The 57,671-nt window shown below is 36.1% G+C and carries 44 protein-coding genes, 1 tRNA gene and 3 pseudogenes; 8 read left to right on the top strand and 40 right to left on the bottom strand.

Translation table 11 applies throughout. The annotated features are described in order from the left end of the window. Positions 1-402: 402 nt before the first annotated feature. From MCY_RS04210 to MCY_RS04190, 5 genes are all read right to left on the bottom strand, one after another. Positions 403-831, bottom strand: a complete 429-nt coding sequence (locus MCY_RS04210; protein ID WP_007347134.1) for a DUF2155 domain-containing protein — start codon at positions 829-831, stop codon at positions 403-405. Positions 832-916: 85 nt separating this feature from the next. After that, entirely contained in the window at positions 917-1,315 is a 399-nt protein-coding gene (locus tag MCY_RS04205) for an NADH:ubiquinone oxidoreductase subunit NDUFA12 (protein WP_007347133.1), read from the bottom strand. A gap of 181 nt (positions 1,316-1,496) precedes the next feature. Beyond that, positions 1,497-2,996, bottom strand: coding sequence for an Asp-tRNA(Asn)/Glu-tRNA(Gln) amidotransferase subunit GatB (gatB, locus tag MCY_RS04200; RefSeq protein WP_007347132.1), 1,500 nt, complete (start codon positions 2,994-2,996; stop codon positions 1,497-1,499). A 126-nt stretch (positions 2,997-3,122) separates the two neighbouring features. After that, positions 3,123-4,532 (bottom strand): trigger factor, encoded by a 1,410-nt coding sequence (gene tig, locus MCY_RS04195; protein ID WP_007347131.1) that lies wholly within the window; start codon positions 4,530-4,532, stop codon positions 3,123-3,125. Between the two features lie 135 nt (positions 4,533-4,667). Further along, positions 4,668-4,750: transfer RNA gene (locus MCY_RS04190), tRNA-Leu, on the bottom strand. Positions 4,751-4,916: 166 nt separating this feature from the next. Between MCY_RS04190 and trmFO the strand changes: the two genes are divergently transcribed. Beyond that, complete coding sequence (trmFO, locus tag MCY_RS04185; protein ID WP_007347130.1) at positions 4,917-6,329, top strand: methylenetetrahydrofolate--tRNA-(uracil(54)-C(5))-methyltransferase (FADH(2)-oxidizing) TrmFO; 1,413 nt, start codon at positions 4,917-4,919, stop codon at positions 6,327-6,329. Positions 6,330-7,489: 1,160 nt separating this feature from the next. On the opposite strand, the gene MCY_RS04180 is transcribed toward trmFO, so the two are convergent. From MCY_RS04180 to MCY_RS04145, 8 genes are all read right to left on the bottom strand, one after another. Next, positions 7,490-7,768: an HU family DNA-binding protein gene (locus MCY_RS04180; protein WP_007347129.1), complete on the bottom strand. Its 279-nt coding sequence runs from the start codon at positions 7,766-7,768 to the stop codon at positions 7,490-7,492. Positions 7,769-7,998: 230 nt separating this feature from the next. Continuing rightward, positions 7,999-10,425, bottom strand: coding sequence for an endopeptidase La (gene lon, locus MCY_RS04175; protein WP_007347128.1), 2,427 nt, complete (start codon positions 10,423-10,425; stop codon positions 7,999-8,001). Positions 10,426-10,606: 181 nt separating this feature from the next. Further along, positions 10,607-11,881 carry an ATP-dependent Clp protease ATP-binding subunit ClpX gene (gene clpX / locus MCY_RS04170; RefSeq protein ID WP_007347127.1) on the bottom strand — a complete coding sequence of 425 codons (1,275 nt, stop codon included), beginning with the start codon at positions 11,879-11,881 and terminating at the stop codon, positions 10,607-10,609. Positions 11,882-12,063: 182 nt separating this feature from the next. Beyond that, positions 12,064-12,696 (bottom strand): ATP-dependent Clp endopeptidase proteolytic subunit ClpP, encoded by a 633-nt coding sequence (gene clpP / locus MCY_RS04165; RefSeq protein ID WP_019224347.1) that lies wholly within the window; start codon positions 12,694-12,696, stop codon positions 12,064-12,066. Positions 12,697-12,841: 145 nt separating this feature from the next. After that, positions 12,842-13,651 carry a glycosyltransferase family 32 protein gene (locus tag MCY_RS04160; protein WP_007347125.1) on the bottom strand — a complete coding sequence of 270 codons (810 nt, stop codon included), beginning with the start codon at positions 13,649-13,651 and terminating at the stop codon, positions 12,842-12,844. A gap of 10 nt (positions 13,652-13,661) precedes the next feature. Beyond that, the gene (gene trkA, locus MCY_RS04155) at positions 13,662-15,038 is read right to left on the bottom strand and encodes a Trk system potassium transporter TrkA (RefSeq protein ID WP_007347124.1); all 1,377 of its coding nucleotides are present in this window, start codon (positions 15,036-15,038) and stop codon (positions 13,662-13,664) included. Between the two features lie 4 nt (positions 15,039-15,042). Beyond that, complete coding sequence (gene ntrX / locus MCY_RS04150; RefSeq protein ID WP_007347123.1) at positions 15,043-16,401, bottom strand: nitrogen assimilation response regulator NtrX; 1,359 nt, start codon at positions 16,399-16,401, stop codon at positions 15,043-15,045. A 1-nt stretch (position 16,402) separates the two neighbouring features. Then, complete coding sequence (locus tag MCY_RS04145) at positions 16,403-18,667, bottom strand: sensor histidine kinase NtrY-like (protein ID WP_026088005.1); 2,265 nt, start codon at positions 18,665-18,667, stop codon at positions 16,403-16,405. A gap of 177 nt (positions 18,668-18,844) precedes the next feature. Between MCY_RS04145 and rirA the strand changes: the two genes are divergently transcribed. From rirA to MCY_RS04130, 3 genes are read left to right on the top strand one after another with little or no spacing between them, the layout of a single operon-like run. Beyond that, entirely contained in the window at positions 18,845-19,288 is a 444-nt protein-coding gene (rirA, locus tag MCY_RS04140) for an iron-responsive transcriptional regulator RirA (protein WP_007347121.1), read from the top strand. 24 nt (positions 19,289-19,312) lie between these two features. Beyond that, entirely contained in the window at positions 19,313-20,506 is a 1,194-nt protein-coding gene (locus MCY_RS04135) for a bifunctional 2-C-methyl-D-erythritol 4-phosphate cytidylyltransferase/2-C-methyl-D-erythritol 2,4-cyclodiphosphate synthase (protein WP_193352225.1), read from the top strand. Continuing rightward, on the top strand, positions 20,503-20,991 hold the full coding sequence (locus MCY_RS04130) for a CinA family protein (RefSeq protein WP_007347119.1): 489 nt from the start codon (positions 20,503-20,505) through the stop codon (positions 20,989-20,991). Before MCY_RS04135 ends, MCY_RS04130 begins: the two co-directional genes overlap by 4 nt. Before the next feature lie 864 nt (positions 20,992-21,855). Here the strand turns inward: MCY_RS04130 and MCY_RS04125 are convergent. The 13 genes from MCY_RS04125 to tpiA form a co-directional block, all read right to left on the bottom strand. Next, entirely contained in the window at positions 21,856-22,317 is a 462-nt protein-coding gene (locus MCY_RS04125) for a type II toxin-antitoxin system RatA family toxin (RefSeq protein WP_007347118.1), read from the bottom strand. Positions 22,318-22,319: 2 nt separating this feature from the next. After that, entirely contained in the window at positions 22,320-23,282 is a 963-nt protein-coding gene (gene lipA / locus MCY_RS04120; protein ID WP_007347117.1) for a lipoyl synthase, read from the bottom strand. A 67-nt stretch (positions 23,283-23,349) separates the two neighbouring features. Continuing rightward, positions 23,350-24,810, bottom strand: coding sequence for a dihydrolipoyl dehydrogenase (gene lpdA, locus MCY_RS04115; protein WP_007347116.1), 1,461 nt, complete (start codon positions 24,808-24,810; stop codon positions 23,350-23,352). 209 nt (positions 24,811-25,019) lie between these two features. After that, on the bottom strand, positions 25,020-26,363 hold the full coding sequence (locus MCY_RS04110) for a pyruvate dehydrogenase complex dihydrolipoamide acetyltransferase (protein ID WP_007347115.1): 1,344 nt from the start codon (positions 26,361-26,363) through the stop codon (positions 25,020-25,022). A gap of 14 nt (positions 26,364-26,377) precedes the next feature. Further along, entirely contained in the window at positions 26,378-27,742 is a 1,365-nt protein-coding gene (locus MCY_RS04105; protein ID WP_007347114.1) for a pyruvate dehydrogenase complex E1 component subunit beta, read from the bottom strand. 16 nt (positions 27,743-27,758) lie between these two features. Further along, positions 27,759-28,799 carry a pyruvate dehydrogenase (acetyl-transferring) E1 component subunit alpha gene (pdhA, locus tag MCY_RS04100; protein WP_007347113.1) on the bottom strand — a complete coding sequence of 347 codons (1,041 nt, stop codon included), beginning with the start codon at positions 28,797-28,799 and terminating at the stop codon, positions 27,759-27,761. Positions 28,800-28,928: 129 nt separating this feature from the next. Continuing rightward, positions 28,929-29,246, bottom strand: a complete 318-nt coding sequence (locus MCY_RS04095) for an FtsB family cell division protein (RefSeq protein ID WP_007347112.1) — start codon at positions 29,244-29,246, stop codon at positions 28,929-28,931. 971 nt (positions 29,247-30,217) lie between these two features. Beyond that, positions 30,218-30,625, bottom strand: coding sequence for a TM2 domain-containing protein (locus MCY_RS04090; protein ID WP_007347111.1), 408 nt, complete (start codon positions 30,623-30,625; stop codon positions 30,218-30,220). Between the two features lie 114 nt (positions 30,626-30,739). Next, the gene (gene eno, locus MCY_RS04085) at positions 30,740-32,008 is read right to left on the bottom strand and encodes a phosphopyruvate hydratase (RefSeq protein ID WP_007347110.1); all 1,269 of its coding nucleotides are present in this window, start codon (positions 32,006-32,008) and stop codon (positions 30,740-30,742) included. 65 nt (positions 32,009-32,073) lie between these two features. Beyond that, on the bottom strand, positions 32,074-32,910 hold the full coding sequence (gene kdsA / locus MCY_RS04080; protein WP_007347109.1) for a 3-deoxy-8-phosphooctulonate synthase: 837 nt from the start codon (positions 32,908-32,910) through the stop codon (positions 32,074-32,076). 36 nt (positions 32,911-32,946) lie between these two features. Beyond that, positions 32,947-34,575 (bottom strand): CTP synthase, encoded by a 1,629-nt coding sequence (locus MCY_RS04075; protein ID WP_007347108.1) that lies wholly within the window; start codon positions 34,573-34,575, stop codon positions 32,947-32,949. Between the two features lie 125 nt (positions 34,576-34,700). Further along, a complete protein-coding gene (secG, locus tag MCY_RS04070; protein ID WP_007347107.1) occupies positions 34,701-35,153 on the bottom strand; it encodes a preprotein translocase subunit SecG in 453 nt (150 codons plus the stop codon). A gap of 83 nt (positions 35,154-35,236) precedes the next feature. Continuing rightward, entirely contained in the window at positions 35,237-36,001 is a 765-nt protein-coding gene (gene tpiA, locus MCY_RS04065) for a triose-phosphate isomerase (RefSeq protein ID WP_007347106.1), read from the bottom strand. Positions 36,002-36,155: 154 nt separating this feature from the next. Between tpiA and MCY_RS04060 the strand changes: the two genes are divergently transcribed. Beyond that, positions 36,156-38,045, top strand: coding sequence for a peptidyl-prolyl cis-trans isomerase (locus MCY_RS04060; RefSeq protein WP_007347105.1), 1,890 nt, complete (start codon positions 36,156-36,158; stop codon positions 38,043-38,045). A gap of 922 nt (positions 38,046-38,967) precedes the next feature. Here MCY_RS04060 and MCY_RS04055 read toward each other — a convergent pair. From MCY_RS04055 to MCY_RS10305, 3 genes are all read right to left on the bottom strand, one after another. Continuing rightward, positions 38,968-39,828 (bottom strand): phytoene/squalene synthase family protein, encoded by an 861-nt coding sequence (locus MCY_RS04055; RefSeq protein WP_007347103.1) that lies wholly within the window; start codon positions 39,826-39,828, stop codon positions 38,968-38,970. Between the two features lie 1,224 nt (positions 39,829-41,052). Next, positions 41,053-41,304: a hypothetical protein gene (locus MCY_RS04050; protein WP_244427304.1), complete on the bottom strand. Its 252-nt coding sequence runs from the start codon at positions 41,302-41,304 to the stop codon at positions 41,053-41,055. A gap of 89 nt (positions 41,305-41,393) precedes the next feature. After that, a complete protein-coding gene (locus MCY_RS10305; protein WP_425277833.1) occupies positions 41,394-41,477 on the bottom strand; it encodes a hypothetical protein in 84 nt (27 codons plus the stop codon). A 480-nt stretch (positions 41,478-41,957) separates the two neighbouring features. Here MCY_RS10305 and MCY_RS04045 point away from each other — a divergent pair. Beyond that, positions 41,958-42,590, top strand: a pseudogene (locus MCY_RS04045) (integrase arm-type DNA-binding domain-containing protein); the annotation flags it as partial. 681 nt (positions 42,591-43,271) lie between these two features. On the opposite strand, the gene MCY_RS04040 reads toward MCY_RS04045, so the two are convergent. The 8 genes and pseudogenes from MCY_RS04040 to tatA all read right to left on the bottom strand — a co-directional run bounded on the left by MCY_RS04040 (position 43,272) and on the right by tatA (position 50,256). Further along, complete coding sequence (locus MCY_RS04040) at positions 43,272-43,658, bottom strand: Mth938-like domain-containing protein (RefSeq protein ID WP_007347100.1); 387 nt, start codon at positions 43,656-43,658, stop codon at positions 43,272-43,274. Positions 43,659-44,116: 458 nt separating this feature from the next. Continuing rightward, positions 44,117-44,578 carry a preprotein translocase subunit YajC gene (gene yajC / locus MCY_RS04035; protein ID WP_007347099.1) on the bottom strand — a complete coding sequence of 154 codons (462 nt, stop codon included), beginning with the start codon at positions 44,576-44,578 and terminating at the stop codon, positions 44,117-44,119. Positions 44,579-45,279: 701 nt separating this feature from the next. Continuing rightward, positions 45,280-46,452 (bottom strand): M23 family metallopeptidase, encoded by a 1,173-nt coding sequence (locus MCY_RS04030; protein WP_007347098.1) that lies wholly within the window; start codon positions 46,450-46,452, stop codon positions 45,280-45,282. Positions 46,453-46,620: 168 nt separating this feature from the next. Beyond that, entirely contained in the window at positions 46,621-47,280 is a 660-nt protein-coding gene (locus MCY_RS04025; protein WP_007347097.1) for a protein-L-isoaspartate(D-aspartate) O-methyltransferase, read from the bottom strand. Positions 47,281-47,414: 134 nt separating this feature from the next. Next, on the bottom strand, positions 47,415-48,692 hold the full coding sequence (gene serS / locus MCY_RS04020; RefSeq protein ID WP_007347095.1) for a serine--tRNA ligase: 1,278 nt from the start codon (positions 48,690-48,692) through the stop codon (positions 47,415-47,417). A gap of 77 nt (positions 48,693-48,769) precedes the next feature. Beyond that, positions 48,770-49,552, bottom strand: coding sequence for a twin-arginine translocase subunit TatC (gene tatC / locus MCY_RS04015; protein ID WP_007347094.1), 783 nt, complete (start codon positions 49,550-49,552; stop codon positions 48,770-48,772). Between the two features lie 8 nt (positions 49,553-49,560). Continuing rightward, positions 49,561-49,890: pseudogene (gene tatB, locus MCY_RS04010) on the bottom strand (Sec-independent protein translocase protein TatB); the annotation flags it as partial. Positions 49,891-49,944: 54 nt separating this feature from the next. Further along, positions 49,945-50,256 carry a twin-arginine translocase TatA/TatE family subunit gene (tatA, locus tag MCY_RS04005; protein ID WP_007347092.1) on the bottom strand — a complete coding sequence of 104 codons (312 nt, stop codon included), beginning with the start codon at positions 50,254-50,256 and terminating at the stop codon, positions 49,945-49,947. A 1,433-nt stretch (positions 50,257-51,689) separates the two neighbouring features. Here tatA and ndk point away from each other — a divergent pair. Further along, positions 51,690-52,112: a nucleoside-diphosphate kinase gene (gene ndk / locus MCY_RS04000; protein ID WP_007347091.1), complete on the top strand. Its 423-nt coding sequence runs from the start codon at positions 51,690-51,692 to the stop codon at positions 52,110-52,112. Between the two features lie 313 nt (positions 52,113-52,425). Here ndk and pgsA read toward each other — a convergent pair whose 3' ends face one another. Together pgsA and uvrC are read right to left on the bottom strand one after the other, a co-directional pair. Beyond that, complete coding sequence (gene pgsA / locus MCY_RS03995) at positions 52,426-53,007, bottom strand: CDP-diacylglycerol--glycerol-3-phosphate 3-phosphatidyltransferase (protein WP_007347090.1); 582 nt, start codon at positions 53,005-53,007, stop codon at positions 52,426-52,428. Between the two features lie 72 nt (positions 53,008-53,079). Continuing rightward, a complete protein-coding gene (uvrC, locus tag MCY_RS03990) occupies positions 53,080-55,059 on the bottom strand; it encodes an excinuclease ABC subunit UvrC (RefSeq protein ID WP_007347089.1) in 1,980 nt (659 codons plus the stop codon). Positions 55,060-56,052: 993 nt separating this feature from the next. On the opposite strand from uvrC, the gene MCY_RS03985 reads away from it, so the two are divergent. Continuing rightward, positions 56,053-56,916 carry a 23S rRNA (adenine(2030)-N(6))-methyltransferase RlmJ gene (locus MCY_RS03985; protein ID WP_007347088.1) on the top strand — a complete coding sequence of 288 codons (864 nt, stop codon included), beginning with the start codon at positions 56,053-56,055 and terminating at the stop codon, positions 56,914-56,916. Positions 56,917-57,410: 494 nt separating this feature from the next. On the opposite strand, the pseudogene MCY_RS09400 reads toward MCY_RS03985, so the two are convergent. Beyond that, positions 57,411-57,593: pseudogene (locus MCY_RS09400) on the bottom strand (autotransporter outer membrane beta-barrel domain-containing protein); the annotation flags it as partial. Positions 57,594-57,671: the final 78 nt, after the last annotated feature.

The raw sequence follows: 57,671 nt of genomic DNA, 5'->3' as shown, positions 1-57,671 counted from the left end.
ATTAATGTTTCATAATTTATTATTTGATATGTCTATATATTTTTATCCATAAATACAAAAGCGTCGACTCATTCTCTGTAAAAACTAGGAACAAATATCTCATTACACCTCTCATAGATATAGCTCAAGAATCATATCCGATGAAAGACTCGAAAAAGCAATAAATTCATTTCAATGATGCATCCTTCGATTTAAACAGTTCATGAAAGAAACTTGCATTCATTCTTTAAACAGTCATCCGTACACTCTTCACTTGTAAAGTACAAGAAAATTGTTTCAATTAATTCAATGTAAAAAAAATTTGAAATGAAAAAAACACAGAAATTCAAACGCCTCTTTCAAGTTGTAAAATAATAAACTATCATCATAAATCAATGTATTAAATAATATAGAAAATACCAATCATTGAAGAGATGGATCTTGAGAACTCTGCTTGCAATCTTTTAACCACACATCATAAATAGGATGCTCAACAGCGTTCAAACCAGGACTATCTGCAAACATCCATCCTGTAAAAATACGCCGTATTTTTTTATCTAATGCAACTTCATCGACTTCAACAAAACCAGTTGTACGCGTTGGCTCATCTTTAGAGCTCGTATAACAAGCACGGGGTGTTACCTGTAATGCACCGTACTGATAAATTTCACCAAGAGTAACTTCAAAACGCGTGATCCGTCCTGTGATTTTATCAAGACCTGAAAAAACAGCAATCCCATTGCTAATACGTCCAGCTTGCACGCTACCATTTAAGGATAAAGACACTAAACATCCCATTAAAAAAATATAAAAAAAACGCCTCAATCCTAACAATAAAAAAAACCTCACCATATAAAAACCGATAGTACATTAAAAATAACTCTTATTATAACACAGAGTCAAATAAGATAAAAATACACGCACACCTTAAAATACTTTATTTTTTAGGCAACCATGCATCATAATCTTCATGTACACAAGGATGCTGTTCATTATAAGTAATAGCTCCCTTTGGTCGATAGGCCTCACTTGTTCCTGTCATATTCGCAACATGAGGCTTTTCCCACTCATATGGATGATAATCTTCTTGCGTTGGTGGATTATCAAAGCGATGATGAATCCAGCCATGCCAACCTGGTGGAATAGTAGAAGCTTCAGAATAATCTTTATAAATAACCCAACGGTGCGGATAACCATCCTTATGAAGTCCTCCCTCATAATATATATTTCCGAATTGATCTTCCCCTATCCGCTTACCTTTACGCCATGTAAAAAAACGCGTACCAATAGTATTACCATTCCACCAGGTAAAGATTTGTTTAAAAAAACGAACCATTCGCTATTCCATTTCTTTAGTATATCCATGAAATCAATCATTGGAATAAAATTGCTAATACCTGAAATTATCAAAAAAGTTACGGATTAACTCGGTCACAACTCTAATTTATAGGATAACTTGCTCTTCCTTAATTTCAAAAAGATAGAATATTTATGGATCCTTCTCCACCCCATAAAGTTTAATCTATACCAAGTTTCATCTTAACCAATTCATTCACAGTTTGAGGATTTGCCTTACCATCCGTGGCTTTCATCACCTGTCCAACAAACCAACCAGCTAAAGCAGGTTTTTGCTTTGCTTGCGCAACTTTATCAGAGTTATTGGCAACAATCTCATCGACAGCTCTTTCAATAACCTTGGTATCTGTTACCTGCTTCATATTACGATCTTCTACAATTTGGCGCGGCTCTCCCCCCTCATTCCAAATAATCTCAAAAAGATCTTTGGCAATTTTCCCAGAAATAATTTTTTCTTTTATGAGATCAATAATACTTCCTAATTGACTTGGTGATATTGGTGAATCTTTAATTTCAAGATTATTTTTATTTAAAGCCCCTAAAAGATCATTAATCACCCAGTTAGCAACCATTTTTCCATCACGGCCATGAGCAACCTCTTCAAAATAATCAACAATAGCTTTCTCTGTTACAAGAATGGAAGCATCATACACTGTCAGTCCCATTTCCGTGACAAAACGTGCTTTTATAGCGTCGGGAAATTCTGGCAAATCTGCTGCCAATGCATCTACAAATGCTTGATCAAATTCCAATGGCAAAAGATCAGGATCAGGGAAATAGCGATAGTCATGCGCTTCTTCCTTTGAGCGCATAGAACGTGTTTCACTTTTAGCAGCATCAAAAAGCCGAGTTTCTTGATCTATGACACCCCCATTTTCTAAAATTGCGATCTGACGACGCGCTTCATACTCAATCGCTTGACCAATAAAACGAATAGAATTAACATTTTTGATTTCACAACGCGTCCCAAAATCCTCACCAGGGCGACGAACAGAGACATTGACATCCGCACGCATAGAACCTTCATCCATATTGCCATCGCAAGTGCCCAAATAACGAACAATCGTACGCAATTTTGTCATATAAGCTTTGGCTTCATCTGATGAGCGCATATCAGGTTTGGAAACAATTTCCATCAGAGCAACACCAGAACGATTAAGATCCACAAAAGACATCGTTGGATGTTGATCGTGCATCGATTTTCCAGCATCCTGTTCAAGATGCAACCTTTCGATTCCTACTTCAATATCCTCAAATTGACCATTCGAATCTGGTCCCACAGATATGATAACTTTTCCCTCCCCTACAATGGGAAAGCGAAACTGAGAAATCTGATACCCCTGTGGTAAATCAGGATAAAAATAATTCTTACGATCAAAAACAGATCTTAAATTAATACGTGCCTTCAATCCTAATCCTGTTCTAATCGCTTGGCGAACACATTCTTGATTAAGAACAGGCAACATACCTGGCATAGCTGCATCAATAAGTGATACATGATTGTTCGGCTCCGCACCAAATTTGGTTGATGCGCCTGAAAAAAGTTTCGAATTCGATATGATTTGCGCATGAACCTCCATGCCAATGATGACTTCCCAATCACCTGTAACTCCAGAAATAAAACGCTTAGAATCAGGAGTACGCGTATCAATGATACTCATTATCAATCCACTACCAATATTCTAAATATACCTCATGGTTTATCTAAAAACCATTCTCAGTGAAATCCTAGGATAAATCCCAACTAAAAACCCGATTCTATCGGGCTTATTCTGTTTGCGTAAATATTAGGCTTTTTTAGGAGCCTTTTTCTTAGATGATGTTTTTTCTGCAGACTTTTTCTTTGCCAACTTTTCTTCAGTAGCATCTGATTCGTCATATTCTTTCATCAATTCTTCAATCGTCACTTCTTTATCTGTGACTTTTATCTGTGCTAACAAATGATCAATGACCTTCTCTTCAAAAATCGGAGCACGAAGATGTTCAACAGCTTCCGGAGTCTTACGGAAAAAATCCATAATCTCTTTCTCTTTGCCAGGATACTGGCGAACCTGATCAAAAACGGCTGCTTTTAGCTCATCCTCACTGACTTTAACACCAACTTTCATTCCAATTTCAGAAAGCACCAAACCAAGACGAACACGACGTTGTGCAAGAATACGATATTCCTCACGTGCCTCTTCTTCTGTAATACCTTCATCTTCAAAACTGCGCCCCGCCTTTTTCAAATCATCATTAACTTGAGCCCATATATTGTTAAATTCAATTTCTAAAAGTCCTTCAGGAATTTCAAAATTATAATCATCATCTAAAGCATCGAGAATTTGACGCTTAACTTTTTGACGTGTCATTGCACCATATTGGCTTTCAATTTGCCCACGAATCACCTCACGTAAGCGATCAAGGGATTCCAAACCAACTTTCCGCGCTGCTTCATCATCAACCTTTAATTCATCTGGCTTAAAGACAGCTTTGATAGTAATGTCAAACTCTGCTTCCCGTCCTGCCAAATGTGCTGCACTATAATTATCAGGAAATTTAATAGAAATCGTCTTTTTATCACCAGCCTTTACACCAACCAATTGTTCTTCAAAACCAGGAATAAATTGTTTTGACCCAAGAATCAGTTGGGCATCATTATCCGCCCCGCCTTCAAATAAAACGCCTTCAAGCTTACCTTGATAATCTATAGTAATACGATCACCTTCTTCAGAAGCCCCCTCTTTTAGGGAATAATTACGTGTAGAAGAAAGGACGCGATTAACTTGATCATCAACATCCTGTTCAGGAATCGTAGCAACTTCACGGATAACTTCAATATGTTTAAAATCTTTAATTTCAATTTGTGGCAAAACCTCATACTTTAAACTGAAAGCAAAATCAGATTTACCATCTAAAGTTTTTTCATCTTCATCTATATCAATTTTTGGCTGCATCGCTGCACGTTCATTGCGGTCAGCTAAAATAGAACGTGGCGCATCACTGAGTATCTCATTGAGAATCTCCACCATAAAAGATTTACCATACATTTTCCGCAAATGCCTATCAGGCACTTTGCCAGGACGAAAACCATTAAGTTTAATCTTATCCCTGGTATCATCCAACCGTTCATTCAACTTTTCTTCTAAATCTTTCGCTGGAACCACGATCTTAATTTCGCGCTTCAGTCCTTCATTAAGCGTCTCGGTAACCTGCATTAAACACCTTCATTTTTCTAAGGAGAGAGATAAACCCTCTCTAATAATCACTACATTCTAACACTTCTGAGTATTACATCACCATGAAGCGGAATTCCAGACACGTAGAAACCCTTAGCACTTAAGGGATTGCTTTGGTGCGGATGGAGGGATTCGAACCCCCACGGTCTCCCGCCAGAACCTAAATCTGGTGCGTCTACCAATTTCGCCACATCCGCCAAACTTACAAGCTAATAACCTTATACAAGCGGCGTTTCTATACCATTAATTACAGAAAAAAAGCAAACAAATATATTAAAAAAAACAAATACACATCATTCTTACAAATTAATAAAAATAAAATCTATGCTTTTCATAGACAGCTTCTTACGTTAAAAGTCTATTATGTTAAAGACACTTGATACTACAATTCATATCATCGGTGGCGGCCTTGCGGGGTGTGAAGCAAGCTGGCAAATCGCTCAGTCAGGAATTCCTGTTATTTTACATGAGATGCGCCCCCAAAAAAAATCAGCTGCCCATAAAACCGATAAATTGGCAGAACTGGTTTGTTCAAATTCATTTCGTTGTGATGATTCATCAACAAATGCCGTAGGGCTTTTACATGCTGAAATGCGATTAGCGAAATCATTAATTATGAAAGCTGCTGATGCTAACAAAGTCCCTGCAGGTAGTGCTCTTGCTGTTGACCGCGATGGATTTTCAAAAACCATTACGACAGCACTCAGGAATCATCCCCTTATATCAATAAAACATGAAGAAGTTCAAAATATTCCTCAAACTTGGAAACATGTTATCATTGCAACGGGTCCTCTTACCTCACCTGCGCTGGCTCAAGAATTACAAACAATAACCGGCACAAAGTCTCTTTCTTTTTTTGATGCTATCGCACCTATTATACATACCGATAGTATTGACATGAATATTTGTTGGTATCAGTCTCGCTATGATAAAATTGGTCCTGACGGAACAGGAAAAGATTACCTTAACTGTCCTCTAAATAAAGAACAGTATGAAATATTCGTTCAAGCGTTAAAAAATGCAGAAAAAGTAGAGTTTCGTGACTTTGAAAAAGCGCCCTATTTTGATGGATGCCTCCCCATTGAAATTATGGCTGAGCGCGGCTTTGAAACTTTAAGACATGGCCCTATGAAACCTATGGGCTTAACCAATGCCCATAATCCAACCGTTAAACCCTATGCTGTTGTTCAGCTACGCCAAGATAATAAACTTGGAACGCTTTACAACATGGTCGGCTTTCAAACAAAGCTAAAATATGGTGAACAAATCCGCATTTTTAGAATGATTCCAGGTCTTGAAAAAGCAGAGTTTGCACGCCTTGGTGGTCTTCACCGCAATACCTATCTTAACTCTCCAATTATTCTTGATCAAACTCTTCGTTTAAAACAAACAAAACGGCTACGCTTTGCAGGGCAAATTACCGGATGTGAAGGTTATGTAGAATCAGCTGCGATAGGGCTTCTTGCTGGACGTTTTGCCGCTGCAGAATATCATTATAATTATCCTTGCCTACCACCACAAACCACTGCATTCGGGGCCCTTTTGAATCATATTACAGGAGGGCACATTGTAGTAGAAGAAGCAGAAAGACAATCCTTTCAGCCAATGAATATCAATTTTGGCCTCTTTCCTCCTATTACTTCTGTTAAACATTCAGTAAACCGCTTGCCGAGTAAAGAAAAAAAATTAGCAAAAAAGCAAGCTATAACAGCGCGAGCTCTTAATGATTGTATGCAGTGGTTGACGGATAAAGAAGCAAAGAGCTCCTGTTTATAAAAAAAATACACGATTCACCCCCTCATCTACTTAATAAACCTCTATGTCTCTCGTGCAAAATCATTCTAAAGCCTTTTTTACTACTATATCCTCCAACCAATAACCACTACTCTACAGCCCCTTATTTATTCAATAATATAGTTGCTTAAAATAATTTTTGACTATAAAAAAGGCCTTTACAACCATCAATAAATTAATACAATTTAATGAATGGAAATATATAGATAATAATTGAACAATACTGTTCTCTTATTACTATTAATAAATTTATACTAATAATATACATTGCTAACAGTAATTTTTTGTTTTGTAATTTCCTCCCTCAAACTTTATGATATTTTCTCCTTGTAATTCTTGTGTAATGAAGGAAAAATGCCTGCACGCATATTACAAGTTAAAATAAAGATAGGAGAAAAAATATTTTAAAACAGAGTTCAATATATCTCTTCCATCTAAAATTCTAAGAAAAATCACAATATTGAAAGAATAAAAATGATGACACCAGTTTATAAACTTACAATGAATTGATTTATAACGATAATTTATATCTTTCTATATTGAATGAGAAATCTCAATACCGTAAGATTCTTTCATTTCATACTTCTTTATAGTAAATTAATAAAAATCATCCATTTAGTGCATCACAAGAGAGGGTAGCATATAAATAAAGAACTATTAAAGAAAAGAATAAAATAGTTCTCTATGCACCCATTCCAAATGTCGAAAAATAGTCGCAATGTTATAGAAATTTATAAAGACTGAGAAAAAACAGTATGATGGTATCAACTTTCACTTTTATTAAGCGCAAAAACGGTAGAATAGCTTTATACACTTCACAGAATCTTTTGCCCTATACTATTTACGAATACTATCTTTAAAATAAATACTCTAGCATTTTAGCATCATAAAGATTAGCATCATATTTATAAATCATAAAGCCCTCTACTACTACACCTATTTCATGGAGAAAACTAAAAGTAATATATCTCAAACCTACGGCATCTTATACAATGCTTAAAATCATTAAAAAAAACACCAGAAATACATCGAATAAGTAGAATACCGTAAAGTTTAGAAATTCCTATATGAAAAACATATATAATATATATTAAAAAAAAACCCGCTTATAAATAAATCGGGTTTTTTTTATGTTATTTAAATTACTTTTTGTTAACTGCTTCTTTAAGGCTTTTTCCTGCAGAAAATTTAGGTACAGAACGCGCTGGAATTTCGATTTCAGCACCAGTTGAAGGATTACGCCCCTTAGTAGCAGCACGATGAGAAACTTCAAAAGAGCCAAAACCTGGAAGACGAACATCACCCCCTGAAGCTAAAGCTTCTGTTACAGAAGCCATAAAAGCATCAACAACAGCACCAGCTTGCGTTTTAGAAACACCTGCCTTTTCAGCAACGGAGCTAACCAATTCACTTTTATTCATAGAACATTTCCTTTCCCTATATTACCTGACAACATAACTTAGTCATGTCATTGGTTAGTTTATTGAAAAGTACAGCAAACAGAAGTCTTATTTTTACCCAAAACATTGTTTTTTTAGCAATAATCACAGTTATTCACGGATTTTTTCACTTTTTTCAACAAAAAACAGAATAATAACCACAACAACACTTTCTAGCACTAAAAAATATTATCATAAATGAGATGAGTGAATCAGTGCGCAATCTGTATCCCTTCACTATCGCTGTTCTCTGATCTGATAGGTACAGCCACTGTAGAGGGTTCTTTCCATTCGATAGTATCAGGAAAATGAATCAAAGCGTGTTTTAAAACTTCACTTATATGATTTACCGGAATAATTTCCATGTTATTTTTAACATCATCAGGAATATCAACTAAATCCTTGGCGTTTTCTTCAGGAATCAGTACTTTTTTGATCCCTCCTCGAAGAGCTGCTAAGAGTTTTTCTTTTAATCCACCAATTGGCAAAACACGTCCACGTAAAGTAATTTCACCAGTCATTGCAATATCTTTATGCACAGCTATTCCTGTAAGAACCGAAACAATTGCTGTCACCATTGCAATCCCAGCAGATGGCCCATCCTTTGGTGTTGCTCCCTCTGGAACATGAACATGGATATCGCGTTTTTCAAAAAGTGGCGGTTCAATACCAAAATCAATAGCACGAGAACGTACATAAGATGCCGCTGCTGAAATGGACTCTTTCATAATATCACGTAAATTTCCAGTTACAGTCATCTTACCTTTGCCGGGCATCATAACTCCTTCAATGGTCAATAACTCTCCACCGACTTCTGTCCACGCAAGACCTGTTACAACACCAATTTGATTTTCCCTTTCAATCTGATTATAATGATAGCGTTTAACGCCCAAGAAATCACTAATATTACTTTCTGTAACTTTTACAGATTTTTGATGCGTTTTGAGAATTTTTGTAACAGATTTACGGGCAACTTTCATGAGTTCACGCTCAAGATTACGAACTCCTGCTTCACGTGTGTAAAACTGAATAATTGACCTTAGTGCTCCATCAGAAATGCTGAGTTCTTTTTTAGATAAACAGTGATCTTTTAGAGCATTTGGTAAAAGATGCTGCTTAATAATTTCCATTTTCTCACATTCAGTATAACCAGCAATACGAATAATTTCCATTCGATCCATTAACGGACCTGGGATATTAAGCGTATTTGCTGTCGTGATAAACATGACATCAGAAAGATCATATTCAACTTCCAAGTAGTGATCAACGAATGCACCATTTTGTTCAGGATCAAGAACTTCTAATAAAGCGGATGAAGGATCTCCACGAAAATCCTGTCCCATTTTATCAATTTCATCAAGCAAGAAAAGTGGATTAGATTTTTTTGCTTTTTTCATAGACTGGATAATTTTTCCAGGCATCGAACCAATATACGTTCGGCGATGTCCACGAATTTCTGCTTCATCCCGTACACCTCCCAACGAAATACGAACATATTCACGCCCCGTTGCCTTTGCAATAGAGCGAGCTAATGATGTTTTACCCACACCAGGAGGACCTAATAAACAAATAATGGGGCCTTTTATCTTTAACGCGCGACTCTGTACCGCTAAATATTCAATAATTCGCTCCTTAACTTTTTCAAGACCGAAATGTTCATTATTCATGACCTTTTCAGCAAAATCTAAATTATTTTTAATCTTAGATTTTTTACCCCAAGGCATAGCTAATAACCAATCAAGATAGTTACGTACAACTGTTGCTTCTGCTGACATAGGGGACATATTTCGTAATTTTCTCAATTCCGCCTCAGCTTTTTCCTGTGCCTCCTTGGAAAATTTTGTATTCTTGATACGGTCTTCTAGTTCAGAGAGCTCATCTCGGCTATCATCACCTGCTCCTAATTCTTTTTGAATAGCCTTCATCTGCTCATTGAGATAGTATTCCCGTTGGTTCTTCTCCATTTGACGTTTAACGTGCGAACGAATACGTTTTTCAACCTGCAAAACAGAAATTTCCCCTTCCATAAAGGACAAAACACGTTCAAGACGAGCCCGTACAGGTAAGAGCTCTAATATTTCCTGTTTCTCTCCAAGTTTAATCATCAAATGAGAGGTAATCGTATCAGCAAGTTTAGAAGGATTATCAATCTGACCAATCGCATTAACAACTTCAGGAGAGATCTTTTTATTAAGCTTTACATAGTTTTCAAAATAAGCAATCACTGACCTTGAAAGAGCTTCAATCTCAACATTGCTCTCTCTAGGTTCTTCTGTAACAGTTGCAAAAGCTTGATGATAACCTTCATTTAAAGAAAATTGACTAATTTTTGCACGTGCTGTCCCTTCAACCAAAACCTTTACAGTACCATCAGGAAGCTTTAAAAGTTGAAGAATATTAGCAAATGTACCAATGTGATAAATATCCTCTGATTTTGGATCATCATCAGAAGCATTTTTTTGTGTTACCAAGAGTATTTGCTTGTCAACCGCCATCGTTTCTTCAAGAGCACGAATCGATTTTTCGCGACCCACAAAAAGTGGAACAATCATATGGGGGAAAACAACAATATCACGAAGAGGTAAAACAGCATAAACGCCATCTCTTACTTCATCTGTCTTTTCATCAATATATTGCATAACTCTCCTTTCTGGAGTCTATGAGCTATCTGCAACAACAAGCCCATTCTAAGAAAACTCAGCTCTCCATAATATATGAAGTGGTAATTGCTAACACATAAATCAAGCACTATAACGATATTATTAGAAAAGCCCATCAAATACCGTTCATTACCATTTTTATATTGTATATCGCATAATGTCACGCTGATACATTTTCTTTATCTTCTGCACGTTCTGAGTAAATATAAAGAGGACGCGCCTTCCCATCAACGACGTCGCTTGAAATAACCACTTTTTGAACACCTTCAAGAGCTGGTAGCTCAAACATTGTCTCAAGAAGAATCTTTTCCATAATTGAACGTAAACCACGTGCACCAGTTTTACGTTCAATTGCTTTCTTCGCAATAACACGTAATGCATCTTCATGAAATGCTAACTCAACATTTTCCATTTCAAAAAGGCGCTGATATTGCTTTACTAACGCATTTTTAGGTTGTGATAAAATTTGCACAAGGGCATTAACGTCTAAATCCTCTAAGGTAGCAACTATAGGAAGACGCCCAATAAACTCTGGTATTAATCCAAATTTTATAAGATCTTCAGGCTCTAAGTCGCGAAAAATTTCACCTACACAACGCTCATCAGGCGCCTTAACGGTCGCAGAAAAACCAATAGAAGTTTTTTCACCACGCCCTGAAATAATCCGTTCTAAACCTGCAAAAGCTCCACCACAAATAAATAAGATGTTTGTGGTATCAACCTGAAGAAACTCTTGTTGTGGATGTTTACGTCCACCTTGAGGAGGAACAGAAGCAATTGTTCCTTCCATAATTTTTAATAATGCTTGCTGAACTCCTTCCCCCGAAACATCTCTTGTAATAGAAGGATTATCAGCTTTACGAGAAATCTTATCAACCTCATCAATATAGACAATACCACGCTGCGCGCGTTCAACATTATAATCCGCAGCTTGAAGGAGCTTTAAAATAATATTTTCAACATCTTCACCTACATAGCCTGCCTCAGTCAAAGTTGTCGCATCCGCCATTGTAAAAGGTACATCAATAATACGTGCTAATGTTTGCGCGAGATAAGTTTTACCACAGCCCGTTGGACCAACAAGAAGAATGTTTGATTTAGCTAATTCAATATCATTGCTTTTAGACTGATGTGCCAATCGTTTATAATGATTATGAACAGCAACAGAAAGAACACGCTTCGCATGCTGCTGACCAATAACATAATCATCAAGAACCGTTATAATTTCCTGTGGAGTAGGAACACCATCACGCACCTTAACTCCAGAAGATTTATTTTCTTCCCGAATAATATCCATGCAAAGCTCTACACACTCATCACATATAAATACAGTAGGCCCTGCAATGAGCTTACGAACCTCATGCTGACTCTTGCCGCAGAACGAGCAATAGAGAGTATTCTTTGATTCGTTCCCGCTATTGCTAATTTTGCTCATTTTTCTTTCCTTTCACCACGACACATGAATACTCCGCCTTTTCAAGAAAGCTTTTCATCATGAAAACCAAAAGACATATAGAAAACCATGCATGTCTCAATATTTTTAGGTGCTTCTCTTATTTTTGCGATATTTTTATAAAACTCTTTATTTTAAAGTAACTGTTTTTTCTATAAAAATCCTTAATATTTTTCTTCTTTTTCAGTTTCTGCACGATATTGTATAACATCATCAACTAAGCCAAACGCTTTGGCTTCTTCTGCTGTCATAAAATGATCGCGATCGAGAGTTCTCTCAATAACCTCATAATCTTGACCTGTATGTTGAACATAAATTTCATTTAAACGCCGTTTCATCTTTATAATATCTTGCGCGTGTCGCTCAATATCCGAAGCTTGCCCCTGAAAACCACCAGATGGCTGATGCACCATAATACGTGCATTGGGCAATGTAAAACGATGACCTTTTGCTCCAGCAGTTAACAGTAAAGACCCCATAGATGCCGCCTGCCCCATACAAAGCGTAGAAACAGGAGGACGAATAAACTGCATAGTATCATAAATAGCCATACCAGATGTCACAACACCACCTGGAGAATTAATATAAAGACTAATTTCTTTTTTAGGATTTTCCGCTTCCAAGAAAAGCAATTGTGCACAAACAAGCATTGCCATACCGTCTTCAACAGGACCATTAATAAAAATAATCCGTTCTTTTAAAAGACGGGAAAAAATATCATAGGCCCGTTCACCACGATTAGTTTGTTCAATAACCATAGGAACAAGGCTTAATGCTGTTTTCATTGGATCACTCATATTTTTACTTTCTGCTCATATAACAATCGCTCTTTACATATTCAATATTTTATCCATATGCTAACATTACTCTTTTGTGCAAGCTACAATCAAGAGTCGCTTAAGATAGATTAAAATCCCAATGGTTAAAATAGCGATAATAACTCTATCTAAATAAATTATGAACTTCAGGAATGCGAGAAACTGCCCAATGATAAAAACTTCCTTCCTGAGGTCTTTGCGTAGTCTTGACCTTTCTGTGGATATGAAATCCTATCAAGCGTGAATCTGTAAGTGGTTGTATGCCAAAAGTTGGTTCAAAAATATACTCAGTTTTTCGCCCAGTCCAATAATAAAAAGTTTCCTTTTCCTTTGCTTCATGAAAAAAACCATATTGTTTTGCTAATCGTGAAATGCCGTCATTGCCAAATATCGTAATACCAAGATTTCCCGGTAAAATTGGCATTTTTTTTCTCTTTAACCAGAATGGTTTCCAAACACGACGCTTAAATCCAAGCCAATGAGGAATAATTTCCGTGCTTGCCCAATAATCTTCAAACACCTTTATAATAGGATTATCTGGAGGAAAATAAAGAGCAGAAACACCTACTCTTACATTATTTTCTCTTGCCAACCAAACCTTATTCGCATCTGGATGAAATTGTTTAACGAGATAAACATCTGTATCTAACCAAACACCTTGTTGATATTTCATCAGCATAACACGAAAAAAATCCGAAAACTGAACAACTGTACATCCTAATTTATCATCAGAGAAATTAGGATCAAGGCGATAAATTGCTGAACGTGGTAAAATTGATTCGGCTTCATGCAACTCAACACCAGCAGGTAAACTGTCTATTTCTTTATCATAACTAAAAAGCTTAACACGCTGTCCCGTCTTGATCATTGAGGACAAACAAAGCTTATCCACCAATCTTAATTGTCCACTATACCAAAAAGTACAAATATCCATAAATAATATATCAAAAATATTCCAAACTTACACGAAAAAGTTGTTCAACATCACGAACTCTATCAGCAAGAGCAAAAATCACTATTCTATCACCAGACAAAATACGCGTTTCTGCTGAAAGCTGTATTATTGTCTTATTGCGATAAATTGCACCAATTCTCAAACCATCTGATAAATTAAGCTCTGATAATGACTTGCCAACCAATGAAGATGTTTGCATCACTTCAGCTTCAATAATTTCAGCTCGACCATTAAAAACCGAATGAACAGCACGAATACGCCCACGACGCATTTGTTGCAAAATTCTTGATATTGTAACGCTATGGGGATTAAGATATGCATCTACACCAACTGCACGGCTAAATTCTTGGTAGGCAACATTATTAATCAACACCATATTGGCTTTGCAGCCCAATCTTCTAGCAATAATAGCGCTTAAAAGATTAACCTGATCCTGATTGGTCAATGTAATCATTAAATCCGCTTGATCAATTCCCGCATCTTGAAGAATCACTGGATCTAACACGTCACCATATAAAACTGTTGTTTTTTCAAGCTGATCAGCAATTGTAAGAGCTCTTTCTCTATGCGATTCTATAATCTTCAACTTTAATTTATGGAGACGCTTTTCAATAGCCTGAGCAACATAAAGGCCAATGTGCCCCCCTCCTGCAATAATCATGCGGTGGGCATCTTGTTCTTTATGACCAAAAAGCCCAACAGCACGACGCATCTGCTCACGAGCAACAACAAGATAAGTTATATCACCAACGTATAATTGTGTTTCTGAATGTGCAACTAATAATTTCGAGCCACGTTTAATCGCAGTAACCGTTGTGTGAAGATCCGGAAAAAGCTCTGTTAATTGACGCAAAGGTGTATTAATAACTGGACAATCTTCCATGCATTCCAAAGCTAGCGCAACAATATCATCATTACAAAAATAAAGAACGTCTATTGCACCAGGTAAAGCAATACGACGTAAAACCATTTCCCCAACTTCAACTTCTGGAGAAATAACTACATCAATAGGAATATTTTCTCTGGAAAAAAGCGTCTTATAACGTGGCTCTAAATAAGATTGGGAACGAATACGAGCAATTTTTGTTGGAACATTAAATAATGAATGTGCTACCTGGCAAGCCACCATATTCACTTCATCAAACAAAGTGACGGCAATCAACATATCAGCTTTATCTGCATCTGCCGCCAAAAGAACTTCAGGACGTGAACCATGACCAACAAAACCTCTCACATCCAATGTATCGCGAATTTTTTCAATTAATCTCGTTTCAATATCAATAACAGTCACATCGTGATTTTCAGCAGCAAGACGCTCTGCTATCCCATAACCAACCTGTCCCGCCCCACAAATAATAACACGCATAACCTTAAGAAACTCCAAGTGCTTTAAGTTTACGATGCAAAGCTGAACGCTCCATACCTATAAATTCAGCAGTACGCGAGATATTTCCCCCCAAACGCCCAATTTGCGCTACTAAATACCTCTTTTCAAACAACTCTCGTGCTTCACGCAATGGTAAATCCATTATACTCTCATCTGAATCCATTTGAAAACGGGGCAAAGAATCACTCACTTCACTGGGAAGAAATTCCGCTGTTATGGGACCATCACCATCTCGAACAAGAATAAGAAGACGCTCAATATTATTACGTAATTGCCTTACATTGCCCGGCCAAGCGTGGGTTTGCAAAATAGCGATCACATCATCACTGATTTCACGAGGCTTAATCCCAACCTGCTGTGATATCATTCTTACAAAATGATGTACAAGTTCTGGAATATCTTCACGACGTGCTGAAAGAGGCGGAACAGCAATAGGAACAACGGAAAGACGGTGAAAAAGATCTTCTCTAAAGCGCCCGTCAGAAATGAGATTTTCAAGATTTTGCGCTGTCGAAGAAATGATACGAACATCTACCTTAACACGTTTTGTTCCACCAACTCTCTCAAATGTCTGTCCCGTTAACACTCGAAGAATCTTACCTTGAGTTTCACGTGGCATATCAGCAATTTCATCAAGATATAATATTCCACCATGAGCTTCCTCTAAGGCACCGATCTTACGCTCTCTCCCCTCCATTTCGCTACCAAAAAGCTCTATTTCCATTCTTTCCGGAGTAATTGTTGCAGCATTTATTGTGACAAATGGCCCATTCGAACGCGTTGAAAGAGCATGAATAGTTCGGGCAACGGTCTCTTTTCCTGCCCCTGAAGGACCTGTTATCATAATACGACTATTGGTTGGTGCTACTTTTTCTATGGTTTGACGCAAATTCTTTATAACTGTCGATTTTCCAAGCAGTTCCAATGTCTCGTTCGAGCGCTTTCGCAATTCTAAAAGCTCACGTTTTAAATTTGAATTTTCAAGTGTTCGTTCCGCAACTAATACAAGTCTATCAGCCTTAAAAGGCTTTTCAATGAAATCATAAGCTCCTCGTTTTATAGCTGAAACAGCTGTCTCAATATTACCATGACCAGAGATCATAACAATCGGAAGAGCCGGATATTGGGCTTTTATTTCATCAAGCAGCGCTAAACCATCAAGACGACTTCCCTGTAACCAAATATCCAAAAAAATGAGCTTTGGAATACGTTCACTAATTTGAGCCAATGCTTCATCAGAGTTACAAGCAACACGCGTTTCATAACCCTCATCATCTAAAATACCAGCAACAAGTTCACGAATATCTACTTCATCATCAACAATCAAAATATCTGCTACCATATTATTCCCCTATCTTATAACTTATGGCTTGGATAATATCACCCTGCTTACCCCCTTCCGCTGGAAATATCAAACGGATCATCGCACCACGACCTTCATAAAAGCTCTCTGGTGCATCATGAAGCTCCATAGAACCACCGTGATCTTCAATAACTTTGCGCACAATGGCTAACCCGAGTCCCGTTCCTTTTTCCCGCGTTGTTATATAGGGTTCTAATAACTTTTGTCTTTGCTCTTTAGGAAGTCCTTTCCCGTTATCAACAACATCCACAACCACCCATTCTTGTTGACGATAAGAACGAACAAGAATATGACCGTGAATATTTTCCTCTCGCATGACCGAATCTATAGATTCGCTCGCGTTTTTGATAACATTGCAAAAAGCCTGTACAATAAGACGATTATCAAATGCACCCATAAGTGGTAGAATTCCTAAGTCTTGTTCAAAATGAATATCATGTCGTGTCACCTCTATCAAAAAACATGCTTCGCGCAACAATTCGCGTATATCTAAAACATGCATTTGGGGTTTGGGCATACGTGCAAAAGAGGAAAATTCATCAACCATACGCCCAATATCTCCAACCTGTCGAATAATTGTTTCAATACACCGCTCAAAAACCTCTCTATCTTGTGTAATAACTTTATTATAACGTTTACGAATACGCTCAGCAGATAACTGAATAGGTGTGAGAGGATTTTTAATTTCGTGAGCAATACGCCGTGCAATATCCGCCCACGCTGCTGTACGCTGCGCTGCAACAAGGTCTGTAATATCATCGATTGTTAGAACCCACGATTGCTCCTGTCCATCCTTCTCCTCCATCGTAACTTGGACATTACAGACACGCTCTTTTCCTGCAACATTTAAAGTAACCTGCTCACGATGATTTTTACGATCCAACGAACGTGCAAACTGAAAAACCTGCCAAATTTCAGCACTTAAAGATAAAAGACTTTGTCCAACAACATGTTCAGAGCGAATATCAAACATCGATTCAATAGACCGATTGATAATTGTAATATCACCATTATCATCTATACCTGCTACTCCTGCTGTTACTCCCGATAACACAGCTTCAGAAAAACGCCTTCTCTCATCAATTTGATCTCGCACTGCAATCAACTCATTGCGTCGACTTTTCAATTCACTGACCATGTAATTAAAAGTTTTGGATAATTGCCCAATATCTCCATCTTTTGCTCGTACTGGCACAAAAATTTCCATATTTCCAGAAGCAACATCATCAGCAGCACTAATGAGAAGACGAATAGGACGTACTAAACGATCAGCGACAGCAATAGCAGCCCAAATAGCTGATAAAAATAAACTAAAAAAAAGACACAGATAAAGCATACCAAATGCAATTTGTGTCAGCAGACGATTCTCATTTAAATCACGATAACGATCTGTATTAACTTCTGTCAAACGCAAAGCAGATAAAACGCCTTTATCAACGTCACGGACCAAATATAAAAATGTATTTGGAATATTGGTAAATTTTAAAACAATACCAAAATAATCATGAACGCCTGGTTGAAAAGAAAAAGGCCGCGCACTGGTTGCACGTTTAATAAGATTGGAAGGAGGGATTGGCAGTTTATCCTCACCACCAAGAGCGCTCGATACAAAAATAGCTCCGCTAGAACTTAACAAAAATGCACCACGCAAATTGCGCCCTAAAGCATGACGCGTTAATTGCATTCGATATTCAACTGGATTACGTTCTAAAAGCTTTTTGTTATCAAGTGCAAATGCCATAGCGTAGGATAAATTTTTTAAATTTTGAAGCATTTCATCTGCATAAGCATTCGCTAAATCAATAGAAGAACCTACAATTTGTCGCGTTGTTGTATCAAACCACCGATCAAGTCCCAAATTCAGTGTTGGACCCGATACAAGAGCCACAGCAACAGCAGGCATTGTTGCAACAAGTGCAAACAATGAAATAAGGCGCACATGAAGACGCGAGCCTGCACGTCTTGAACGCCAAGCACGAATGATAGGAATCATCTCATAAAAAACGATGACAACAAGCCCTAAAACCCAAAAACTATTAATCCCTATAAGAATAAGGGTTACTGTTCTACTAGGAACAACAGGGGTCAAACCAATAAGAATAATAAACGAAACAGAGGCTGTAAGTAAAGCCAATACAATAATTGCAACCCCTAAAAAGATATATACCCTACTTAAACGATACAACTCATCATTATAAGTATTTTTATCTATGTCTTGAAGATTCGTCACGGATGTTGCATTCATCATAAGCTTATAGATCCTTATCTTATTAGTTCTCATATAACCTTTTGTGACAAAAATTGACAATAATAATACTCCATTTTAAATAGGGTAAATATAGTCAATGAAAAAGAACTTCTTCATTCTACAAAATATCTTGAAAATAAACTGCCTTCGACAATACTTTACAAAGGAAATGAGATGCGATTAACAAAACAAACAAATTATGCTCTTCGAATGCTCATGTATTGTGCAGATAATCAAGGATCACTTAGTCGTGTTCCAGAAATTGCTAAAACATATGCCGTTTCAGAACTTTTCTTATTTAAAATCCTTCAACCACTTGTTCAAGCAGGTTTTATACAAACAGTACGTGGACGCAATGGTGGTGTTAAATTAGCGAAGCCTGCAGCAGAAATTTCAGTCGCTGATGTTGTGAAAGTTACAGAAGATAACTTTTCTCTAGCAGAATGTTTCAATACTACAGAACCAACTTGCCCATTGATAGATTTTTGTGGTTTAAATACCGCACTTCAAAAAGCATTAAATGCTTTTTTTGAGGTGTTGGCAGTGATATCCTTGGCTGATCTACAACGACAACCATTTCAAAATCATTTTAAAATTAATGATAAAAGAGTAAACTAAGATTATAACACAAGGAGATTAAGTATTTCTATTGCAGCAATAATATTAGCCGCTGGACGCGGTAAACGAGCAGGATCTCCCCATAAAACTCCAAAACAATATCGGCTTTTAGGACAAAAGCCGATTATTTATCGCACCGTACATTGTTTTTTGCAGCATCCAGCCATCACAACGATTATCCTTGTTATTCATCCAGAAGATCGTCAAATCTGTGAACAAGCTATTGCCGATTTTAAAAAGCACCTTATTATAATTGAAGGAGGCAATACACGCCAAATCTCTACCTTACATGGACTTCAGGCACTCAAAAAACTTAAGCCCCAATATGTGCATATTCATGATGGTGCGCGACCCTTTATCGAAAACAAGCTCCTTGATAACATTCATAGCACCGTCAATCATCAAGAAGGCGTTCTTCCCGTTCTCGCCATTTCTGATACTCTTAAACGCGTTGATAGCATATACCATGTTTTAGAAACAATCCCACGCACGAATCTTTATAGTGCACAAACTCCACAGTGTTTTCCCTTTGAATGCATCTTAGATGCCCATGAAAAAGCAATGCAAACTTGTAAAAAAGAATTTACTGATGACTCTGCAATCGCCGAATGGTTTGGGATTCCTATGCGAACCATACCAGGAGATCCTCATAATATAAAAATTACATGGCACGAAGATTTTGATATCGCCCATTTATATCTCCAGAAAAAAACGCAAATGTTTCTTGATATACGTACTGGTAATGGTTATGATGTTCACTCTTTCGAAGAGGGAAGTTTTCTTATCTTATGTGGCATAAAAATCCCTTTTCATAAAAAATTAAATGGACACTCCGATGCTGATGTTGCTTTTCATGCATTAACAGATGCCCTTCTCGCTACGCAAGGTGCAGGGGATATTGGCACACATTTTCCCTCCTCTGATCCTCAATGGAAAAATGCACCATCAGAAATTTTTCTACGTCATGCTCTTGGTATTCTAAAAAAAGCAGGTGGTCGTATTGCCAATGTTGATATCACAATTATTGCTGAAAATCCTAAAATTGGTCCTTATCGTCATGCTATGACAGAAAATCTTATGACAATACTTGCAATTACACCTGACCGAATCTCTATCAAAGCAACCACAAATGAAAAGATCGGATTTATTGGTCGTGGTGAAGGAATTGCTGCTCTTGCAACAGTAAGCGTTCTTTATCCAGGAGAAATTCCCCAATGACATATTTTTGTGAAAAACAAGCACGTGAAGTTCTTAATACCTGTCGCAAAAAAGGTTTGATATTAACAACTGTAGAGTCTTGTACAGGCGGTCTCATTGCTGCAAACCTTACAAATATTGCAGGCTCATCAGATATTCTCGATTGTGGATTTGTTGTTTATTCAGATGAATCCAAAACACGCCTTGTTGGCGTATGCGCTGAACTTATAAAAACCCATGGTGCCGTTTCAAAGGAAGTTTCTCTTGCAATGGCTGTGGGCGGATTAAAACATTCACAAGCTGACATTGCAGTTTCTGTAACAGGAATTGCAGGTCCAGGAGGTGCAAGTCTTAATAAACCTGTAGGACTTGTGCATTGCACGGTTGCTTATAAAAACCATGAAACTCTGCACAAAAAAATGCACTTTGGCCATCTTAATCGCAATGCTATCCGCCATGCAACTGTTGAAAATGCTTTTAAAATGATTCTGGAATTGCTTCACTGAATTCTCCACGCCAATTTCAAAACGCTCTATTCCACATAAAATTTATAATTATCAACACCTTGAAAAAATAATTTAGTAGCATAACGTGGAAATGAAAGACCTGAATATTGTAAGATTATTTCATTTCAATTCTGTGTGTGTTGAATTAATAAAATTTAATTATTTGTACATTACAAACAAGAAAAGCTATATGGATAAAAATTATTAAAGAAAGAAAAACCTATGCCCACCTCAAGATCAATGCATTGATTGATCATGATAAATCATCAATTGTTAACTTTAACAAAAGCCCTGAATATTGTAAAATTCTCTCATTGCCCCTCTCTCATATTGAATCCATTAAAATCACTTATTTGTGACATCATAAGTAGCACTGGCATGGAGGTAAAAACTGTACAAAAAGAGAAAAATGCCTCTTATAAATGCTCTCAAATGCAAGAGCTGTAGCAATAAAGAGCTGCTAAAATGTGTGATAGTGCCGACTTGCTTTTTTTATTAAGCGTAAAGATAGGAGTGCTCTATAAATTTTATCTTATTTATGGGAGCTTTATCGTCATATTCTTCATAAGTTCCGTTCTGAAATTGTCTTAGATACTTTAAGACATGTCTCTTAAAAGCACGCAACTGCACAACAAAAATCTCTTCTGTTTAGGGGTGTTCTGTTTTGCGCGAGAGCCTTCCTCCTATTTAAAAACGTCAAAAATAAAAGGGGAAGAAAATACGTAATCTCCATTATCTAAAATGATATTTTTTATATGCTTTTGAAAGCCGAAAAACTGAATTAAAAAACTAGTAAGGATAGAAATCGATTTTTATCTTCACGCTTTTATAAGCAATGTGTATTGTAAAAAATAATAGAACAGATTATGTTTCCTGAAAGCCATAAATCTGATGTGCACGTTTCTCAAAAGCATCGGTAAATTTACGAAATGCAATGTCAAACATTGAGCCCATCACGCGTCCAAGTATTCTATTTTTAAATTCATAATCAATGAAAAACTCTACATTACATGCATTGGTGTTTTCAATATTATAAAATGACCAGCAGTTTTCAAGATATTTAAATGGACCATCAATATATTTAACTTCTATCAAATTTTTCTTTGGTTGAAGAAAAACTTGGGTCGTGAAAGTTTCTCGAATAACCTTATAGCCAACTGTCATATCTGCAACAAGTAATGTCTTTTCTTCACATTCCTTTCGAGAACGTATTATTAAAGCCTCACACATTGGTAAAAACTCAGGATAACGTTCAATATCTGACACAAGATTAAACATCTGACGCGCACTATGGGCAACCTGCCGGTGTGTTGAAAAAGTTGGCATAGCTATCTCTGTAAGGAAAATTTCTCATCGCGTGCTTTTTGCAAAATGGCAAAATCATCCCCCGCATGATGAGACGAACGCGTCAAAGGATTGGAAGCCATATGTAAAAATCCTTTTACTTTACCAATTTTAGCAAAAGACTCAAACTCTTCAGGAGGCACAAAACGAATAACCGGATGATGTTTTCGTGTAGGTTGCAAATATTGTCCAATTGTCATAAAGTCAACATCAGCAGAGCGCAAATCATCCATCAATTGCAAAATTTCATTTCTCTCCTCCCCAAGTCCAACCATAATTCCTGACTTTGTGAAGATTGTCGGGTCAAGCTCTTTAACACGTTGTAAAAGCCGAACCGAATGAAAATAACGTGCTCCTGGACGAACCTTCAAATATTTAGAAGGAACTGTTTCTAAGTTATGATTAAAAACATCAGGCTTAGCAGCAACAACAACTTCTAAAGCACCATCCTTATGACGAAAATCAGGTGTAAGAACTTCAATTGTCGTTTTAGGCGCTTTTTGACGAATCGCATAAATAACTTTTGCAAAATGCTCAGCACCACCATCAGCAAGATCATCACGATCAACAGATGTAATGACAACATGTTTTAATTCCATCCGCGCAACAGCATCGGCTACACGTTTTGGCTCGTTATCATCAACTGCAAGCGGAATACCTGTTGCAACATTACAAAAAGCACAAGCACGCGTACATATTTCACCCAAAATCATAAAGCTAGCGTGACGCTGACTCCAACATTCACCAATATTTGGGCAACCTGCTTCTTCACACACAGTTACTAATTTATGAGTACGGACAATACCATGCGTCTCTTTATAAATCGGTGATGTTGGCGCTTTTACACGAATCCAATCCGGCTTTTTTTGAATGATTGTATCCGGACGATGCGCCTTTTCAGGATGACGCAAACGTCTATTCGTAACTCTATCAACAACCGTAACCATTTAAGCCTTTGCCTTATAAATACGAAGCAGCGATGAAAAATACAGGATTTTTCATATAATCCAGTTATCAAGCATTTAAAACCTGACCATAAGCATCCAAGACACTTTCTTTCATCATTTCTGATAGAGTCGGATGTGGAAAGACAGTATGCATTAATTCTTCCTCTGTTGTTTCAAGATTCATGGCAATGACAAAACCCTGTATCAGTTCTGTTACCTCAGCTCCTACCATATGTGCGCCAAGAAGCTGTCCTGTTTTTTTATCAAAAATCGTTTTTACTAACCCTTGATCTTCACCCAAAGCAATCGCCTTGCCATTTGCTGAAAAAGAATAACGACCAATACGTATATCATAACCCGCTTCTTTGGCTGCAGCTTCTGAAAAGCCTACAGAAGCAACTTGCGGTGTACAATAGGTACATCCTGGAATTTTTTTCTTATCAAGTGGATGAACATTCTTTAAACCAGCAAGATGGTCAATACATATAACGCCTTCTTCTTCTGCTTTATGGGCTAACATAGGAGGACCTGCCACATCACCGATAGCATAAATACCTGCAATCCCTGTCCAGCTCCATTCATCTGTTACAATACACCCACGATCGATTTTTATTCCCAAAGCTTCTAACCCAAGATTCTCAATATTACCCTGTACCCCAACAGCGGAAATTAACCGATCAACAGTTACTTTCTCTATTTTACCTTGAACATCAATATATATAGTTACAGAATCAGAGGATTTTTCAACCTTTGTGACTTTTGCTTGGCAAAGAATGCGTAAACCTTTTTTCTCTAACTGTTTACGAGCAAATGTTGAAATTTCAATATCTTCAGCAGGCATAATGTGGGACATCATTTCAACAACAGTCACCTCAGCCCCCATATCACGATAAAAAGAAGCAAATTCAATGCCAATAGCCCCAGATCCTATGACCAAAAGCGACTTTGGCATTGCTGGAGGTATCATAGCTTCAAAATAAGTCCAAATGAGTTTTCCATCTGGTTCAATACCAGGAAGGATACGAGGACGTGCACCCGTGGCAATAATGATATGCTTTGCTTGATAAGTTCCCTCCCCTAATGTCCCTTTAGGTATGGGATTTTGTGGTTGCATAACTGGTTTGGAGGATGAAGAAACCATAATTTCTGCTGGTTGATTTCCCTTCGCTTCTTTAGTAAGCTTTGCTTCACCCCATATGATATCAATTTTGTTTTTTTTCATTAAAAAACCAACACCGGTATTTAAACGTGCTGAAACACCACGTGAACGTGCTACAATATCTTTGATATTTGCTTCAATTGAACCATTAATTTTTAATCCATAATCTTTTGCATGTTCAGCAAAGTGTTTCATTTCCGCTGAACGTAAAAGGGCCTTTGTTGGAATACAACCCCAATTTAAACAAATCCCTCCTAAATGTTCACGCTCAACAATCGCAGTCTTAAAGCCACATTGCGCTGCACGAATTGCGGTTACATATCCGCCTGGACCTGATCCAATCACAATTACATCATAAAGATTTGCCACAGTAATTCCTCCATGGAGATATATAAAATGGATATGCACTTTTCGAACTTAAGACTGAAAATCAACATGACGAAATTAATGTCTTTTACTCTAAGCTTCACATAAATGCTTTACCCAAACTGAAACAGCAATAACATTGCTCTTTAAATTTTGTTTTCCCTCTCTTAACGCACTCTCTCACAATTTACATGAAGAACTGTTTAAACAATTCAAACCAGCATTGCTAATGGATTTTCAATTATATTCTTAAAAGTCCGGGCAAGCTCTGCTGCTAAAGCACCATCAACAGCACGATGATCAGCAGAAAGTGTAACCGACATAACTGTTGCAACAGCTAATGTACCATTTTTAACAACTGCGCGTTGCTCCCCTGCACCAATCGCAAAAATCGTCGCATGCGGTGGATTAAGGATAGCAGAAAAACTTTTTACACCATACATCCCCATATTTGATACAGCTGTTGTTCCCCCCTGATATTCTTCCATTTTTAATTTACGTTCACGCGCACGCTTTGCAAAATCCTTCATCTCCTTAGAAATAAGCGATAATGATTTTTCTTCTGCATGACGAATAATTGGCGTAATCAACCCATTGGAAATAGAAACAGCAACCCCAACATCACAATGTTTATGATGAAGCATTCCATCTTCAAGCCAAGAGACATTCGCATTAGGAACCGCCTTTAAAGAAAGTGCGACAGCTTTGATCACCATATCATTAACAGAAAGCTTATAAATAGGCTCAGCTTCTTCCTGCATTTTAACCATTGATGCAGCAGCATTCAGTTGTGTACGCAGTGCCAATAATGCATCAAGTTCACAATCTACCGTGACATAAAAATGAGGAATTCTCTGTTTTGATTCTACCAAACGTGTAGCGATCGTGGTACGCATATTATTATGAGGTGTGAAAATATATTCATCCTCTCTGAAGAGTTTTAATATCTGTTTGTCAGAACCACCTGCAGATACTAACTCTCCTATCTGTGACGAGTGAGAAATCTCAGAAATATTACCACTCACAGCTTTTTCTACATCGCGCTTGATAATACGCCCATACGGGCCACTTCCAGAAATAAGAGATAAATCAAGACCTGCTTGAGATGCTAATCGCCGCGCTAAAGGAGATACAAAAAGACGAGTCTTCTTTGTATCTTGCTGTTTTAATGGCTGAGCTAATACTTCATGAGTCATTTTAGCACCTTTTAAGTCCATCTGCTTCAGAGAATCTGCTTGTTTTACGCCCTCTGGTTCTTGTCTTGTAGAAGAAGGCACTTCTTCTACAGCTTTCGCAGCTTCAGCTAAGTTCTCCCCTTCTTCTGCTAAAACAACAATCAAAGCATTCACTTTAACGCCTTGTGTTCCAGCTGGAACGACAATTTTGGCAACCGTACCTTCATCAACGGACTCCACTTCCATCGTCGCTTTATCCGTCTCAATTTCAGCAATAATATCACCAGAGGAAACCTTATCTCCCTCCTTAATATTCCATTTTGTTAAATTTCCCTCTTCCATCGTAGGGGAAAGTGCTGGCATTGTAATTTTAATGGGCATCGTGCTCTTCTCCGTTATGCTCTATACGTCACAGCCTTAACGGCTTCAACAATTTCAGCAGTATTAGGCAATGCCAACTTCTCAAGATTAGCTGCATAAGGCATCGGAACATCTTTACCAGAAATTGTAGCAACTGGCGCATCAAGATAATCAAAAGCCTGCTGCATAACACGTGTTGCTATTTCAGTTCCCACAGATGACTGAGGAAATCCCTCTTCAATTGTTACCAAACGACCTGTTTTTTTTACTGAAGAAAGGATTGTTGGAAGATCCATTGGGCGAATAGTCCGTAAATCAATCAATTCAACATCAATACCAAGTTTTTCAATTTCTGGTAACGCTTGAACAGCATAATGCATTCCAATCCCACATGCAACAATCGTCACATCTTGTCCAGACTTATGAATACGTGCCCGACCAATAGGCACAAGAAAATCATCGAGTTGAGGAACATCAAATTGATGTCCATACAAAATCTCATTTTCAAGAAAAATAACAGGATTATCATCACGAATAGCAGCTTTTAGCAAACCTTTTGCATCTGCTGCACTATAAGGCATAACAACTTTCAAACCTGGTATATGACTATACCATGCAGCATAACATTGAGAATGTTGAGCACCAACACGAGCAGCAGCACCATTGGGACCACGAAAAACTATAGGAACAGTCATTTGCCCACCAGACATATAACGTGTTTTGGCTGCTGAGTTAATAATTTGATCCATCGCCTGCATCGCAAAATTAAATGTCATAAACTCAACAACAGGACGTAATCCCCCAAAAGCTGCCCCAACAGCCAACCCAGCAAAACCATGCTCTGTAATTGGAGTATCAATAACGCGCCGTTCCCCGAATTCCTCTAACAAACCTTGGCTAACTTTATAAGCACCCTGATATTGCGCGACTTCTTCTCCCATAAGAAAAACATTTTGATCACGTCGCATTTCTTCAGCTAAAGCCTGATTAAGCGCTTCACGGACTGTCATTATAACCATTTGTGTTCCAGCTGGAACGTTAAAATCAGGAGATGTATCAAAAATAGGAGACTGCGGAACTGAAGAAGGAGGAGAGAGATGAAACTCCTCAGGTTCTTGTGCTGTATTGGCAGATTGCGAAATATTCTCAGCAAGCTCCCCTTCTTCTAATAAAACCGCAATAACAGTGTTAACCTTGACGCCTTCAGAACCTTCAGGTACAAAAATTTTACCAAGCGTACCTTCATCGATAGCCTCTACTTCCATTGTAGCTTTATCCGTTTCAATTTCCGCAATAACATCGCCAGAGCTAACATTATCACCCTCTTTTTTAAGCCATTTAGACAGCTTACCTTCTTCCATGGTTGGTGAAAGAGCAGGCATCAAAATATCAATAGACATACTTGCTTCCCTCGCATCAAACTAAAATATCAATATAGAGCTCAGAAGCATCTGGCTCTTGATCACGTTGTGCAAAATCTGCTGCATCAGCAACAATCGCACGGACCTCCTTTTCAATAGACTTTAAATCGTCTTCGCTCGCCCAATTTTTTTTAAGAATCCGACTTTTTACTTGATCAATCGGATCGTGTTCCTCTTTTATTTTTTGGACTTCTTCCTTTGAGCGATATTTTGCTGGGTCAGACATGGAATGACCACGATAGCGATAGGTCTGCATATCAAGAATGATTGGCCCTTTACCCGAACGTGCCCAAGAAATTGCTTCATCAGCCGCTCCTTTGACGGAGCGAACATCCATACCATCAACAACAATACCTGGAATTTCAAAAGAAAGACCACGACGAGAGAAATCCGTTTCTGCAGATGCACGTGCAACGGACGTTCCCATGGCATATTGATTATTTTCAATAATATAAACAACGGGAAGCTTCCAAAGTGAAGCCATATTAAAACTTTCGTAAACCTGCCCCTGATTTGCTGCACCATCACCAAAATAAACCAATGTCACATTATCTTTACCAAAATATTGATTCGAAAATGCCAAACCTGAACCAATGGGTACCTGCGCACCAACAATACCATGTCCTCCATAAAAGTTCTTTTCTTTAGAAAACATATGCATCGAGCCACCTTTTCCTTTGGAAAAGCCACCTTGACGTCCTGTTAATTCTGCCATGACACCACGCGGACTCATCCCAACTGCTAACATATGGCCATGATCACGGTAAGATGTAATAACCTGATCACCTTCTTTTGCTGCCTTTAATGTTCCTATAACAACAGCTTCCTGTCCAATATAAAGATGACAAAATCCCCCGATAAGCCCCATACCATAAAGTTGTCCGGCTTTTTCTTCAAAACGGCGAATTAAAAGCATTTCACGATAAACAACAATTTCTTCCTCTTTTGTAAAATCTGCGATTTTTGCTTTCTTTGTAATACTTGATAACGCAGTGTGCGTCATCAATGCAGAATTTTTCTTGAGTCGTTCTGCCATATTAAACTCCCTTTTATGATATTTAGGAATAACCTTTACAAACAAAAGTTACAAGCATTATCAATCGGTTTAAACAATATCATAGGCGATTGTTGTTTTAATTAAGCGATTTCTGATTCACTTTTGGCACTATTTACAAGGCGTTAAGATTGTCAATTCATTTGGCTTAGAAAAGTTTAAATTCTTCCGGACATACTCATCCAACATGTCTTTTTCAATATATCCATTGCGTAAAAGAGAAATACGCTTTTCAATGAATATCCGCTCAGCTTCTATTTTATGAAGCTCCTTTTCCAATTCGCTAATATACTGATTAACTTCACCGCGTGAATATAATCCATACTCACCATGATAAAGATGATAACTGAAATAGCTTAAGACTCCCACTGTCATAAGAGGTAGTACAAAGCGTACTTTAATTGATCTCCGTTTCTGCTTTGTCCACATAAAATAGCACAGTCTTTTAGTCCAAATTTCTTAATAATCAGCCTAACTATACACGATTTTGATTAATACCTCATTACTAAATCTAGACCCGAATAATTTGTTATTATTAATTTATTCCCCCTCAATACAATCCAAAGTAAGCTGAATAATTCACTTTTACTATATCATAATATCGGATATCAACTAACTTATGATTTTACGTCCGACTTTATCTGTAAAGTTTTCTATTACAATAAATATAAAATTAATAACGACCCAAGGTATAGTTATAATCATTCCCACAATTGCTATATTATAAGAGTCATCATAGTATTCTCCCCGTTTTACTAACCATAAAACGATGAATACTCAATCTTTCCAAACAAAACAAATGATTGTCAAGAGTAATTTTGATAATTGCGACTGATAGTCACCCAAGATCAGAAAAAAAATTTAATGATATTTCACATACAAAATCAACTATATCATCAATCTTTGGCAATTTCTCTCCTAACCAATCGCAACTCGAAAATTGATAACTTGATCATCATCCTCAGAAATGAAATCTCCCCTTTGATCCTAACCAATAACCTCACTCTTCATCCTTATCCTTTAATCACCTATAAAGCTATTCCTTAGATGTTATCCATAAAGAGATTCTTTTTCTAATTTGATAGCATGTTAGATAAGCTAACTACCTGAATATAATCTGTATGGAATGCGATAAACGTAATAATTAAAAGAATTTAAAAATCCCCAACTTCCCTTATAAGCTGCAATACAAAAGACATCTATCCGTTTACACTCTGTATTCTACCCGCATAAAATAGCGCTATCTTTTTCAATGATTTTATTCAATTGTGCATAGGTTTTTAATATTTCACACGAAAGAAGTATCTTACAAATAATTCGGAATTATGAACTTAAGAGATTTATAATAATAAAGGCGAATCTAATTATCTTCTTTTGACATTATTATAATTATAAAATTTTCAAAAATTTGTAATCCGATTCCCATCTTTATCCGTAAATTTTCCAGCTACAATAACTATAAAATCAACAATTGCCCAAATACTGCTAATTATCAATCCAAAAAATGATAAAGATAAAATGAGCATTAAAGCACCTGTCCAAACTTTACCAAGCATAAAGCGATGAATACCAAAAATGCCAGTAAAAAAACAAAGAAGTGCAAACATTATCTTTGAGTGCTCTGTACCTAATCTCAACAATGGAAAAACAGAACTGACAACACCCCCTTCACACACAAAATCAACAGTATCACCGATCCTTGGCGGATTCTTTCCCAACCAATCCCAAGTTGCAAACTGATAACGCTTACCATCATCACCTGAAACGAGATACGTTCCTTGATCTTGACTAATAATTACACCTTTCATCTTAATCCCTATAAATTTAAACGTTTAAAAATTATTGCCTATATGCCTTTGATAAAGAAACTCAATTTCATAATCTAAATGATATTATACTCTCATATTTTGTGCACATGACTATCAACGATATAAATTAGCAGCATAACATGCTTGCGCTCCCAGCATTTCTTCAATACGAATAAGTTGATTGTACTTTGCTAATCTATCCGAACGTGCAAGAGAACCTGTCTTAATTTGTCCACAGTTCGTTGCAACCGCGAGATCTGCAATGAAAGAATCCTCCGTTTCTCCTGAACGATGAGATATAATAGCACGATAACCTGCTTTACGGGCGACTTCTACAGCATCAAGTGTCTCGCTCAATGTTCCAATTTGATTAACTTTTATGAGAATAGAATTGCCTACCCCCATTTTAATACCATCACGCAAACGCGCCGAATTTGTTACAAACAAATCATCACCAACAAGCTGACATTTTTTTCCAATTGTATCAGTGAGTAGCTTCCAACCTTCCCAATCATCCTCTGCCATTCCATCTTCAATTGTAATGATAGGGTAACTTTTTACAAGTTGCGCTAAATAATCTACCTGTTCTTGGACATCACGGCACTTCCCCTCACCTTTATAAAAATACGAACCATTTTTATAAAATTCAGTTGAAGCGCAATCTAAACCAATGGCAATGTGCTCACCTGGTTTATAGCCACATGCTATAATAGATTCCATAATAAAATCAATTGCTTGATCGGCACTTTTAAATTGAGGTGCAAAACCACCTTCATCACCAACATTAGTATTATAACCTGCATCTTTTAAACGCTTTTTCAACGCATAGAAAACTTCAGAACCATAACGGATTGCTTCTCTCACGGTAGGTGCCCCTATAGGAATGATCATAAACTCTTGAAAATCAATCAAGTTATCAGCATGAGCACCACCATTAATAATATTCATCATAGGAGTTGGAAGAATATGTGCTTGTATACCACCAATATAACGATACAAAGGTAAGTTTAATGAATCTGCAGCTGCTTTTGCAACAGCTAACGAAACACCAAGAAGTGCATTAGCACCAAGACGAGCTTTATTTGGTGTTCCATCCAAAGCAATCATTGCTTGATCAATAGCAACTTGATTTGTTGCATCTCGCCCACCAAGTTCTTCAAGAATTTCGCCATTGACTGCAGCAACCGCTTTTTCAACACCTTTCCCTTGATAGCGCAAACCACCATCACGAAGTTCTACAGCCTCGTGCGCTCCTGTTGAAGCGCCTGAGGGAACCAGAGCACGACCAAAGGCCCCATTTTCCAAATAAACATCAACTTCCACCGTTGGATTACCACGGCTATCAAGAACTTCACGTCCAACGATATCGACAATTACAGTCATATGCGTTTCCTCATTCAATAAGCGCGATTCACTTCTAATGCCATATTAATGATTTTTTTCTCTTCTCAATTCAACTTCTTCGACAGATAATCAAATTTTATTAACGTCTCAAGCAATCTTTGTAAATCATCAATTTTAATCATATTAGGTCCATCAGAAGGCGCGTTATCTGGATCTTGATGCGTTTCTAAAAAAATACCTGCCACCCCAACTGAAACAGCCGCACGCGCTAAAATTTCAACAAATTGACGCTGTCCACCAGATGAAGAACCATGACCACCTGGCTCTTGAACAGAATGCGTTGCATCAAAAATAACAGGAGCACCAAATGAACGTAAAATAGGTAACGAACGCATATCAGAAATAAGCCGGTTGTAACCAAATGACGTGCCTCGCTCACAAAGCATAACATTTGGATTACCGCTGTAAACAACCTTTTTTAAAACATTCTCCATGTCCCACGGAGCTAAAAACTGACCTTTTTTAATATTAATAACACACCCTGTTTTGGCGGCTGCAACCAAAAGATCTGTTTGACGACATAAAAAAGCAGGTATTTGTAAAATATCAACCGTAGAAGAGACAATTGTACAGTGTTCTTCGGTATGTACATCAGTCAATATGGGACAATTAAACTCTTTTTTTAAATCAGAAAAAATGACCATTGCTTTTTCAAAACCAATGCCACGTGCCGCATTCAAAGAAGTTCGATTGGCTTTATCGTAACTTGATTTATAAACAAACCCAATACCAAGCTGATCGGTAATTGTTTTAATACGACCAGCCATTTCAAAAGCATGATCGCGACTTTCCATCTGACACGGTCCTGCAATTAATGAAAAAGGCAGTCCATTTGAAAAAATAATATTTCCAACTTTTACATGAGAATTTGGTTTCGTCATTTTATCCCTCAAAAGCACAGTAACCAAATTTATGCATTAAACTAATCGACTTTGTGCTAGAGCGGCTTCAATAAAAGAAGAAAAAAGCGGATGTGGATCAAAAGGGCGTGATTTTAGTTCTGGATGATATTGAACACCAATGAACCATGGATGATCTGCATATTCTATGGTTTCTGGCAAAATACCATCAGGAGACATGCCAGAAAAAATCAAACCACACTGTTCTAACTTATCTTTATAATCAATATTGACCTCATAACGATGACGATGTCGTTCAACAATCTTTGTCATCCCATAAATTTGAGCAATATGACTTTCTTCCTTTAATTCAGCAGCAAAAGCACCAAGACGCATAGATCCACCGAGATTACCATTTCTTGCCCGTTTTTCAAGAACATCGCCTTTGAACCATTCTGTCATTAAACCGACAATTGGATTTTCTGTTTCGCAAAACTCACTTGATGAAGCATTTTTAATTTGTGCAATATTGCGCGCAGCTTCTATACAAGCCAATTGCATTCCAAAACAAATCCCTAAAAATGGAATTTTACGCTCTCGTGCAAATTGAATTGCTCGAATTTTTCCTTCTGCACCTCGAGCTCCAAAAGCCCCAGGAACCAAAATTCCATGCGTTTTTTGTAAAACTGAAATGGAATCTTCTTTTTCAAGAAGTTGCGAATCAATCCACTCAATATGAACCTTCACTTTATTCGCTAAACCACCATGCGCAATCGCTTCAATAAGAGATTTATAAGCATCCTTTAAACCCGTATATTTTCCTACAACAGCAATCGTAACTTCTCCTTCAGGATGATGAAGGCGATGCGTAATATCTTCCCAATGATCCATCTGAGGAAGAGGTGCCGTATCGATTCCAAAAGCGCAAAGAACTTCAGAGTCCAACCCCTCTTTATGATATGCCATAGGAACATCATAAATTGTTGGCATATCTAATGCCTGAATCACGGCTTTGGCGCGAACATTGCAAAAAAGTGATAATTTGCACCGCTCTGTTTCTGGAATAGACCGATCTGCACGCACAAGCAAAATATCAGGAGAAATACCAATTGATTGTAATTCTTTGACGGAATGTTGTGTTGGTTTTGTTTTTAATTCACCTGCCGAGGAAATATAAGGCATTAATGTAAGATGGACATAAACAACATTTTGTCGAGAGAGTTCATTACCAAGCTGACGAATCGCTTCTAAAAAAGGCATAGCCTCGATATCACCAACGGTTCCGCCTATTTCACACAAAACAAAATCAAATTTTTCATTGCCCGTCGTAATGAATCGCTTAATTTCATCTGTAACATGAGGAATAACTTGAACTGTTGCCCCCAAATAATCACCCCGCCGTTCTCGTTCAATGATATTGCGATAAATACGCCCTGTTGTAATATTATCTTGGCTATTTGCACAACACCCAGTAAAACGCTCATAATGACCAAGATCAAGATCCGTTTCTGCACCATCATCGGTTACAAATACTTCACCATGTTGATAAGGTGACATCGTCCCTGGATCAACATTTAAATAAGGATCAAGTTTGCGAAGCCGCACGTGATAACCACGAGCCTGTAATAGTGCTGCTAACGCCGCTGCTGCGATGCCTTTTCCAAGAGAAGAAACCACACCACCAGTAATAAAAATATAACGTGCCATGGGCTTATAGTGATAAGCAATTTATAATGATTTTTCTAGCAAAAAATGCAAAAAGAAACAATTTTTCTTCTAAAATAAAAAAGGTGAAAAAATCACCTCTTTACAAGTTTATATTTTTTAAAAAACTATTCTGCACTGTTGTCCGGAACTGGATTTTCAAGAACTGGTGGAACTGGATTTTCTGCTTCAGGCTTTGTGGACTGTTTTCGTTCCTGCGGAGAATCTGAAATTCCTTCTAGCTGTTCAAGAATAGAAGGTTGAGAATCACCATCTGATGATGGAACTGATTCTGATCTCTTATTGGTAGAATTCTGCTCTAAATTAACCGGTATGCGCTTTAAAATATCAGAACCAGAATTTGATATACTTCCCACAACACTAAGTCCAATAGACACAACAAAAAAACAACATGCTAAAATAGCCGTCAAACGGGTTAATGGGTTTCGAATCCCACGGGCTTTCATCACCCCTGAGCTATTACTCACACCGAGCCCACCACCTTCTGAAGGTTGGATTAAGATCACCCCAACCAAAGTAATCACAATCAATAAATGAATAACAATAAGTACTGTTTGCATAAACTCTGCTCTTCAAATAAATCTTTCACGGTTATTTATACATAAATAACACACAATCCAAGGAGAAAACTCAAATTTCTCTACTATAATTTACGACAAACATCGCAAATAGTTAAAAAATCAATCGCTTTTAAACTTGCTCCACCAATCAAAGCACCATTAACATGAAAAATGCTTAAAAGCTCAAAGGCATTGGATGGCTTGACAGAACCACCATAAAGCAAACGCATCTTATTTCCTTCAACGCTAAAACGAGAGCACATCTTATCACGAATAAAATGATGTACCTTTGCAATATCTTCTACAGTCGCTGTCTTACCGGTGCCTATCGCCCAAACAGGTTCATAAGCGATAATGGTATTCTCTGCTGTTGCATCATCTGGTAAAGACCCTTCAAGCTGCTGCGCAAGAACATCCAGAACTTTATTATTGTTGCGCTCCTCTAATGTTTCACCAATACACACAAGAGCCACAAGCCCTGCTCGCCATGCTGCTTGCACTTTGGAACAAACAATTGCATCTGTTTCCTGATACGCTATACGACGTTCTGAATGCCCAATAATAACATGACTGGCTCCCGCCTCTTTAAGCATAAAAGCTGAAATATCTCCAGTATAAGGACCATGATCCTCAAAGTGACAATTTTGTCCTCCTAAAAGAAGACTTTCACCATCCAGCATATCAGAAGCACGCGATAAAAGCGTTGCTGGAATACAAATTAAAGCTTCAAACAAATGACCTAGATCAGAGCTAACGCCTGTAGCAATAGCACGTAACTCCCCAAGCGATTCACTTGTTCCATTCATTTTCCAATTTCCAGCAAGAAAAGGCCGAATATTTGGAGACATACTTTCACCTCAAAATTTATCATAATACATTGTCTATCTGTAGGTATCAAATTATAAAATGAAAGCAAGTCTTTAAAGCTTGCATCTTTCGTGTCTTTATTGCAAATTCTATTACTGCTTTGATAATAACTCATATTAAAAATGGAATTGAACAATGCTTGACATCATAAGAAATGCTACAAATTCTTGGATTGCCAGGATTTTACTTGCTTTTTTACTCTTATGCTTCATTCTTTTATGGGGGATACCACAATTACATACCAAAAGTGAAAGAGATCTTATTACTTCTGGAAAGTCTACCGTGACTGTCGATGATTATCGTCTCGCACTTGCCGATCAAAGCGCACGTTTAGCGTATGCTGCTCATCTTGGACGAATGTTTACGCCAAATGAAATGCAGCAATACCAGATTCCAGCTTTTGTTTTTAATCAATTACAGCAAAATACATTGCTTGATGAACAAGCACGTAAAATGAAAATAAGTCTTTCAAAAGATACAATAGCTCATGTGATTGGGACTGATAATATGTTCCAAATGAATGGCAATTTTGATAAAAATTTATTTTATAACTATCTTCAGCATTTAAATATCAACGAAAATGCTTTTCTTAATTATTACACCAGAAAAGAAAAGCGTAAACAACTTATTTCAGCTGTACTTTCTAATATGAAAGCACCAGATCTCTTTTATAAAGCGCTTGCTCTGTATCAAGGAGAAATGCGGATTGCTGATTATTTTATTATTGATCTAAAAGAAGACGAATCAATTGCCGATCCTGATCACGAAACACTACAAAAATGGTTTGAAACACGTCAACGTGAATTTCGTGTTCCAGAATACCGCACTGTTTCTTTGTTATCTATGGAACTTAATGATTTCATAAAACCTAAAGATATCTCAACAGATGAGGCAAAAGCCTATTATACACAAAATGCTTCACGTTTTGTAACTCCTGAAAAACGCACATTCGAAGAACTGCGTTTCCCCACGCGCGAAAAAGCCGACAACGCAGCAAAAAAAATAGCTGATGGGTTGAGCTTTGATGAATTGGTAAAAGCTGAAAAAAAGACTCTTAATGACATAAAAAAAGGACCTCTTGCAGAAAATGAACTTTCTAACCATCTAGCATCTGAGATTTTTGAACTTCAACAAGGACAAGTCAGTGCTGTAATAAATGATGTCCAGGGGCCTGTTATTATTCGGGTCACACATATTGAACCTTCAAGCTCTCTTCCTTTTGAACGTGTAGAAGAAAATATTCGCCAAATTCTTGCCAAAAATCGTGCTACTGATGTTATTCGCAAAAATTATGTAGCAATCGAAAATGCTCGCTTTGAAGGCGCTTCTCTTAAAGAACTTTCTGACCAATACAAATTATCTCTGCGTACAATTACTATTGATAAAACGGGAAAAACGCTTGATGGTACAACACTTACGGATTTACCTCAAAAAGATATCTTACTAAATGCCATCTATCAATCAAATGAAGAAGTTGATCTTGATCCCCTTTCTTTTCAAGGTGGTGGATATCTTTGGTATAAAGTTGATAAAATTATCCCTGCACGCGATAAAACACTTGAAGAAGCCAAACAAGATATTCTTTCTCAATGGAAAAATGAAGAAGCTCAACGCCTTCTTGATGAAAAATCCCGAAGTGTTCTTAAACAGCTCACTGAAGGAAAAGATCTTGTTTCTCTTGCTCGTACACTCGGTGTTACAAAACACACAACACAAGCCCTTCGGCGTCAAGATTCATCTGAAACTCTTGGTATTGAAGGTGTTAAAGCATTATTTTCTGGTCCCAAAGGTCATTATGGTATCATAAAAGGTCCGATTGCAACAAATCGTATCATTTATCAAATCAAAACTGTAACGACGCCTAAAGACATTACACCTCATACTCTTTCATCTGACACCCGCGCTAATATAGATATGATGATAAGAGAAGATCTCAAGTTAGAAATGCTACAAATTGCTAATAAAGAACATCCTTTGGGAATTAATAATACGACTTATAATAAGATCTTCAATGCTCTCCAATAAAAAGGCTGTGCATATGCATAATTTAGAGAACTTATTTCATAAAGTTTCTATCAGCTCTTCGTTTATCGTGGAAAGGATAAGAGGAATCTTTTTTTACTCATATCTTAGGATCAGCACTTGTATAATGATTAATTTTCTTGCAAATCAGAGCCTATATGGATTTACAAGAAAATAATAAATGGAATATAGAATTGCTTTTTCAATACATTAAGAAGTATTATCTATATAAATCCTGTAAATATTGTCGTCAATTAAGCGATGAATCTTCCTATTATCATTTATTTACAGCTCATTATATTCCTGCTGAATATTGATTTATAAGGAATGTACTGTTTCCTCCTTAAATGGTTTTTATTTACGCACTCGGCTTATAATAGATAAAGAACTATTTTAAAAACTCATGATAAAAATGATTTAAAATGAAGAAGTCCCCTTCTATTCAAAGCTCTCATTCAATATAAAAAAACAAACTTTTATTATCAATATGTTCATATATCATGCTAGTTATTAATCATCGTTTCGTAATTTTTCAAAAATGAGAGTTTTATGTCTATAGACTTAATAGACTGCCATGATAACGTTTCTCATAATAAAATAGAAATTATATTTTATTCACAAATGAGATGTGAACAATACATTCAGAGGATTCAATATCAAAAATTCTTCATTAAATAAAATAATGTATTAAGCTTCATTCCATATTGTACCTTCTCAGTAGCTCACCCATCTCAATACATTGAATAAAACATATTACTGATGAGGAAATATATAGTATTTTCAAAATCATAAAATTTCTTATTCTTTTGCGTTCATAAGCCACCAACATAATGTTTTTTATAACAAAGAAATACTTTTGAATCCAATATCTCCTACTATCTTCAATATGAAAAAATCATTCTAATTCCAACGTAGTAATATTCTTTTACAATATCTTTGGAAAATTACCGCTTATTGCTGCTCTTGTTATCAACCAATAGCGATGTATCAATGGTAAAGTTGCATTTTCTTGAAAAGTTGCAGCTCCTAGCTGTATAGCTTTTTGAAGAGAAGCCGGTATAATTACCAATGGGAGAAATGCTGGCTTAAGAACTTGAGGTAAAGAACAGGAATACTCGTAAAATTGGGTATAGTAATCACGTGATAATGCTACCATAGCCTCAACAATGCAACACTTTTGTTTATCACTGAGACGATGAGATTTTAAATCTTCCCTATTCACCCCTAAAGCCTTCAACATATCAGTAGGTAAATAATATTGATATCGTGATTGCATAAATGATAAAAGACGCAACACACCACTTAATCCTTGAGCAATCCCTCCATGCTCATAGACATCTGTAAAATCTTGTGCAACATCAGGATCTAATATCTGACAAGAAAGTTGTAAAATTATGCTTGCCGTCTCACTACAATAATGCTCAAGCTCATGAAGTGTTTCTATTGGATTGTGATAAAGATCTAAAATTTGTGCATCACAATAACGTAAAAAAGCTTCCTTAGGTAAATCCAAAAGAGGCATTGCTGTCAACAAATCGCTCAAAATAGGATTATTTCCACTCGTTTGTATTTCACCATGAGCAATAGAATCATACCACCAACGTAACCGTATTTCTCCTATGAATGGATCATGGACACTTTCACGAATACGGGAAATTTCAGCATTAAATGCGTAAAGAGCAGCCAATGCTTGGCGCTTTTTTTTAGGTGCAAATAAAACCGATATATAGCGATCACGATCCATGGTACGTAAAATATCAAGACAATAAGGAAGAGAACTTATCATTCTATGAACCTATTAACGTCCCTTACTTTAGCAATTAAATTAATATTCCCTTTTTACTCATATTTAAGAATGAGGGACGAAAAAATAAAATATTTTTAAGGAACTATTATACTCTTTACAGATTCGAGAATCTCTATATTAAGTTCTATTCATTCCAATTCAAAAGCGATATGAAAAAAACGAAAAACGTCGTAAAAATACTAACATACTGTGCAGGTTGCTGAAAATGGCAATCAAAGAAACGACATCCAACACCTTACCACGCTCTTTCACCAAAAAACTGTTAAATATGCAATCATAATGACATATAAGAAAGTCTTTTAAGGATTACACTCCGCAAGCTATTTTTTCTTTCATCAACAAAAATTTATCCTTTTCTATAATTTTACTCATATATTCAATTAGATAGAACCCATCAATATAAATAGGCTTGAAATGAGAGAATGTCACTATCGAAAATCTCCTTTAAGTTACAAAACGATTAATTATCGTGATAGATCAATTTATGATTAATTGATGAACTTATAGCTAACGGTTTCCATAAAATTATTTTTTTGAATATATTCCTAGTTCATTCTCTCTAACATTCTGATTCACCTATATTAAAATTCTCCTTATCAATAGCCTATTTCTCTTATGTTGAAATTTTACTATGAAAAACAAACAAAAAAGTATTTTTAATTGAATTCCTTGCTAATCTCTACTGTGGAGCTATCTCCTTTTTACAGCATATAAATGCACTTAAAAGAGTATCTTTAATGTCAATAGATATCCTTTATTATTGTTTGCGTAAGCAAGTTATTTAAAACAAAATAGACTGTAATCTCTAAGCAGCTAGAAAACTCTTTTCCACCTTCTTAATCAAATCATAGCTCGGGTGCTTTATCCTTGCTATTCCTAGTGCCATAATCATTGCACGTTCAAGATAAAGCCTTTTGAATATTATTATCAGAATCTAAATGATCTCTTTCCATAAAACTTTTATGATAAACTTGTAAAGACTCAATAGCATTCAACAAAGCAAGAATACCATTATGAAGCAAACTATAATGCGCATCGTCGCACTTAGCAATTATGCTTGTTTTCCAAGGCGCTATACCGTATTTAAAACCAATACTCTGAAGAAGATCAATACTTTCTATTGCTCATTCCACAGTATAATTAAGCTCTAACTCTAAGCGACTTGCGTTAATCTTTTCTTCAAAAATTTTCAGCCCATTTCTATTAAAATACAGTTATAGATCCGGTTAAACTTTGAGAATTTATGAGATCAATGGCTCTACAAACAGCAGCAAGAATGCCCATAGTGATCGAAAACCCAACATCAAATTGCAGAGAATCTATTGCAATTTCATTATTGTAAAGAATTTGTACCTCGCAATCTGGCAATTGATAGACTGCTAAAAAATTCTCTTTTCTCTCGATTCCATAAACCAACCAACCTAAACTTTTGAAACGTTTTCTCGTGCTCTTCATGATTAAGAAAATCTCTTCTTCGTTAAGAAACATTGTTTTAGCATCAGGAGTTAAAGTGAAAGGGATTTTTGAAAACCTAATCGATAACTTCATGCAAGAGTAAGGGCATGATCCATAAAATCTTTTGTACTCTCTTCAGAAAAACCTAAATATTTCTCTGTTTTAAAATCCACTTTATAAAACTTGAGCGTTTTAATATCCCCAATGAGAATAAGGGCGACAAGGTGGCATTTCTAAAAATCACCTTCACTATTTGGCAATAAAATTATATAATCAGAGGTAATTTATTGTACATTTTTCTGATGAACCCAATCAAGAATATCTGCACAAACCTGTTTCTTTTTTTTACTTCATAGCAATACCAGAGATTGTATATATATCTTCCGCCCTTGTTAGAAAAATATCGCGATGAGCAGTAGAGAAGCTAAGCGTTGAAAGTGAAGCTTTGAATGTGATAATTAACTCTTTTCCTTATCTTACAAGGCATTGATTTATAATGATAATTCACTGTTTTGTATGTTGAGTGAGAAGCTCGAATAACGTAGGATTCTCTCATTTCAAATCTCTTTATGTTGCATCAATCAAAATCACTCATTTGCACATAACAAGTGGGATGAATGTGTGGATAAAATTTATATAAGAAAGGACTAAAAATTGCTCTTATGAACCGTCTTAATGCAAGGATTGTCGCAACATTGGGAGCTGGCAAATATAATGATGGTGCTGGCTTGCTTCTCCATAAGCGTAAAGATGGAGGTGCTCAATGGATTTTACGGTATACCATTCACGGACGTCGTCGCGAAATGGGATTGGGTGCCTTAAGACATGTCTCTTTAAAAAAAGCTCGTAAATTAGCAAATCAATGGTGCTCTGTTTTGCATGAGGGTCGTGACCCCATTAAAGAACGTGAAAAACAAAAGCGTGAAGCAATGCGTAATCTCCATTATTTAAAAGATATTGCTTTAGAGACTTTTGAAAGTCGTAAAGCTAAATTAAAAGATGATGGAAAGGCTGGGGATTGGTTTTTACCATTACGCCTTCATATTCTCCCTAAATTAGGTTGTCTGCCGGTTTCAGAAATTACCCAAATAGAGATACGCCATACTCTTTCCTCTATTTGGCATACAAAAGCTTCAACAACAGAAAAAGCACTGAACCGTCTTAATCTTTGTCTCAAGCATGCAGCTGCATTAGGTTTGGATGTTTATTTACAAGCAGTGATAAAAGCACGTGTTTTCCTCTTAGAAAAACAACGCCATAAAACACAAAACTTTCCAACCATGAATTGAAAAGATGTTCCTGCCTTTTATCAACAAAGATCCCTCCACAATCCCTATAAACTAAATTTTTTTTATTATAACTATTTGTTTTTACATAATCTTTCAAAAAAATTATGGAAGAAACTTTAAACTGCAAGCTAATTATTTTTTTAACTCGTATATTATTACCCCTCCCTGAAATGCAAAACTTCGTAATATTACTATACTTATAAAATCATTCTACAAAATCAGATAAATTATAATTTTTATAGCTTTTTCCATGTAAATCATATAATATTTTGTTGATATAAACATCAATCGTTATAAATACTGATTTGTTGATACCTAATGATATTGTTTTATATTTCCTGAAATGATAGAAATATTTTTATTGATGTCATTTTGCAATATTTGCATCAATCATTTTTTTCTTTTAGAAAGAAATTCTTTGAAACTTAAATAAATAACTTTTTTGATAAAAGTTATCTTATAGAACTTAAAATTTTGATTTGTCGTAAAAACGATTAAAAACTAACCGTAACATGTATAGTGAAATTTGGGATAGCAAACAACGCAAAGTACTCTTTGACTAAATAGATGACAACGCTATCCCCTTATAGAAGAAACGTTGATCACAAAAACTTCATCGAATGAATAATATTACATGAGCCTTGATAAACTAAGGCGTTTATTTTATTAAATAATATTTTATTCTACCGCAAATAATAGCGCAGCAACAGCGCGATCTTCAGCCAATAAAACATTAAATGTACGTACCGCTGCTCCTGTACTCATTGTATCTGATGAAATACGTTTTTCCCATAAGAGACCCCGTAAATCTTCAGGTAATCGTAACAGTTCAATCCCAGTACCTATTAATAAAATTTCGATCTCAGATGCTTCTTCTAAAACACGAGATATATCCCCTTGAGTAGGAATAGGCCCTACCATATCGATGCCATAAATACCTGATGGGACGCAAATAATAGAACCTCTATGCGACATATCAGCAAAACGAAACCCACCATTTCCATAAGCATCAATCGGTGCACGATTTGGAAAATGCGCCTCACGAATTTGAATTGCATCGGACATGAATAAGCACCCTTTATATTTTTGAAAATCCAATTGTCTTTTCTTTCTCAACATAAAAGCTAACAGAACGTGGATACAAATATTAATATATTAACCATAGCCTACAAAAGTAGCAAGGTAGAAATTTCCCTCATCTACTCATACACAAATACATAAAAATTTAACAACAAGCCGTGATTAAATGCTATACTTATTTAAATAGATCTACCTTTAAAAAATTTTCTCAGCTTATTTATTATTTACTTTTAAAAAAAACCTCTATAGAAAAACAATATTGTTTATAAAGACAGGAAAACCTTCTGTAATATTCCATAAACAAAGCACTTAATAATCTAAACGAAATAAAGCTACCATCTTCCGTATCCGCTATAAAAACCACCCCTCCAATGAAACTATCTCTACATTTCTACACTTTATTATACAAGTATTTTTTTAAATGTATAAACTGTACTCACGCCTTAAGATGCACTTTCCCCGTTTTCCTTTGATATAGCTTTTTTCTCTTCAGATACACTCACATTTTCTTTCTCTGCCGTTTTAGATTTAAACTTTTGTGGAGTTTTTGTTTTAGCATTAATCTTTGTTTTTTTTTCCGCAATCGGTTCACCTTTAACGCGAACATCAGACAATGTTGAGCGAATAATACGAATATTCATACTTTCACCAATCTCAACCTCCAATTCATCACTATCATTATGAACCTTCTTAACCTTGCCAATAATGCCACCACCCGTTATAACTGTATCACCACGACGAACTGCATTAAGCATTTCTTGCCGTTTTTTCATTTGTGCACGCTGGGGACGAATGGTAAAAAAATACACAATTGCAAAAATTAAAATGAGCGGGACAACGCTAGCAAATGGAAATCCACCGGAAACATCGCCTGCAACTTGAGCATAAGCGTTCGTAATAAACATTTTTATCTCCTATAGTTAAATCTCAGATATTTCCCACTCTATCAAAATAAAATTCTGATTCAGAAAAACTTTCCTTAAAGAATTTATCATAAAAGCCGATGACTAGATGATATAATCTCAGCTTTATAAAACGCAATAAATCTTTAAGAGATAGAATACAACAAGAAAAATCTTAAAAAACAGATTTATTTCCCTCTATCTATATATCCTACAATATAAGCCTTCTCAATAACCCAATATATGATACAAAATAATTTTTCTAATAAAAAAAACTTTTAATTAGATAGGAAATTCATCGTTTTCGATGTTAAATAGTAGACCTAAACATAGTACAACTCTATCATGTTACTCCATCTAAATTAATCAAGACGATTTTCCTGCATGTCATATTTTCTCACACATCGTCCATGTAAAATAAGCCTGTAAATAAAACTGCTTAAGAAAAGCGTAAAATCTCTCTTCTCATGCCCCCTATCAAATGCAAAAGCGGTTGGAATATTGGAAAACTGACAAATAGTATAATACTGTCGCCCTATATCTTCATAAGCATAAAGATAATAATATCTAATGAACCCAATCAACTGCTTTCCTTAAAACAATGATTTTTCCTCTACAGTATTATTTGATTTAAGAAAATCAATTATTTTTGATGAAGTTTCTATAAACTATAAAATTGCTCAACCTTAAAAATCAGCGATAAATTAGTTTTCTAAATATTTAAAAGGATCAACGGGTAATGAATTCTTACGCATCTCAAAATAGACACGTGGAGTTTTTACATTTCCTGAAACACCAGACTTAGCAATCTCATCACCACGTCTTACCCTTTGTCCTTTGTTAACAAAAAGCTTACTATTACATCCATAAATAGTGATAATATCATTTTCATGTCGAATCATAACAACATTACCAAGCTCTTTTAATCCATCTCCCGCATAGATAACGACACCATTTTCTGCTGCCTTTACCGATGACCCTTCAGGTACAGCAATATCTATTCCTCGACTCATTATTGTTCCTTTTTTTTGACCAAACTGGCTTAATAAACGCCCTCGTACTGGCCAACGCATCTTAGAAATTCCCGTGGCTTGCGGAGTCACAATATGATCTGTATTTGCAACAGTACTTGATAAACTAGTTGCATGATTCGATCGCATCATTTGTTTAGAAGAATTTTCCTCAGAACTTGATCTGTTCATCGTTGCAGAAGGTGACGTTGTTACAGGAGCTTTATATATAGGAGAAGCTTTATTGCGTTTTATAGAGGAGGAAACTTGAGATTGGAATGAAGATTCTGCTTTTGACACTGCCCAATCACTATTATTGTGCGCATTTGAAGTTGCTAATGTACGCCTACTTGGAACCACAAGTACCTGGCCGATATGAATGGAATTGCTGTTTATACCATTTGCTAATTTTAACGCTTCAACGCTGACTCCTATTTGTCGCGCAATACTGAGCAGTGTATCTCCACTCTGGACAATATAAGAACTCCGCCGAAAAATGGGAGAGTTATCCATTTGTGAACGGGAAAGCGTTCCAAGATTACGTGGAGGTGCCCCCATAACCCGACCATCTAAAGAAGTTGTACTACCTTGTTGTGGAGAATTATCATCCATCCATGAATCACCACTTGGTTCTACAGGAGGCAGTTCAGTGCTTTGTATCATACTATCACCGTACGATGATAGTATTCGCGGATCTGTAGGCATAGTGCTGGATATATTTGATTGAGGCGATACCGAACGATGAGGGAAAACATCGGAAAAACGCTGTGTACCAGAACTACAACCAGCAACAATAGTTACCGCAGTTAAAAAAGTCATTTTCTGAAAATTATGCCAGAAAATATTATTCAATACTTTTAAACACATAGTTTTGCCCACTCATCAATACTCAACTTATCCCATTAAAGCTTTTTTAAATTACCGAAGAGTTAAAATGAGATGTTTTATTCATAAATATCCCCGCATAATATCAAAATGAATTTAATATAAACAAAAAAGATGAAATAATTTACGCTATTTCTTAAATCTTAAAATTTAGAGTATCTCTGCAATACCTTTAATAAAAGGTTGATAACGCACTTGAAAAAGCTCTAAACATTCAAATCGGCTACCAATTTTTGTATAGCGTGTCACCGTTTGTACTCCTTCATCTGGTCCTATAGCCTGAATGAGAATTCCATTTTCAGCTAAGAGTTCTAAAAATTCCGTGGGTTCATTAGAACGTGATGGCCAAATAAGAATGCGATCAAATGATTCAAAACCTGGCACACTATGACTTCCATCAACCTGCCGTATAACAATATTTTCAATTCCCAAATTTTGAAATTTTTGGCGTGCCAAATCAACAAGCGTTTTATAACGATCAATCGTTGTCACACGATCACTCAGACATGCCATCAGAGCAGTACAAAAACCAGATCCTGTACCGATTTCTAAGATACGATGCTTTTTTTTCAACGATAGTGCTGAAAGAATTAAGAGTTGTTCTTCCAAACGTTCCATATATTCACCACACTCAAGGGGAATAACTTTATTATCATAAGCACTATTGAACCACGGAGCAGAAACAAACTGTTGACGTGGAATTTTCTCTAATGCTGAAAAAAAGCGCACGTCATCAATACCTTTGCTACGCATCTTTAATACAAGAGCAGCCAACTCCTCACGAAATTGTAAAGTACCCTTTTGCCCCATAGTATCATTCAATCTCTAATGAAGATGTATTTTTATCATCCCTATAAACCACTTCTTTCAAAATGGCAAAACTCCGCATTTGCATATCATCACCTTCTGGCAATAAATGCATATTATCCTCCCTTTCCACAAAATTAAGCAGTAATACAATGCATACCTCCCATATAGGGTTGTAAAACATCTGGAACAATAATTGATCCATCAACCTGTTGATAATTTTCAAGAACTGCAATAAGACAACGGCCTACAGCTGTACCAGATCCATTAAGGCTATGAACAAAATGCAATTTTTTATCGCCTTCTTTACGATAGCGAGCATTCATACGACGACCTTGAAAATCTCCACAAACTGAACAGCTAGAAATTTCACGATAACACTCTTGACCAGGAAGCCAAACCTCGATGTCATAGGTTTTACGTGCCGCAAATCCCATATCTCCCGTAGAAAGAACCACTGTGCGAAAAGGTAAACACAGCCGTTTTAATATATCTTCTGCACATTCTGTCATACGCTCCAACTCAATTAAAGACTGCTCCTCACTGGTAATCGAAACCATTTCCACCTTCCAAAATTGGTGCTGACGCAACATACCGCGCGTATCACGACCAGCAGCTCCTGCCTCTGAACGAAAACAGGGAGACAAAGAAGAAAATCGCAGTGGCAAATCTGATATTTCAAGAATTTCATCGTTGACCAAATTGGTTAATGGCACTTCTGCTGTAGAAATAAGCCATCGACCATCTGTTGTCTGAAAAAGATCTTCAGCAAACTTCGGTAATTGTGCTGCTCCGTAAACAATCTCATCACGAACAAGAAAAGGTACAGAAACTTCTGTATAACCATGCTCATTCACATGCACATCAAGCATAAATTGTCCCAATGCTCGCTCTAAACGTGCCAATGCTCCTGAAAGCACTGTAAAACGTGTTCCAGACATACGACTAGCCCGCTCAAAATTCATCTGCTGGAGATTTTGACCAAGATCAAAATGCTCCTTTGGTGTAAAATTAAATGTTGGTGGTATACCAAAATGTCGAATGACAACATTATCGCTTTCATCTTTGCCTTCTGGAACATCATCCAATGGAATATTTGGAAGTGCTGAAAGAAGTTTTTCAAGACTATCCGTCAGCTGTTTTTCTTCTGCTGTTGCAGAAGAAAGAAAGACTTTAATCTCTTCAACTTCAGCTCTAAGGCGTTCAACCATTTGCTGATCAGAAATAGCTAAAGCTTGTCCTATTTCTTTTGAAACAGTGTTGCGACGTTCCTGCGCCAATTGCACCTTAGCAACATGTGATCGACGTGCAATATCAAGTTGTATTACCCTTTCTGCCTGGGGTTCAAGACCTCTATTTATGAGGGCTTTATCTAATTTCTCAGGATTTTCACGAATCCACTTAATATCAAGCATCAAAATTCCTCATTTTATTGTTTTTATTCTATATTATTTTTATTCATTATCTTATAGTAGAAGGTTATACATTTTTCTTAAGCGGATTTTCTTCTCTTTTCTATACCACAAATAATTAAAATTGAGATCTCGTAAAGTGCTATCGCTGGTAAAGCCACTGCAAACATTGTGAAAAGATCCGAAGGGGTTATTATTGCCGCAATAATAAAAGAGAGCAAAATAGCCCATTTTCGTTTAGATACCAAATCATGAGATGTTAAAAGTCCAATTTTCGTTAAAAAACTAACGATAAGAGGTAATTGAAAAATCAAACCAAAAATTAGGATAAACGATGTCATAAAGCTTAAATAATCAGAAATACGCACTATAAAATCTATTCTTAAATGAATATCTGGAAGAAATTGTTGAGAAAGGCTAAACCATAGTATTATTGGCGCCAATAGTGCATAAACAAATGCTCCCCCAATACAAAATAAAATAGGACCACCAATGAAAAATGGTAAAAAAGCCATACGCTCATTTTTATAAAGCCCTGGTGCAATAAAACGATAAAACTGAAAAGCCGTGTAGGGAAAAGATAAAATAATCCCCCCAAAAGCAGTAAGTTTCATCTTTGTTAAAAAAGTTTCCCATACTTGTGTTGATTGCAAACGAATATTCTCAAGATCATTCCCTGCTATTTTCATTGCCCACTGATACGGCCATAATAAAAAATTTAAGATATAATCTTTAACAAAAAAACACATCATAAAAGCGAGCAAAAATGCAACCAAAGCAGCAAGAATTCGCTGACGAAGTTCAATTAAATGTTCTAAAAGTGGCGCCATGTTGATTTCAACTTCATCTTTCTCAGCATTCATGATATATCTTCTTTATCTATTTCTGATTTATGGCGTATTATCTTAACATCAAAACTATCATGGATATCTTCTACGGCATCCTGTATGGTATCAAAAGTCTCTGTCAACTGCTTGCTTGGATTAAGATCGTTAATATCCGAATATGTTTTTTGTAAATTATCGAGTTCGATTTGGCTTATTACATCATCAAACTGGCGACGAAGTTCATTTGCTGTTGAACGCATATAAGTTCTTACCTTTGCTATTGCTTTGAGTATCTTAGGCAAATCTTTAGGTCCAATGACAATGATAAGAACAAGTAAAATTACGAGAAACTCTGGTCCATCAATCCCAAACATCGCTTATACTCGACTTCCTCATAAAAATAATGCATATTGATAATTATGTTTTTGTTATTTGACACGCTGTTTTTTAGCAACAGATGCCTTGCCTCCTTTAGTGTCAGAAGACACCTTTCTACCTGTTGCTGGATGTTTTACCGATAACGGCTGAGATGATTGAAATTTTTTATCAATTATTTGAGAAATATCAGCTATTTCAACTTTATTCTCAATGCTTCCCTCTTCTTCCTTCATATTCTTTTTGAAAGCTTTAATTCCCTTAGCAACATCGCCCATTAATTCAGAAATCTTACCGCGCCCGAAAAGCACAAAAATAAGCAATAAAATTACAATTAAATGTGCTGGTGAAAAAATATTACCCATTACTCTCTCTAATTCTATGCTTTCAATTCGATTTCACTTATTCATGCTTCCTCTGAAGAATATATCAAATATCGTATCTTACTTATAATATTTTTTTCTCAACTTAAAAGCAATCACACACTTTATTAGTGTAAAAGAATCTTTTATCCTCTCATCACTGTTTAGCTGTTATTATACAAACCATTCAAAAATGATAAACCGTTTCATACAAAATGCAAAAGGCTTAAAAGCTTTTCTAAAATAATTTCATCTGATCTCTTAAAACTGCTCCTCGTCCCTGCAAATGCTGTCCATAATATTCCGTTTTTTTATTTTAAAACAATTTGATATGTACAATTACAAACATTTCTTCAAAATTATCGTTAGTAATGAAAAATTATAACATGATGTCAAAAAACTTCACGTATTCAATCTAAAAAATTTTCTTTATACATCATAAATCTCTTTAAAAACGACCATCTCTACGGATGGCATTTACTCTTCACATTGGTAGGAACTCTATCAGCGTTTCATAAATAATACGAGCCATCATCGCATTCGATCAAAAAGTTAGTGCGTAAATAAAAACGAATAGAAAAAAGAGGTAAAAATGCACTTTATGAACCAGTCCTCTGAGCAGAGCTGTATGCCCTAGCTATTACACATCTCCAAATCCTGTGCACGCGTCCTTAGAATATCATGTGCTTAACATATCTCAATATCGAAAACAAAATGCCCATGAATATCAAATCACATTCAATCAAAAGCATGTCATCGAAGCATAATCCATGCAACAAGAATCCTTTATTCTAGTCTTTATTTACAAAAATACCCCAATATTGAGCTGCTAAATAATATATGTTAGAGATAGAGAAAGCTGCTTCCGGCAATTAAAAATCACTCATTCTATTGAGATAACTTGCAATGTAAAGCTTGCGCTCCAGTTAATGGGATTCATTCACTTAAAGACTCTTACAAATCTGTCAATAGTGGGATGGTGCTGGTGACTTACTTCTTTATTAAGCGTAAAGATGAGGGGGCTTTATAAGCTTTATATTATTCAAGAGGGCTTTACTCCTTATATCCTTCACAGACGCTGTCGTAAAATGGAGGTGGCGAGCTTTAAGATATATCTCGTTAAAAATGAAGCTTTCATAAAAGATATATTTTGCATGTTGGATTTTTCTTCTAACTTTTTATTGCTTAAATGGTAAATTTTATGGGAAATGTTTGAGAGTATAATTAAAGGATTCAACATTTTCTGAGAAGCAGTAGCACTTTTATAATGGGATGAGCATTGCAGGTATATCTATTTTTATTGAAATTTTTTTTTACAGTTAATTTTATGTTTTTAAGAATTTATGTAGATTTTTGCAACGTAACTTGGCAAAGGGTTGCTTGCTCGCTATAGTCAAAGAGTCAAAGAATGTTATAAATAAAATAAAGGTGACTAAATGGCTTTAGAGCGTACTTTTTCAATGATTAAACCAGATGCAACGCGTCGTAATTTGACTGGTGCAATTACGAAAATGTTGGAAGACGCTGGGTTGCGTATTATTGCATCTAAACGTGTGTGGATGAGTAAACGTGAGGCTGAAAATTTTTATGCTGTTCATAAAGAACGCCCTTTTTTTAATGAATTGGTTGAATTTATGTCTTCTGCTCCAACAGTTGTCCAGGTTCTAGAAGGCGAAAATGCAATAGCCAAAAACCGTGAGGTAATGGGGGCTACAAACCCTAGTAATGCAGAAGAAGGAACAATTCGTAAGGTTCATGCTTTGTCAATCGGCGAAAATTCCGTCCATGGATCCGATAGTAGTGAAACAGCAAAAACAGAAATCGCTTTTTGGTTTTCTGAAATAGAAATTGTTGGTTAATAAAAGCATAAATAAAAAGCAAAAACCTGAAACGTTATATTTCGGGTTTTTTGTTTACGAGATTATAAATTTTTCTGAACGAATATGTAGATTCAGCATTTTTTTCAGCTTTTAATGCTGTGATTGCTTTTGCGAAAAAGCAGATCAGCTCTCTTCTTAAAGAACTTTTATCTATATGCTAGCTTCATTTATGGGATGCAAAAGAAGTATTTTAATTGTTTCATCGTAAATAGATTTTAAATAAGGAAATTTTACGAGATCTCTTTTTTCGCTTAAGTTGAGATAGATTATCGTTATAAATCTACATACTATTTCATGAGATCACGTGTTTTAAACCTGCACGAAAATAATCCCATCCTGTCCACAATGTAAGGATAGCAGCAATCCACAGCATAGTAATGCCAAATTCCACCGTATAAGGGAGAATTCTATTACCGGCCGGCCCTGCTAAAAGAAATACAATAGCGATCATCTGTACAAAAGTTTTCCACTTTGCAAGACGAGAGACAGGAACACTCACTTTTAATTCAGCTAAATATTCACGTAATCCTGATACAAGAATTTCTCGGCAAAGAATGATAATGGCTGCCCATAGAGTCCATCCAGCGATGGTAGTATCTGCAGCAAGCAAGAGCAAGCAAGCAGAGACGAGAAGTTTATCGGCAATTGGATCTAACATGCGACCAATATTGGATGTTTGTTCCCAAATACGTGCGAGGTAACCATCAAAAAAGTCAGTAATGGATGCACCGACAAAAATGGAAACTGCAATCCAGCGTGCGATATCACTCGATTGTAGACGTCCTTCTACAAAAAAGCACGCAACAACCATTGGTACTGCAACAATTCGTGCATAAGTTAAAAGATTTGGAAAAGAAAAAGTATGATTTTTCATAGAGCCATTTTCAATTCTGGTGAACGAGAATATATTTCCTGAACGTAACAAGGCTACGGTTATGAAACAAGCCTATTTTTCATGAAAATGATTATGAATTTTTTGTGCAATTGTCATAGAGATTCCCGTAACTTTTTTCAAATCTTCCAGCGAGGCACCAGCAATAGTCTTGGCACTTCCAAAATGATGAAGCAACGCACGTTTTCTTGTTGGCCCGATATTTTCGATTTCATCAAGTGGATTTTTGAATGTTGTTTTTTTTCGTTTTATTCTATGCGTTCCAATTGCAAAACGGTGTGCTTCATCACGTAGACGTTGCAAAAAATAAAGGATAGGATCACGGGGGGGAAGTGTAAAGGGGAGGATGCCTTTTATAAAAAATCGTTCACGTCCCGCATTCCGATCAGCACCTTTGGCGATTCCAACAACTGTGAAGAGATTATTTAATTGTAATTCAGCAAGTATTGCATGAACACTATTGATTTGTCCTTCACCACCATCTATTAATATAAGATCAGGCCAAATGGGAAAAAGGTCATTATCTTGTATGTCATGATTTTTATTTGGCAAATTATGTTCTTTGATAAGACGTGAAAATCTTCGTTTAATAACTTCTTTCATCATGCCAAAATCATCGCCAGGCGTAATATCTGTTGAGCAAATGTTAAATTTGCGATATTGATTTTTAACAAACCCCATTTGGCCAGCAACAATCATTGCACCTACAGCATCGGTTCCCATAATATGAGAATTATCATAGACTTCTATACGGCGTGGTGGAAAGGGCAGTTGAAATGTTTCAGCAAGACCTTGAAGCAATTTTGTATGGGTGACTGTTTCAGCAAGCTTATGTTCAAGTGCTTCATGAGCGTTGAGGTAGGCATGATTAATAAGCGTTTTCCGTTCACCCTTCTTGGGGAAAGAGAGAGATATTTTGCGATTTGCTTTGAGACTCAATGCTTCTGTAAGAAGTGCCTTTTCTTGAATTTCTTCAGATACAAGGATGCTTTTTGGAAGCGGTTTATCATCGTAAAATTGAGCAAGAAAACTCGCTAAAATTTCCGTAGAGGAAAAAGAAGAATCTGCTTTAGGAAAATAGGCACAGTTTCCCCAATTTTGCCCCATGCGAAAAAAGAATACTTGAATACAGGTCATTCCTTCTTTTTGTGCAATTGCAAAGACATCCGCTTCTTTTATCGTTTGAGGATTAATACCTTGATGGCCCTGTATGTGAGCAAGGGCTGATAAGCGGTCACGATAGAAAGCTGCTTGTTCAAAATCAAGATTTTCTGCGGCTTTATGCATAGCTTGAACCATATCATTTTTAACGGATTTATTTTTTCCCGAAAGACATGCTTTTGCTTCTCTTACCAGTTTTTTATAATCACTGTCATTAATTTCATGGGTGCAAGGTGCAGAACATCGCTTAATTTGATAAAGCAAACAAGGACGCGTACGGTTTTCAAAAACTGCATCGGTACAGGTTCGTAATAAAAAAGCGCGCTGTAAAACATGAACTGTTTGTGTCACCGCGCCAACAGAGGCAAAAGGACCAAAATAATGGGCTTTTCGTGTTCGAGCACCACGATGTTTGTAAAGTGCAGGTACTCTATGATCATTGGTAATCATAATGTAAGGGAAGCTTTTATCATCGCGGAGTAATACGTTAAAATATGGATGCAATCTCTTGATAAGATTAGCTTCTAAAAGGAGTGCTTCTGTTTCTGTGTGGGTAACGATAAATTCCATATGATATGTTGCACGAATCATGCGGGTAATACGATTATTGTGCCCTTGTTCACGTGTATAGTTCGAAACGCGTTTTTTGAGATTACGGGCTTTGCCAACATAGAGAATATCGCCATTTTTACCAATCATCCGGTAAACCCCTGGTTTATGTGGAAGGTGTTTCACAAACTCTTGTATGAATTTGACACCTTGGAATTGATTTTTCTCATTGCTTTGATTGGCATTGTTCCATGAAAGATTAAAGAGAAAAGAAAGCTTTTCTTGTTCAATTGGTAGATAATTTGTATTATTTTTCAGGATCATTCCATTTATCAAGAAATGTTTTTTGTTTGCTTTAATTAGATGTTCTTTTTACTGAATAATGATTATTTATATCTTTAGTATTTTTTGTCCATAAATAACATATTATAGCATAAAATATGATTTTAGAGTACCTACCTTTCATAAAAAATATGAGAGTTGTTATTTAAGACAGCTTTATGAACGCACCCCATTGATTTATTAAAAATAATTGGAAGAGGAAACCCATAATGATAAGAGAATAGACTTTTTAAGAGAAAAAACAATAGTGAAATTAGATAATACATTGTTTTTAAAGATAATTTATCATTATTTAAATTGAATTAAACTCCTGAGTAACGTAAGATTATCTCATTTCAAATCTATTTTATATTAAACCAATCAAAACCATGTCTATTGCATATTACAAGCAGAGAGAGCCATGGGGAGTGAAATTATATACAAGGAAGGACTAAAACTCTTCTTATGAATCATCTCAAATGCAAGAATTTTGGCAACACAAAAGCTAGCAAATATAACACCAGAACGCTATTGCTTTACCCATTCTTTTATACGCTCCATTTTAAGAAGAAACTGATGAATATAACAATGTTTTTATCAGGCATTTTAAATTCTTTAATCTTTAAACAAAAAAAATTATTAATGAATTGAAAGCTATAAAATTTTCAACAAACTTCACTTATATATTCTCATTAACTGATGTCTTTTATCGCCTTTTCAGAAGAAGCAGCGTTCATAGAAACTTCTCTTACGATATATGACAAATATCTCTATTAAAATGTTTGCCTTCTTCCTGTTCATCTTTTATATTAAGATTTAAAATCTCAATATCTCATCATATAAAAACGGCCCAGTGAATAAATATTTCCATGATATTAATATTTTTTTGATGAGAATATTATTTGATTTCTACAAGAGGAATTTTTATGGGTATCAACTTTGAAGATTCTACGCTAATAATCTAATACAATTATATATATCATAGAAGTTTACCCCATGAATTATCGGCATATTTATCATGCTGGCAATTTTGCTGATGTTTTTAAACACATTATTGTCACCCGCATTGTAGAATATCTCAAACGCAAAGAAAAAGCTTTTCGCGTTATAGATACACATGCAGGAATCGGCATTTATGACCTCTCTTCTCTAGAAGCACATAAAACGGGAGAGTGGCATGAAGGTGTACAACGAATTTTTTCAAATCCCATCCCTGAAGATTTAAAAGAACTTCTTTGTCCATGGTGTAATATTATTGATGCCCTCAATCAAGGGGAAAAGGAAATGATATTTTATCCTGGATCTCCTATTCTTATTCGCCAATTATTACGGAAACAAGACCGCTTCACTGCAATAGAATTGCACAATGAAGATTATCGTATTTTAGCAAAAAATTTTGTTGGCGATTATCAAACAAAGGTTCTGCATTTGGATGGTTGGCTTTCCTTAAGTGCTCATTTACCACCAAAAGAGAAACGTGGATTTATCTTTGTTGACCCTCCCTTTGAAAAAACTGGAGAATTTTCACGCCTCATTGAGGGATTAAGGAAGGCCTATCGCCGTTTTTCTGGAGGGATCTACGCTTTATGGTATCCTGTTAAATATGACAACGAAATTGAAAGTTTTCTTCATGCGCTTTATCAAACAGGAATTCCTAAAATTCTACAGCTTGAAATGCGTATCCGAAAAAATTCAAGTCTACCTACAATGAATGGCAGTGGGATGATTATTATCAACCCACCCTATCTTTTGGAAGAAGAAGTGAAAAAACTCAGTCCCTTTCTTATCAGCCGTCTTGGACAAGATGAAAATGCCCAAATAACGCATAAGTGGCTTCAAAAAGAACATCTATTAAGTTAGATTTTGTTCTTATATTTTCCCTAAAGATACCTTTTGTAAGATATTAAAGGAGGTGGGATTCTATAAATTTTTTAAGATAATATCAATATATAATAATGATAAGCTTATAACTATTACGTCAATCATAAAAACATTAAAGCTATTAAGTAGCATCATTTTCACGCCTCATAAAAGAGGCAAGTCAGCACCGTCATATTTTCAATGTTGTGACAGTTTTTGTCACTTGAGATGATTCATAAGAAGCATTTTTGTAGTATTTTTACACCCACACCAACCCCGCTTTTGACATACAAGTAAGTGATTTTAATCGCTTCAATATAAAAGAGTTTTGGAATGAGAGAATCCTACAATATTCGAGCCTCTCATTCAACATGAAAAACGATGAATTTTAATTATAAATCAATATATTGTATTTTATAGAAGATAAACTTAAACACTACATGTTTAGGTTTTCCCCCTTACATACTGAAACCAATCAAAAAAGAGCCCTATCATTAGAAACTATAGCGTACACCTAAAATACCCTGAAAAGACTGTTTTATTTTACGCCCTTTAACATAATGAGCCTCACCATATAACTTTAACTTCTCACTCACAAAACTGCTCAAACCTATTCCTAATTTACCCGCATTGCCTGATAAGTCTGTGGTAAATGGATGTCGTTGATTAATCAACGACATCCATTTACCACAGACTTATCAGGCAATGCGGGTAAATTAGGAATAGGTTTGAGCAGTTTTGTGAGTGAGAAGTTA

Source organism: Bartonella rattimassiliensis 15908, assembly GCF_000278215.1.
Classification (GTDB): domain Bacteria; phylum Pseudomonadota; class Alphaproteobacteria; order Rhizobiales; family Rhizobiaceae; genus Bartonella; species Bartonella rattimassiliensis.
Note: the sequence above shows the minus strand (reverse complement) of the source record. Positions and strands in the feature narration are given on the sequence as shown.

Excerpts from the sequence above, each read along its gene's own strand:
- kdsA (WP_007347109.1), bottom strand. The coding sequence starts at position 32,910 with ATGACGAAACCAAATTCTCATGTAAAAGTTGGAAATATTATTTTTTCA.
- MCY_RS04160 (WP_007347125.1), bottom strand. The coding sequence starts at position 13,651 with ATGGATATTTGTACTTTTTGGTATAGTGGACAATTAAGATTGGTGGAT.
- MCY_RS04090 (WP_007347111.1), bottom strand. The coding sequence starts at position 30,625 with ATGAAAGGTGTAATTATTAGTCAAGATCAAGGAACGTATCTCGTTTCA.
- gatB (WP_007347132.1), bottom strand. The coding sequence starts at position 2,996 with ATGAGTATCATTGATACGCGTACTCCTGATTCTAAGCGTTTTATTTCT.
- trmFO (WP_007347130.1), top strand. The coding sequence starts at position 4,917 with ATGTTAAAGACACTTGATACTACAATTCATATCATCGGTGGCGGCCTT.
- MCY_RS04180 (WP_007347129.1), bottom strand. The coding sequence starts at position 7,768 with ATGAATAAAAGTGAATTGGTTAGCTCCGTTGCTGAAAAGGCAGGTGTT.
- ntrX (WP_007347123.1), bottom strand. The coding sequence starts at position 16,401 with ATGGTAGCAGATATTTTGATTGTTGATGATGAAGTAGATATTCGTGAA.
- MCY_RS04055 (WP_007347103.1), bottom strand. The coding sequence starts at position 39,828 with ATGATAAGTTCTCTTCCTTATTGTCTTGATATTTTACGTACCATGGAT.
- clpP (WP_019224347.1), bottom strand. The coding sequence starts at position 12,696 with ATGAGTGATCCAATGAAAACAGCATTAAGCCTTGTTCCTATGGTTATT.
- pgsA (WP_007347090.1), bottom strand. The coding sequence starts at position 53,007 with ATGAAAAATCATACTTTTTCTTTTCCAAATCTTTTAACTTATGCACGA.
- MCY_RS03985 (WP_007347088.1), top strand. The coding sequence starts at position 56,053 with ATGAATTATCGGCATATTTATCATGCTGGCAATTTTGCTGATGTTTTT.
- pdhA (WP_007347113.1), bottom strand. The coding sequence starts at position 28,799 with ATGGCAGAACGACTCAAGAAAAATTCTGCATTGATGACGCACACTGCG.
- MCY_RS04095 (WP_007347112.1), bottom strand. The coding sequence starts at position 29,246 with ATGTGGACAAAGCAGAAACGGAGATCAATTAAAGTACGCTTTGTACTA.
- MCY_RS04075 (WP_007347108.1), bottom strand. The coding sequence starts at position 34,575 with ATGGCACGTTATATTTTTATTACTGGTGGTGTGGTTTCTTCTCTTGGA.
- MCY_RS04210 (WP_007347134.1), bottom strand. The coding sequence starts at position 831 with ATGGTGAGGTTTTTTTTATTGTTAGGATTGAGGCGTTTTTTTTATATT.
- trkA (WP_007347124.1), bottom strand. The coding sequence starts at position 15,038 with ATGCGTGTTATTATTTGTGGGGCGGGACAGGTTGGTTATGGGATAGCA.
- MCY_RS04125 (WP_007347118.1), bottom strand. The coding sequence starts at position 22,317 with ATGCCAACTTTTTCAACACACCGGCAGGTTGCCCATAGTGCGCGTCAG.
- MCY_RS04040 (WP_007347100.1), bottom strand. The coding sequence starts at position 43,658 with ATGTCCGATGCAATTCAAATTCGTGAGGCGCATTTTCCAAATCGTGCA.
- tatC (WP_007347094.1), bottom strand. The coding sequence starts at position 49,552 with ATGAATGCTGAGAAAGATGAAGTTGAAATCAACATGGCGCCACTTTTA.
- rirA (WP_007347121.1), top strand. The coding sequence starts at position 18,845 with ATGCGATTAACAAAACAAACAAATTATGCTCTTCGAATGCTCATGTAT.
- tpiA (WP_007347106.1), bottom strand. The coding sequence starts at position 36,001 with ATGTCTCCAAATATTCGGCCTTTTCTTGCTGGAAATTGGAAAATGAAT.
- MCY_RS04105 (WP_007347114.1), bottom strand. The coding sequence starts at position 27,742 with ATGTCTATTGATATTTTGATGCCTGCTCTTTCACCAACCATGGAAGAA.
- secG (WP_007347107.1), bottom strand. The coding sequence starts at position 35,153 with ATGCAAACAGTACTTATTGTTATTCATTTATTGATTGTGATTACTTTG.
- uvrC (WP_007347089.1), bottom strand. The coding sequence starts at position 55,059 with ATGATCCTGAAAAATAATACAAATTATCTACCAATTGAACAAGAAAAG.
- serS (WP_007347095.1), bottom strand. The coding sequence starts at position 48,692 with ATGCTTGATATTAAGTGGATTCGTGAAAATCCTGAGAAATTAGATAAA.
- MCY_RS04050 (WP_244427304.1), bottom strand. The coding sequence starts at position 41,304 with ATGAAGAGCACGAGAAAACGTTTCAAAAGTTTAGGTTGGTTGGTTTAT.
- tatA (WP_007347092.1), bottom strand. The coding sequence starts at position 50,256 with ATGGGTAATATTTTTTCACCAGCACATTTAATTGTAATTTTATTGCTT.
- MCY_RS04060 (WP_007347105.1), top strand. The coding sequence starts at position 36,156 with ATGCTTGACATCATAAGAAATGCTACAAATTCTTGGATTGCCAGGATT.
- MCY_RS04025 (WP_007347097.1), bottom strand. The coding sequence starts at position 47,280 with ATGGGGCAAAAGGGTACTTTACAATTTCGTGAGGAGTTGGCTGCTCTT.
- clpX (WP_007347127.1), bottom strand. The coding sequence starts at position 11,881 with ATGAGCAAAATTAGCAATAGCGGGAACGAATCAAAGAATACTCTCTAT.
- MCY_RS04130 (WP_007347119.1), top strand. The coding sequence starts at position 20,503 with ATGACATATTTTTGTGAAAAACAAGCACGTGAAGTTCTTAATACCTGT.
- ndk (WP_007347091.1), top strand. The coding sequence starts at position 51,690 with ATGGCTTTAGAGCGTACTTTTTCAATGATTAAACCAGATGCAACGCGT.
- eno (WP_007347110.1), bottom strand. The coding sequence starts at position 32,008 with ATGACTGTAATTGTCGATATCGTTGGACGTGAAGTTCTTGATAGCCGT.
- yajC (WP_007347099.1), bottom strand. The coding sequence starts at position 44,578 with ATGTTTATTACGAACGCTTATGCTCAAGTTGCAGGCGATGTTTCCGGT.
- tig (WP_007347131.1), bottom strand. The coding sequence starts at position 4,532 with ATGCAGGTTACCGAGACGCTTAATGAAGGACTGAAGCGCGAAATTAAG.
- lon (WP_007347128.1), bottom strand. The coding sequence starts at position 10,425 with ATGCAATATATTGATGAAAAGACAGATGAAGTAAGAGATGGCGTTTAT.
- MCY_RS04110 (WP_007347115.1), bottom strand. The coding sequence starts at position 26,363 with ATGCCCATTAAAATTACAATGCCAGCACTTTCCCCTACGATGGAAGAG.
- MCY_RS04145 (WP_026088005.1), bottom strand. The coding sequence starts at position 18,667 with ATGAATGCAACATCCGTGACGAATCTTCAAGACATAGATAAAAATACT.
- MCY_RS04030 (WP_007347098.1), bottom strand. The coding sequence starts at position 46,452 with ATGTGTTTAAAAGTATTGAATAATATTTTCTGGCATAATTTTCAGAAA.
- MCY_RS04205 (WP_007347133.1), bottom strand. The coding sequence starts at position 1,315 with ATGGTTCGTTTTTTTAAACAAATCTTTACCTGGTGGAATGGTAATACT.
- lipA (WP_007347117.1), bottom strand. The coding sequence starts at position 23,282 with ATGGTTACGGTTGTTGATAGAGTTACGAATAGACGTTTGCGTCATCCT.